The sequence below is a fragment of the Bordetella sputigena genome (assembly GCF_965137885.1).
In the GTDB taxonomy this organism is placed as follows: Bacteria; Pseudomonadota; Gammaproteobacteria; order Burkholderiales; family Burkholderiaceae_B; genus Bordetella_C; species Bordetella_C sputigena.
The window spans coordinates 102,312-153,499 of record NZ_CBCSCA010000005.1 but is presented as its reverse complement, the minus strand read 5'-3'; the positions used below and the strand labels follow the sequence as shown (position 1 = coordinate 153,499).

The window sequence follows — 51,188 nt, the reverse complement described above, 5'->3', positions numbered from 1 at the left end:
CACGTTCACGCANNTNNACCNCTGAACGCCAACGGTACCTATACCTTCAATCCCGGCCACACCTTCGACTACCTGCCCAACGGCCAGTCGACGACCACGTCCATTACCTACACCGTCTCCGACGGCCATGGCAGTTCCAACACCGCGACGCTGGTGGTGACTGTCACGGGCACCAACGACGTGCCGGTCATCACGGTGGGCCAGAATGGTTCGGATCACGGTACGGTGTATGAGGACGGCGCGGCCTTGAACGGCAAGCTGACCATCCAGGATGCGGACACGAACGAGAGCACGTTCCAGCCCAATACCATCCACGACCAGTACGGCACCTTCACCATCGACGCCAACGGCAACTGGACCTACACGCTGGACAACGCCAATGCCGCCGTGCAGGCCCTGTCCGGCAATGACAGCCTGGGTACCCGTACGTTCACCGTCGTGTCGGCCGATGGCACCGCCACGCACGACGTCAAGGTCACGATCGACGGTACCAACGACGCGCCGACGGCCGCCGACAACTCGGCGACCGTGAACCTGGGCGGCAGCCACACGTTCACCACGGGCGAGTTCAACTTCGCCGACTCGCACGGTGAACACGACAGCCTGCAGAACGTCATCATCACGCGCATTCCGGACAGCGGCTCGCTGACCTTCAATGGCCAGCCCGTGACCGCCGGCCAGGTGATCTCCGCGTCCGACATCGCCGCCGGCAAGCTCGTCTACACCCCGGGCGCCGACGGCAAGGACACGTCCTTCGGCTTCAAGGTGCAGGACAACGGCGGTACGGCGCACGGTGGCCAGGACACGTCGACGGAGCACAACTTCGGCCTGGCGACCAACAACCTGATCCAGGGCGACAATCACGGCACCGGCGACAACGACGGCCACGGCGGCACGACGCCGCCGCTGAACGGCGGTTCGGGCAACGACATCATCCTGGGCGATACGGGTGGCACGGTCACCACCACCACGCCGGGCCAGAACTACAACATCGCGCTGATCGTCGACCACTCGGGCAGTATGGACGACAGCATCGGCAACCAGAGCCGCATGGATCTGGTGAAGAGCTCGCTGACGCAGTTCGTCAAGCAGTTGGCCGGCCATGATGGCATCGTCAACATCACGCTGATCGGCTTCGGCAGCAGCGCGGACAAGGCGATCACTGTCCAGAACCTGGATCTGAGCGACGTGGATCAGGCGACGGACACGATCATCAAGGCGATCAACAACCTGAACGCCAGCGGTTCGACCAACTACGAGGACGCCTTCGATTCCGCCGTGAACTGGTTCAACGCCCAGGCCGCCGCGGGCAAGGGTACGGCGAACGGTTACGACAACCTGAGCTTCTTCCTGACCGACGGCGACCCCACGGTGTACAACGGCGGTGGCGGCGGTTCCTCGACCAGCGCGACCACGCTGCAGCATTCGATAGACGCGTTCCAGGCGCTGGCGGCCATGAGCACGGTGCATGGGATCGGTATCGGAAGCGGTGTCAACGAGAACTACCTGAAGTTCTTCGACAACACCGATGGCACGGGCACGGGCCAGGTCGACTTCGGCAATGGCGCGACCAACCTGAGCTCTTCGTGGAGCTGGGATCTGGACAACGATGTCAACTGGACCCGTACGCAGAACGGCGGGGGCAGCCTCACCGAAGGCAGTGGCACCACCATCCAGATCACGGACTCGTACGCGGCCAACGGCACCAATTCCAAGTCGACCGTCTACGCGACCGATACCTACAACAACATTACCGTGGGCAACGGCCATACCGGCCACTTCGAGTTCGACCTGGCGGCCTTGTCGTCGTTCAAGAGCGGCGACTCAGTGACCTGGCACCTGCAGCAGTGGCTCAACAACAACTGGGTCGACGTGCAGACCGGCACCAGCCTGGGCCACATCACGACCAACGACGTGGGTTCGGGCACGTACCGGCTGGCGTTCGAGGTCTACGACGGCACCAACAACAACAGCAGCGCGGGCATCAGCGTGGACAACATCACGCTGGTCGACCACCAGTTCGTCACGGGTCCCACCGGCGAGGTCGACATCGTCCTGCAGCCGAGCGACCTGAGCACGGCGCTGACCGGTGGCGGATCGCACTCCGATCCGCAGGCGGTGGGTGCGGATACGATCAACGGCGGTGATGGCAACGACATCATCTTCGGCGACACGATCAACACCGACGCGCTGAACTCCGCGCAGCATCCGGCCGGCACGCACAACGGGCAGGGCCTGCAAGGGTTGCTGGACTACCTGACCGATACGCTGGGCCATGCCCCGACGTCGAGCGATGTCTACAACTACGTCAGCCAGCACAGCGATACGCTGAACGTGGGCGGCGACACGCGAGGCGGCAACGACACGATCCACGGCGGTGCCGGAAACGACGTCATCTACGGCCAGGGCGGCAACGACACCCTGTACGGCGATGCCGGCAAGGACATCATCGTTGGCGGCGCGGGCAACGACACGCTGTACGGCGGCAACGGGCTGGTCCCGGACAACGAGTCGGATACGTTCAAGTGGTCGCTGCATGACGGCGGCACGACCGCCAATCCGGCTGTCGATACCATCATGGACTTCGACAACCGTGCGGCCTCGGCCGGCGGGGATGTCCTCGACCTGCACGAACTGCTGAACAACCCGGCCGACGGCGACCTGTCCAAGTACCTGCACTTCTCCAAGAGCGGTACGGATACGGTCATCAACGTCAGCACCACGGGCGGTGCCGCGCAGCAGGCCTTCGACCAGAAGATCGTGCTGCATGGCGTGGATCTGACCAACAATGGAGCGTTGCAGAACGACCAGGCCATCATCAATGACCTGATCCAGAAGGGCAAACTGCATGGCCACAGCTAAGCCCTAGGCCGGTCGCCCGGCGCGTCGTCGAACGGCGCCGCGCCGGGTAGGCCTTACAATATGTTTCATGGCTAAATCCCATCCTTCGCGCGCCGTCCTGGCCTTGGTCAGGGCGGCTTTCTTCTGCCTGTTGTTCGGGTGGGGAATCAGCGGCGCGCTGGAGCTGGATACGGCCCGGCTGGAGCAGGTCGCGGCCAGCCGCTATGGCAGCAAGGGCGCGCATGCCGTCGCCGCCTGGCTGCAACTGCTGCAGGCCGATACCGCTTTGCCGGAAGCCGACAAGCTGACCAGTATCAACAATTTCTGGAACCGCAGCCTGCTGCAGGCCGAGGACCAGACGATCTGGCACCAGGCGGATTATTGGGCGACCCCGCTCGAGTCCTTGGGCAAGGGCGCGGGCGACTGCGAAGACTTCGTCATCGGCAAGTACTTTTCCTTGATCAAGCTGGGCGTGCCGACCGGCAAATTGCGCTTCGTGTACGTCCGCGCGCGCATCGGCGGCCCCGAGAGCAGCGAACAGATCGCCCACATGGTGCTGGCCTACTATCCGACGCCCAATTCCGTCCCGCTGGTACTGGACAGCCTGATATCCGATATCCTGCCAGCCAGCCAGCGCCGCGATCTGGTACCCGTATTCAGTTTCAATGCCGACGGCGTTTACGTCGACGGCAAACATGCCGCCCCGGTCGATCGCATCGGCCGCTGGCGGGATCTGCTGCAGCGCATGGCGCGTGAAGGCATCCGGCAATAGGCGTTGAAGGAACCCCATCCATGTCCATACTCCGACAACTACTGCTCAGTATCACCCTGGCCATCGCGATCATCCTGCTCGGCACGCTGGCGCTGAGCGTGAGCGCGGCGCGCGACTACCTGGCCGGGCAACTGCAGGTGCAGAGCAGCGATGCGGCCGTTTCGCTGGCCCTGTCCCTGTCCCAGCCGGCCAACAGTTCACGCGTCACGCAGGAGCTGCTGGTTTCGGCTTTGTACGACGGCGGGCACTTCTCCCTCGTGCGGCTGACCGATCCGCAAGGCCAGGTCATCATCGAGCGCAGCGGCCAGACGCAGAGCAAGGTGCCGAACTGGTTCCAGCGACTGGTGCCGCTGTCCGCCAAATCGGCCACCCACGTGGTCACCGACGGCTGGCGCCAGATCGGCGAAGTGACGCTGACGGCCAATGACGTCTATGCCTGGGAAACGCTGTGGGAAAGCAGCCTGCAGATGATCCTGGTAATCGTCGCGGCGGGGCTGGTATGGGCCTTGTTCGCCTTCGCGCTGGTGCGCTGGATCGAAAAGCGCCTGCTGGCCGAGGTGGGCGAACACATGCTGGCCATGGGACGCGGCCAGTTCGGCGGCCCCTTGACGGCCCGCGTGCCGGAGTTGTCCGGCATCACGCAGGCCCTGAACCAGACGCGCGAACAGCTGCGCGTCACCGCCGAGGAACAGACCGCCCGCATCGAGTCCCTGGAGATCGAGGTCAACCAGGACCCGGTCACCGGCCTGGCGAATCGCAAGTACTTCATCAACGAGTTCCTGCGGGCGCTGGACATGGACGCGGGCAAGCCGAAGGACGGCGAATCGCCGCCGGAAAGCGGCCACGTCCTGGTGTTCCGCCAACGCGATCTGGCGGCCATCAACCGCCATATGCCGCGCGAGTTCGTGGACCAGTGGCTGGCCGGTCTGGGCAGCCGCGTGACCGCCTTGCTGGAGCAATTCCAGTTGAACGGCACCCTGGTTGCGCGCCTGAACGGCTCGGATTTTGCCGTGCTGATGCCCGGCTGCCCGGCGCCGACCGCCATGCTGGTGGCCGAGCGCCTGCGCGCGGAACTGCGCGAAGCGCGCATTCCGGTGGGCGAGGGCGGCCTGTGCCGCTGGGCGCTGGGCATGACGGATTACCAGCGCGGGGCCATGGTGGGCGACCTGTTGGGACGCCTGGACTTCGCGCTGATGCGCGGCGAAAGCGCGGGCGACGATCACGTCCAACTGGCGACCGACGATGCGCAAGCGCTGTCCGCGCATGGCGAATCCGCCTGGCGCCAGGCCATCACCGACGGCATCGAGCGGCAGCGCTTCACGCTGGCGCTGGAACCGCTGCGCGCGCTGGATGGTTCCGTCATCCGCCAGGAATCCACCCTGATGCTGCATAGCCAGGACGCGCCCGAACCTATTCCCGCCAAACTATTCATTCCCGCGGCGACGCGCTTGGACCTGACGGCGGAGTGCGATATCCAGGCCGTGCGCCTGGCCGTGAGCCGGCTGATGATGAACGAGGGCGACGTAACGGTGCGCATCGCCATGCCGTCGCTCTCGCATCCGAACTTCCTGCTGCAAGTGGAACGCATGCTGGCGGAGCGCAAGACCCTGGCGACCCGGCTCTATCTGGAGGTGGACGCGCACGCGGTGGCGGAGCGGCGCGATGCCGTGGCCGAACTGTGCCGCATCGCGCGCGACTGCGGCGCCCACGTGGGCGTGCGGCGCCTGGCGCAGCAGCTCAGCGCGGTCAGCCAGCTGCACAGCCTGTCGCTATCCTATGTGAAGCTGGGCGGCGGCTTCGTCACCGGCATGGCGCGCAGCCTGGGCAGCCAGCAACTGGCCGTGTCGGTGGTGGAGACGGCCCGCTCGCTGGGGATCCAGGTGTATGCAGAAGATGTGCCGGACGAAGCGACCCGCGGCATCCTGGCCAAGCTGGGAGTTTCGGTCATGCGGGGGCCCGGGATAACCGTGGCGGATCCGGGCGCCTGATACCCCGGGCATCCGGCGCGACTATCCCAAGCGGCTTATGGCCAGGCGCGCCGCCGCCGCGATCAGTGCTTCGTCGGCCCGCGCCCGGTTGTCGCCAGCGGTCGTGTAGATCGCCAGAACCATCGGTTGCCGGCCTATCGGCCAGAGCACGCCGATATCGCTGGCGCTGGCGTAATCGCCGGTGCCGGTTCTGTCGGCCACCTTGCAGCCGGCGGGCGCGGCGGCCCGTATGCGCCGGTCGCCGGTCTTGTTGCCCAGCATCCAGTCCGCCAGCCTGGCCCGCGCCGGCGCGGGCAGGGCATCGCCCAGCATCAGGTTGCGCAGCAGCCTTCCCATATCGCTCGGGGTGGACGTATCGCGGGGATCGCCCGGGATGGCGGTGTTCAACGCGGTCTCGAAACGGTCGAGCCGGAAACTGGCGTTGCCGGCGGAATGGGCGAACGCAGTCAGGGCAGGCGGCCCGCCCAGCAGGTGCAGCAATAGATTGGCCGCCGTGTTGTCGCCGTATTGAAGCGTCGCCGCGCACAGGTCGGCGACGCACATACTGCCGCCGGCATGCTGTTGCGTGATGGGGGAATAGGACGCCAGGTCGTGCTTCGTATAGCTGATGCGCCGGTCCAGCAGGCCCGGCTGCCCGGCATCCCGCGCCAGCACCGCCCCGGCCAGCACGGCCTTGAAGGTGCTGCAAAAGGGAAAGCGCTCGTCCGCCCGATATGCGACCTCCTGGCCGCTGCCCGTGTCGATCGCGTAGAGCCCCAGCCGCCGGTCATGGGTGTGTTCCAACGCGGCGAATCCGGCGTCGCGAGTCCCGTCGCCAGGGCGCGATGCGGCGCCGGTCGCGGCCAGCGCCGGCCGCATAAGCAGAAAGGGCGCGGCGGCTGCCCATGCCAGCGCTTGCCGGCGGGTGATCGGGGAGGGGCCTTGTTGCGATTGCGGCTTGCGCGGCATGGAGCGTTTCCTACTCATTGGAAAAATCGGGACGAAGCGTGGCGGCCAATACTATCCCTCCGTATCCGGCCGAGGGCAAACGAGGCAAGCGACACCTGGCCGATTGGAGTGGCGGCGCAGGCGCTCGCCTCCTGGAGGCTCATTGAAGAGCCGTTGAATTGCGATTGCGATGTAATGACGCGATGGCTGGCCGCGATGCTTCGCCGCCCGATAATTCCGGGTACAAGAGATTACGCGGCGCCCCATCCCCGCCAGGAAAAAATAGGCGCCGATGCAGTGCCTTGGAACCAGGAGTATCCGTCATGCCCACATGCCGCATCGGCGAACTGGACTTGCATTATGAAATTCACGGCGCGGGCGATCCCATCGTTCTGATCGCCGGCTATACCTGCGACTCCACATTCTGGGACGCGGTCGTGCCGCCTCTGGCACGCCGGTATCGGCTTATTGCCTTCGACAACCGGGCGGTGGGCCGTACCCGCGATGACGGTCGTCCGTTCACGATCGACACCATGGCGGCGGATGCCGTGGGCCTGATCCGGCACCTGGGCTTGTCGCGGCCCGGGCTGGTAGGGCAGTCCATGGGCGGCGCCATCGTGCAGACCATGCTGGCCTCGCATCCCGAGGCCTGTGGTCCATGTGCCATAGTTGATTCGACCCACGCTTTCAGCAGGACTACGCTGCTGGCCCTGGATACCCTGCTGGCCTTGCGCAAGGCGGGCGCCGATCTGGATTTGCTGGTGGATACGGCCTTGCCATGGTTCGCCGGCAGGGAGTGGATGGACGTGCCGGAAAATGTCGCCGGACTCAAGGCGGCGCTTGCGCGGCATCCCGCGCCGCAATCGTTGGCGGATCAGGAAAGGCAATTGCAAGCTTTGCGCACGTTCCGCGCCGGCATGCATAACAAGCCCTGGCGATATCCCACGCTGATCGTGTCCGCTACAGAGGACGTGATCACCACACCCGCCGAAGGCCAGGCGCTGGCGACGAGCCTGCGGGGCCGCTACGCCGAAGTGCCGGGCGGCCATCAGACGCCCGTCGAGCAGGCCGCCCGGCTGGCGACGCTGCTGGACACTTTCTTCGCCGGCCGCCAGGCAGGTTGAGCCGCCCGAGTGCTGCCTAGGTAAAACCCGCAAGCGCCGCGTTTTCCGTTGACGCCCGGCCGGGGCGGCCTCTACCATGATGTGCATACGTAGTCACATCCACGGTCACATTCACGTCGCGGGGCCAGCTTGGCCGCCGGCAGGGGTAAACGAGCAAATGAGCGTAGTCACGCAACCGGCGCCGGCGCGGCCCGCCGGCATGATCGACGGCGAATGGGAGATCCGCTGCGATATGGCGGCCATCTTCCGGGCCATGAATCGCCTGGGCATGAACGAACAGATCGCCAACCACTGCAGCATGATGCTGCCCGGCAGCGACAATCTGTTCCTGATCAACGCCCGCGGCTATCACTACAGCGAAATCACCGCCAGCAATCTGATCGTCTGTGATCTGGACGGCAAGGTCCTGCGCGGCGACGGCGAGCTGCGCAAGGTGGCCTTTCATATCCACGCCCGCCTGCACCTGAAGCATCCGCAGGCGCGCTGCATCCTGCACGTCCACCCGCAATACCTGACCGCCTTGTCCATGCTGGAAGAGGGCAGGCTGGAGCTCGTGCATCAGAACAGCGCCATGCTGTACGACCGCGTCGCTTATGACGAGATCCACAACGGCGTGGTGCTATGGGACGAAGAGGGCGATCGCATCGCCGACGTACTGGGCGACCGCACCATCCTGATCATGAAGAACCATGGCGTGACGGTGGTCGGTCCGAGCGTGGCCGAGGCCTTCGACGAGCTCTATATCGCCGAACGCACCTGCATGTACCAGATGACCGCCATGAATACCGGCATGAAGCTGAAGAGCATCGGCGACCAGCTGCGGGACCGCTACAACGGTCCGTGGGGCGAACGCTTCGACGCGCGCCTGCACCTGGACGCCTGGCGCCGCATGCTGGACAAGCAGGAACCGGACTACGCGACCTGAGTATGTCGCGGCCGTCGCCGGCATAACGAGCATCAAGATCAGTCAAGGTCAAGGGGAAGTGAACATGAAGCGATTCTTTCCGTCCGCCGGCTTGCTCGCCGCGGCATGCATGGCTGCCTTCACCCTCGCGGCGGCGCCCGCGCAGGCACAGAAGCGCGGCGGCGACGTGGTGGTGGCGCAGCAGGCGCAGCCGCCCAGCCTGGATGCGCAAATCACCTTCGCGCAGGCGGCCCGCAACATCAATCTGCATATCTACGAGGCCCTGTTCGCCCGCAACGACAAGGGCGAGACCATACCCGAGCTGGCGGAAAGCTATACCGTCGCGCCGGACAGCCTGTCGTACGAGATCAAGCTGCGCAAGGGCGTCCTGTTCCACAACATGAAGGAAATGAAGGCGGCCGACGTGAAGGCGTCCCTGGAGCGCTACGCCCGCTATGGCGGCAGCGCCCAGAACATGACGCTGGTCGACCATATCGACGTCGTCGACGACTACACCGTCAAGATCTTCATGAAGAAGCCTTTCCAGGGCTTTATCGAGTTCCTGGGCTCGCCGCGCGCACCCGTGGCCATTTATCCCGCCGAAGAAGCGGCCAAGGGACCGAACCAGATCAACACCATCGGCACCGGTCCGTTCCAGCTGGTCGAGTACAAGCCGGACAGCTACGTCAAGCTCAAGCGCTTCGACGCCTATTCCGCCAATCCGAACTACAAGGGACGTGACGGGCTGGGCGGTCGCAAAACCGCGTATTTCGACACCGTGACGTTCCGCTTCATGCCAGAGGCCGGTGCGCGCGAGTCGGCCCTGCAGACCAATGAAGTGCAGGTGCTGGAAGCGATCTCGCCCACCGCGGCCAAGCGCCTGAAGAACGACAGCAATATCAAGATCTACGAGATGATGCCCTGGGCCTTCCAGACCATCATCCTGAACGCCGGCGCGCCGCCCACCGACAACCTGAAGGTGCGCCAGGCCATCCAGGCCGCGCTGGACGACGAGGAGATCATGGCGATTTCCACCGACGGCCTGTATCGCATGACGCATGGCTGGCAGCATCCCGGCACGCCTTACTATGCCGGCGACGTCGGCAAGAGCCTGTACAACCAGCACAACGTGGAGCTGGCCAAGAAGCTGTTGAAGGAATCGGGATACAAGGGCGAGGAAATCACCTTCATCGCCGACAACGGCTTCAAGAACCACAACGACACGGCGGTGATCGCGACGCAGCAGCTGCAAGCCATCGGCATGAACGTCAAGCTTCGCATCGCCGACTGGCCCACCACGCTCGCGGCGCGCGACAAGCCCACGGGCTGGAACCTGTTCCCCATCATGGTCGGCATCGAGCCGTACGAAGGGCCGAACGGCGTGGCGGTGCTGTTCACGGGCGACCAGAACTGGCAGCATCACAAGGACGCCGGCCTGGAAGCGGCCGTGGCGAAACTGAACAGCGCGCCGGACTTCGCGGACCGCAAGGCCGCCTTCGCAACGATCCAGCAGATCGTCTATGAGCAGGTGTACGCCATCAAGGTCGGCGACATCGGTGTGCTGGAGGCCGCGCGGTCCAACCTGAAGAACTTCGTGCCGCATCGCGTCCCGCGCATGTGGGATGTCTGGTACGAATAAGCGTGGTTGGCAAACGGTCGCGGCGCACCGCCGTGCCGCGGCGCCGCCCGGGGAGTTCGCATGCTGATGTATCTGGTGCGCCGTCTGTTGAGCGCCATTCCGGTTTTGCTGCTGGTGTCGCTGCTGACGCTGAGCCTGATCTGGCTGGTGCCCGGCGACGCCGCCGCCGAGCTGGCCGGACCGGGCGCCAGTGCCCAGGAGCTGGCGCGCCTGCGTACGGAACTGGGCCTGGACCGGCCCGCCTATGTGCAAGCGTGGCGCTGGTACGTCAACGTCCTGCACGGCGACCTGGGCCGATCCCTGCTGCTGAATCGCGGCGTCACCGACGCCATCCTCGAGCGTTTGCCCGTGACGGCGTCCTTGACGCTGCTGGCGTTGCTCATGACCGTCGCGGTCGGCATGAGCGCGGGCGTGCTGGCGGCGGTGCGACGCAATACCTGGGTCGACCAGCTTGCCATGACCTTGTCGATGCTGGGCCTGTCGCTGCCGGACTTCTGGCTGGGACTGGTCGGCATCTATCTGTTTTCAGTGCAGCTGGGCTGGTTTCCGACCGGCGGTTATGTGCCTTTCATGCAAAGTCCGCTGGGCTGGCTGCACAGCCTGTTCCTGCCGGCCGCCGCGCTGGCGGCGACCCAGCTGGGGCTGCTGGCCCGCATGACGCGATCGAGCATGCTGGAGGTGTTGAGCCAGGACTACATCCGCACCGCGCGCGCCAAGGGCGTGCCGCCGCGCACCGTGGTCGGCCGGCATGCGCTGATCAATATCGCGGTGCCGACCTTGACGGTGATCGGTGTGAACGTGGGCATCCTGATAGGCGGGGCGGTGATCGTGGAGTCGGTGTTTTCCATTCCAGGCGTGGGACGGCTGGTGATCGGCGCGATCCAGCGCCGCGATCTGCCGGTGATCCAGGGCGGCTTGCTGATGATCGCCTGTGCGATGGTGATCGTGAATCTCGTCGTCGATCTGCTGTACGCCGTCTTTGACCCGCGGGTGCGCTATGGCCGGTGATCTCGCGGCGGGCCGGACAGCCCAGGGGGCGGAGGCGGCGCCCGGCCGGTGGCGTCGCCTGACGCAATCGCGCATGCTGGCGCGCTTGCGCGGCCACCGCCTGTTCATGACCGGGCTGGTGCTGCTCACCATCATCCTGTTGATGTCGCTGCTGGCCGGCTGGCTCGCGCCGTATTCGCCGGTGGTCAACGATTACCGCTACCGGCTCGGGGCGCCCAACGCCGTCCACTGGATGGGTACGGACAGTTTCGGCCGCGACGTGTTCAGCCGCATGCTGTATGGCAGCCGCGTGTCGCTGCGCATCGGCTTTTTCGTGACGCTTTTCACGGGCCTGGCCGGGACGATCATCGGCCTGTGCGCGGGTTATTTCCGGCGCCTGGAGAACCCCATCATGCGCGTGATGGACGCGCTGATGGCGTTTCCCGGGATACTGCTGGCGATCGCGCTGGCGTCGGTGCTGGGGCCTTCCGAGACGAACGTGGTGATTGCCCTGGTGATCACTTATACGCCGCGCACGGCGCGCATCATGCGAGCCGCGGCCCTGGTGCTGTCGCAGATGGAGTTCGTGCAGGCGGCCAAGGTGGCGGGCGCGGGGCATTTGCGCATCCTGGTCCGCCATATCGCCGCCAACAGCCTGGCGCCGCTGATCGTGCAGATGACTTTCATCTTCGCGATTTCGATACTGGCCGAGGCGGTGCTCAGCTTTATCGGCGTGGGGCCGCCCCCGCCCACGCCCACCTGGGGCAACATCATCGCCGATGGGCGCGACTTCATTCCCGATGCGCCCTGGATCTGCCTGTTTCCGGGGCTCGTATTGGGCATGACGGTGCTGGGGCTGAACCTTATCGGCGACGGCCTGCGCGACGTACTGGATCCGCGGGTCCCGGTCGACGGGCGCTAGCGGCAACTAGAACGACGCCCGCCGCACGAGTTCTCCCTGCAGGACCTGGCGCACCGGCGCCTCCTCCGCGGGGTGATCCAGCAGGTCCAGCGCCGCTTCGATCATGCGGTCCAGCGGGTTGCTGTACGTCGTCAGCATGTATGGCGGCCAGCTGGCATTGGGAATATCGTCGAAGCCGACGATGGCCGGCGCGGCGCGCAGCCCGCCCGGCATTCCGCGATAGCCGTCCAGCATGCCGATGGCGACCATGTCGTCGCCGCAGAACACCGCATCCACGCGCGATCGGCGTTGGCGCAGCAGGCCGGCGGCCTCGTAGCCCCAGGAATGCGAAAACGCGCCCTCCAGTACGACCTCGGGCGCGATTCCATGCTCGCGCAAGGCTTGCAGGAAGGCTTCGCGCCGCACGACGTTGGTGGGCGAATCCGGCAGGCCGCCGATATAGGCGATGCGCCGCTTGCCGGCCGCGATAAAGTCCCGCGCCACCAGGCTGCTGCCATGCACGTTGTCGCAGGAAACGCCGTGGACGGCTTTTTCCTCGACATAGCGGTTGACCATGACGATGGGCGTGCCGCTTTGCCGTACCTGCCGCGCCGCGCGTCCGCCTATGCTGACGTTGGCGATCAGGATGCCCTTCACGCGGTAGCGCAGCGCCAAGGGTAGCTGGCGGTCGATGTCCTGGCCGGGCGGGGAGTTCAGCAGCAGCACTTCCTGTCCGCGCCGCTGGATCGCCAGGGTCATCTTTTCCAGCATCTGCGGCACGAAGGGGTGGGTGATATTGCTGGTGACGACGGCCACGATGTTGGAGCGTCCCTTGACCAGCGAGCGCGCCGCCATGTCCGGCAGATAGCCCAGCTTGCGCGCGGCTTTTTCGATCTGCTGGCGCACATCGGCGGCGACATAGCCGCGGCCGGCGAACACGCGCGAAACCGCGCTTTGCGATACGCCGGCCTCGCGCGCCACATCCTTCTGCGTGTATCCGCTTTTCTGCGCGCGGTGGGCGCGGGACTTTACCGGTGCGGGGCGGGATGGCTGCGTGGACAAGAGGGGCATTCCGGGGATGGCGGGCCGTCGGGCAGTATAGCCAGCTATGTCGCGTGCCGATAGGGCAAGCCGCCGCCTTCGTCCCAATGCGGGTTGCTGGAAATCAGGTCCGTCAGGAAATCGACGAAGGCGCGCACCTTGGGCGATAGATTCTTGCTCGGCAGATAGACCGCCGATACCTGCGGACCAAGCGCGACGTAGTCGGTCAGGATGGGCTTGAGCCTGCCGTCGCTGAGCGCATCGGCGGCGATGAAGTTGCTGATCATGGCCACGCCCAGGCCCGCGGTGGCCGCTTCCAGCAGGGATTCCGCATTATTGATGTTCAGGCGGCCGGATACCGTCTTGCCGAAGGTGCGCCCGTCCTTGACGAACTGCCATTCGCGATAACGGCCGGTGTGCATCAATACATAGGCCAGGCAGTGATGCCGGTCCAGCTCTTCGGGGGTCGTCGGTTCGCCGTGGCGCGCCAGGTATTCCGGCGCGGCGCAGGCGACAAAGCGCAGGTTGCACAAGCGCCGCCCGATCAATCGCGCGTCCGCCAGTTCGCCGATCTGCACGGCCACGTCGATGCCTTCATAGGCCAGGTCCACCATGCGGTCGCTCAGCTCGGCGTCCAGTACCAGATCGGGGAAGCGTTCGATGAAGCCGCTCAAGTGCGGCACGATGACGCGGCGGCCGAAGCCCACCGGCATATGCACGCGCAGGCGTCCGTGCGGCGCGGCGCGCGAACGGTTCAGCGAGTTTTCCGCGTCTTGTACGTCGGCGAGGATCTGCTGGCAGCGCTCGAAAAAGCTGGCGCCGTCGTTCGTCAGGCCCACCGAGCGCGTCGTCCGATGCAGCAGGCGCAGGCCCAGTTCCTGTTCCAGCCGCGTGATGGCTTTGCTCACGGCGGAAGAGGTCAGCCCCAGATGCTTGGCCGCGTCAGTGAAGCTGCGCGTTTCCGCGACCTTGGCGAAGACGCGCAGCGCGTTCAGATTTTCCATGGCCTTCCATGTCCGGCGCCATGGAACCGCGGCGCCGCGCGGATTGATGAATCAATTTCACGAGTGTTTGTAATTCTATCTAATTGATCGGTTGTAAGGTGGAAATTAGACTGCTCTGCATCAAGAGCCACGCAATGAGGCCCGGGCCAGAACCGGCGCCACCCGTTGACGCGTGCCGTATGGAGAGAGACGTCCGATGTCGCAGCAGCACACCGCCAACAACCCGTCCGTGTCCGGCGGCGCCCCCATGGACGCGGCGGAATGTCCGCCGGGCTACGAGGTGTACGCCGTAAAGTACGCAACGCGTCCGGCGCAGCGAAGCGCGAATTTCCTGGGCGGGGATCCGCACGACGCGCCGATGCCGATGGACTACTACGTGTGGGTCATACGCGACGCGCGGCGCGTCGTCCTGGTGGACACCGGCTTCGCGCAGGACATGGCCGACAAGCGGCACCGCACCTTGCTGCGCCATCCCGCCGCCGCGCTGGAGCTGTTGGGCATCAAGGCGGCGGACGTCGGCGACGTCGTCATCACCCATCTGCATAACGATCACGCCGGTACGCTGGGCGACTATCCCAACGCACGATTCCATCTGCAGGATGGCGAGATGGCCTTCGCCACGGGTAGACATATGTGCTGCGGCATGTTGAACCGCGCCTATGAGCCCGAGCATGTCTGCGGAATGGTGCGCCTGGTATTCGGCGACCGCGTGGTCTTCCATGACGGCGACGAAGATATCGCGCCGGGTATCAGCGTGCACCGGATCGGCGGCCACACCGGCGGCCTGCAGGCGGTGCGCGTGCATACGGCGCGCGGCTGGGTCGTGCTGGCTTCGGACGCCAGCCATTACTACGAGCATTTCGAGCAGGATCGCGTTTTTCCGCTGGTGTTCAGCGTGGGCGACGTACTGCAGGGATACCGGCGGCTGAAAGCCCTGGCGGCGTCACCCGTGCACGTGGTGCCCGGGCACGACCCCTTGGTCATGCAGCGCTATCCCAGCGCGGGACCCGGCCTGGATGGCATTGCGGTGCGGCTGGATATGGCGCCCATCCCCTGAAGGCAGCGGCCGGACGCAAGGCGCCGGGGAATGCCGGAATACCGAAGAAGCCGATAAGCTGAAAAAGGAGACACGCCGATGCTGTTGCAACAGCCTGGGCTGATAGGCGGACTGCGCCTGAAGAACCGCGTGGTGATGGCGCCCATGGGCACCAACTACAGCACCACCGATGGTCTTTCCACGGAACGCGACAAGCAGTACTACGAGGAGCGCGCGCGTGGCGGCGTGGGCATGATCATGACCGAAGCCATGGTCGTGACCGAGCAGGCGCGTCCGCACAACAACTCGCTGTGCTGCTATCACGACCGCTTCATCCCCGGCCTGGCCAGCATCGTCGAAGCCATCAAGCGCCACGATTGCGCGGTGTTCGGGCAGTTGAACCATCGCGGCGCGCTGCTGCGGCGCTCGGTGCTGAACATGGAGCCGGTCGGGCCGTCGCCATGGGCCAACCCCAATACGGGCGATACCGTGCGCCCGCTGGCCGTCGCCGAAATCGCCAATATCCAGAAGCTGTTCGTGGCGGCCGCCAGGCGCCTGTGGCTGGCCGGCTATGACGGCGTGGAAATCCACGCGGCCAACGGCTATCTGTTCCAGCAGTTCTTCAGCCCGCGCATCAATCATCGCGACGATGCCTACGGCGGGTCCATCGAAAACCGCATGCGCTTTCTGCTGGAAACGATAGATCGCATGCGCGGCGCGCTGCCGGACCTGCGACTGGTCATCCGCCTGAGCGCCAGCGAATTCGCCGAAGGCGGCTACGGCCAGGACGAGATCATTGCGCTGGCGCGGGCGGTGCAGCATGCCGGCGCCGACGCCATCGACCTGTCCGGCGGCAGCAACGAAAGCCCGCAGTTGTCCAAGTTCTGCATCCAGCCGCCGTCGTTTCCGCGCGGTTGCCTGGCGGATACGGCGCGGCCCATCAAACAGGCCGTGGGTATTCCGGTTTTCGTGGCGGGCCGCATGGTGCAGCCGGAAGACGCGGAACAGGTGCTGGCCAGCGGCGCGGCGGACTTCGTCTCCATCGGTCGCGCGCTGTATGCGGATCCGCATTGGGTGGCGAAGGCCTTCGGCCGGATCGACGCGCCCATACGCGCCTGCATCGCCTGCAATGTTTGCTTCGAGCGCCTGACGCTGGAGAAAGACGTTGCCTGTGTGCAGAACCCGATGATGGGAACGGAGTTCGAACGGTTGGAGTATGCCGAACCGCAGCTGTTCGCGCCGCCGTCCGGACCGCGCGCGCGCGTGCTGGTTCTGGGCGCGGGCGTGGCCGGGATCGAGGCGGCGCGGGTTTTGAAGGGGCGAGGCCACGCCGTCGAAGTCTGGGAAAGCCGCGATCGTCCCGGCGGCCAGATGCCGCTGGCCACTGCGTCGCCGGACAAGCATGAGGTGGAACCGGTCTGGAGCTATCGCTGGCGGATCGTCCAGGACATGGGTGTTCCCGTGCGCCTGGGCGTGACCACTGACGAGCAGGCCATTCTGGACTTTGCGCCCGACTATATCGTCGTGGCCACCGGCTCGCGTCCGGCGGCGCCGCCCATGGACGTCAGTGCGCTGGCGCCGACGGTGCGGGTAAGGCATGCCTGGGATGTGCTGGCGGACCTGCATGCCTTGCCGGCCGGCGGGCGCGTCACCATCGTGGGCGGCGGCATGGTCGGCGCCGAAACCGCCGATGCGCTGCGGGTGCGTGGCGCGCGGGTCACCGTGCTGGAGATCCAGCCGGCCATCGCCAACGGCATGGCGCGCAATAACAAATTCGAATTGGTGGAGCGGCTGGAGGCGGACGGCGTGACGCTGCTGACGCGCTGCCGCGTCCTCGGGGCGCAAGGCGAGTCACTGGAAATCCAGGTGGCCGATGAGACGCCGCGCCGGATTCCGGCCGGCGACATGCTGGTCTTCGCCACCGGGCCGCGCCCCAATCTGGACCTGCTGCCGGCGGTGGAGGCCAGCGGCATTCCTTACGCGCGCGTCGGCGATTGCAATACGCCGGGCGATTTCCTGGCGGCGCTGCGCGATGCCTGGATGGTGGCTTTGAGCGTGGACGAGCGCGTCCATCGGGGACAAGTGCGAGACGACGGACGGCAAGCAGTGCACGCATGACCGTGATCGGCAAAGGAGCTGGAGACATGAAACAGAACAACAAGGGGAAAGCCGTGGCGGCAAGGCTGACGAGTATCGCGATGGCGCTGCCGGCCGCGCTGACGATGATGGTTGCCGCCTTGCTTGCGTCGCCCGCGGCCGCGGCCGGTGATCCGGTCGGCGCGGCGTCCGGCAGTACGGTGGGCAGCACAGCAGGGAATGCCGGCGGAAGCGCGACCGGCAAGGCGGACGCCGCGGCGAATTTTCCGGACCGGCCCGTCAAGCTGATCGTGCCGTTTCCGCCGGGCGGCGGCACCGACATCCTGGCGCGGCCGTTGGCGCAGAAGCTGGGCGAAAAGTGGAAGCAGCCGGTGGTTATCGAAAACCGCGCGGGCGCCGGCGGCAATATCGGCACGGAAGCCGCGGCGCGGGCGCCGGCCGACGGCTACACCATCGTGCTGGGTACGGTGGGCACCCATGCCATCAATCAAAGCCTGTATCGCAATCTGTCCTATGACGCGACGCGTGATTTCACCGCCATCACGATGGTGGCGAACACGCCGAATGTGCTGGTGCTGAATCCCGGCGTGCCCGCGCGCTCGGTCCAGGCGCTGATCGACATGGCCAAGGCCAGGCCGGACACCTTGAACTACGCATCGCCCGGCAACGGTACGCCGCCGCACCTGGCGGCGGAGATCTTCAAGAGCATGGCGGGCGTGGCGATCACGCACGTGCCGTACAAGGGCAGCGCGCCGGCCATGACGGATTTGCTGGGCGGACAGGTGCAGATGATGATCGCCAACGCGCCCGTCGTGCTGCCGTACATCAAGTCGGGCAAGCTGATCGGCCTGGCTTCGACCAGCGCCACGCGGCCCGCCATGCTGCGCGACATTCCCACGTTGTCGGAAAGCGGCTTGAAGGGCTATGAGGCCGACACCTGGTATGGCCTGTTCGCGCCGGCCGGCACGCCGCCCGCCGTCGTCGCCAAGCTGAACGCCGATGTGGTCGCGGCACTGAAATCGCCGGATATCCAGGCCTTCTTCGCCGAGCAGGGCGCGGAGGTGATCGGCGACAGTTCCGCCGACGCGAATGCCAAGGTCCGTTCCGAAGTCGAGAAATGGCGCGGGGTTATCCAGTCCATCGGCCTGAAGATGGACTGAAGGAAGCGCCATGAGCCTGGACACTACTGAAACCTTGGCGCTACAGCTCGGCCGCTTCATCGCGCGTTCGCGGCACGATGGGTTGCCGGCCAATGTAGCGGACGCGGTAAAGCTGCGCATGCTGGACCTGCTGGCCGCGTCCTGCGCCGGCGTGATGGCCGGCAATCATGACGGACCGCTGCGCCTGCTGCCGGAAACCGGCGCTTGCGCCGTCTGGGGTACGCCGCGGCGGCGCTCCCTGCGCGATGCGGTCATCATCAACAGCGCGGTGTCGCATTCCACCTATTTCGAGGATGGTTCGCGCTATACCGGCGGTCATCCTTCGTCCGCGGTGATCCCCGCCGCGCTGACGCTGGCCGCCGCGCGGGCGGCCGGCGGCCGCTTGCTGGTGGCGGCCATCGCCAATGGCTATGAGGTGTTCCTGCGGCTGGGCCGCGCGATCTACCCGGCCACGGTGCGGCGGGGTTTCCAGAGCACGGCCATCCTGGCCGCGCCGGCGACCGCCGCCGCGGTCGCTACTTTGCTGGAATTGTCCGCGGAGCAGGCGGCGCATGCCGTGGCCATCGCCTGCAGCCATGGCGCCGGACTGAAGGCCGCGCTCAAGAGCGCCGACAGCCAGCCGTTGCAAGTCGGTCGCAGCAGTGAAGGCGGCCTGCTGGCGGCCCTGTATGCCGCGCAAGGCGCGACCGGCGCGGCGGATATTTTCGAGAGCGGATTCCTGCCGGCCTTCGGCGGCGTGGCGACGGGCGCCGGGGACGACGCCAGCGTGGCGGCGGCGGCCGGACGAGGATTGGGCGAACGCTGGAGCATCGCCGAAACCTATTTGAAGGCGCACGGCGGCTGCCGCGGCAATCATGCGCCCATCGACGCCGCCGCCGCGGCCATGCGCGGCATCGATCCGGCGCGAGTCGCGCGCATCGACGTCAGCGTCGATACCGTCACGCGGGCGGCCGCGATAGAGCCGCCCGGCGACGCGGAGCAGGCACAGTTTTCCATCGCCTTTTCCATTGCCGCCATGCTGGTCGCGGGCGACGCCACGCCGGGCCGCTACACCGCGGCCATGCTCGCCGACCCGCGCGTGCGCCGCTTGATGGAACGTACGACGGTCAGCGCCGATCCAGCCTTGGATGCCGGCTATCCCGATCGCCGCCCCGCGCTGGTCCGGATCACGCTGGCTGACGGCCGGGAATTGCGGCAGGCCCTGGACCACGCCAAGGGGGAACCGGAAAACCCGATGTCGCGCGACGACATCGCGCGCAAGTTCGAGACGATGGCCGCGCCCGTCTTCGGTGTCGGCACCGCCCGCATCCGCGACGCCGTGCTGGCGATCGACGACGACACGACACCCGCCGCGCTGGCCGCCTTGCTGTCCGTAGAAAACGACTATCAGCCATCTTCCACATGAACGCCGCACAACCATGACCACGACGCATCCCGAAGCACCCGCGAACCTGCCCGACTACGAGGTCTACGCCATCCGGTACGCCACGCGCGATGGCCGCCGCCAGAACCACTTCCTGGGCGGCGATCCCCACGATGCCCCCATGCCCATGGATTATTACGTCTGGCTGGTGCGCGGCGACGGCCGCGAGTTCGTCGTCGATACGGGCTTCGGACCCGAAGTCGCGGCCAAGCGCGGGCGCCAACTGCTGCGTACGCCGGCCGAAGGGCTGGCGATGCTGGGCGTGGAGGCCGCCCAGGTAAGCGAGGTCATCATCACCCACCTGCATTACGACCACGTCGGCACCTTCGACACCTTCGCGTCCGCGCGCTTTCATCTGCAGGATGCCGAGATGGCCTACGCCACCGGCCGCCACATGCGTCACCGCCAGTTCAATCACGGCTACGAAGTCGACGAGGTTACCGGCATGGTGCGCATGGTCTACAAGGATCGCGTCGTATTTCATGCCGGCGATGCCGAACTGGCGCCTGGATTGAGCGTGCACCACATCGGCGGCCACACGCATGGCCTGCAGTGCGTGCGCGTGCATACGCGGCGCGGCTGGGTGGTGCTGGCATCCGACACCAGTCATTTCTACGAGCACTTCGAAAAGCGGCGCGTGTTCACCACCATGTTCCACGTCGGCCAGGCCATCGAGGGCTACGACACGCTGGAGCGCCTGGCCGATACGCGGGCGCACATCGTGCCCGGCCATGATCCTTTGGTGATGCGGCGCTATCCCGCGGTATCTCCCGAGTTGCGCGACATCGCGGTGCGGCTGGACGTCGCGCCGTCCGAATGACGGATGGGTGCAGGCCACGACCCATCCGATAACAGAAAACCACGAGGAGACGACAATGAAACCGATAGGCACCTTGCTGACCGGTGCGCTGACTGGTGCGCTGGCGGCGTGCGCCATGGCGTCCGCCGCCCACGCCGACACGTATCCGTCGCGGCCCATACGCACGCTGGTGGCCTTCCCGGCCGGCGGCAGCGCCGACATCGTGGCGCGCATGGTTACGCAGAAAGTCGGCGAGATGTCCGGCTTCAATTTCGTCGTCGAGAACCGTCCGGGCGCCGGCGGCAACCTGGCCTTCGACGCCACCGCGTCGGCACCGCCGGACGGCTACACGCTGCTGTTCAGCACGCCGGGCATCGCCATCAACCCCAGCCTGTACCGCAAGGTGGAATACAAACTGAGCGATTTCAAGCCGATCGCGCTGGTGGGCGAAGCGCCGCTGGTGCTGATGACCCGGCCCGACCTTCCCATCCATGACATCAAGGACCTGGTCGCGGCGGGCAAGGAAAAGCCCGATGCCGTGCGCTTCGCCAGTTCCGGCAACGGCAGTTCCTCGCATCTGGCCATGGAGGTATTGAAGTCCATGGCGGGGCTGCAATACCTGCACGTACCCTACAAGGGCGGCGGCGCGGCCATGGCCGATATGCTGGGCAAGCGCGTGGATGTGACCATGCTGCCGATATCGGAAAGCATGCCCTATATCCGCGACAACCGCCTGCGCGCGCTGGGGCAGACCGGCGCGAAGCGATCGCCCATCGCGCCCGACATCCCGACTTTCGCGGAAGAAGGCGTCAAGGGTTATTCCGTGACCACCTGGTACATGCTGCTGGGCCCGGCCAGGCTGCCCGACGCCGTCGTCAACACCCTGGCGGAGAAGTTCGACCAGGCCCTGAAGTCCCCCGACCTGCAGCAGAAGCTGCGCAACGCCGGCGTCAGCATCATCAACGAAGGTCCGGTCCAGACCAAGGCCTTCCTGGACCAGCAGGCGGCGAGCTGGGCCAAGGCCATCGCGGCGTCGGGCACGCACATCGATTAACGAGCAGGAGTACGCATCCATGAGCAGTTCCAAACCGCCTTTGCTGGCGCACGCAACCCGCGATCTGGCGGCCTTTGCCGCCGCGATCCGCTACGAGGATCTGCCGGCCGACGTGGTCCAGCGCATCAAGACCAGCGTCCTGGACAGCATCGCCTGCTGCCTCTTCGGCGCCACTTTGCCGTGGACCCGTAAGGTCGCCGACATGGTGAGGGAGGAGGGCGCCGCGCCGGTGGCATCGGTGATGGGCACCGGCCACCGCACGTCGGTGGCCAATGCGGTGCTGGTCAATGCCACCGCCGGACATGCCTTCGAACTGGACGACATCCACAAGGAATCGATCCTGCATCCCGGCTCCATCGCGCTGCCCATCGCCATGGCCTACGCCGAGCGCGACGGCGGCTGGAGCGGCCGCGATGTGATCACCGCGATGGCGACCGGCTACGAGATCGGCATACGTGTGGGCAACGCCGCGACCATGGGGCTGTTCTTTCGCGGCTTCCATCCGCAGGGATCGTCCGGGGTTTTCGTCGGCGCGGCATGCGCGGGCAAGAGCCTGCGGCTGGACGCCGCGCGCATGCAGCACGCGCTGGGCATCGTGGGCTCGCAGGCCGGCGGCCTGATGGCGGCGCAGGAAGGCGCCATGGTCAAGCGCTTCCATGCCGGCCGGGCGGCGCAGAGCGGCGTTTATTCGGCGCAACTGGCCGCGCGCGATTTCACCGGGATCACCGACGTGCTGGAAGCTAGCTACGGCGGCTACCTGGTGGCGTACTCGGATTCCCCCAATGCCGCGCGCCTGACCGATGGGCTGGGCAGCGATTGGGAGACCGCCAAGGTCGGCTACAAGCCGCACGCCAGCGTGACCAGCATTCATTCCGCCCTGGACGGCCTGGCGCAGATCATGCGCGAACACGCACTGGCGCCGGACGATATTGAATCCCTGGACGTGGGCGTCAGCGAAATGACCTTCGTCCATTGCGCCTGGGATTACAAGGCGCAGGGCGTCACGGCGGCACAGATGAACCTGTACTACGGCCTGGCCGTCATCGCGCACGACGGCATGGCCTTCGTCGGCCAGTACCGGCAGGATCGCCTGGCCGATCCGCGCCTGCTGGACTTCATCAAGCGCATCCATGCGCGTTCGGATGAAGAAATCAACGCCATGGGCCCGGCATTCCGCCATGCCGCCACCGTCCGTGTGCGTACGCGCGATGGCCGCACGCTGAGCCAGCGGATCCTGAATCGCCGCGGCAGTCCGGAAAACCCCTTGCGGCCGCAAGACGTCGAATACAAGTTTCGCAATGTCGTCGAGTCCTGCCTGTCGCCGGCGGACGTCGACGCGGTCGTGCGCATGTGCGACACGCTGGACGCCATGGACGACGTGCGTCCCCTGGTCGACATGCTGGCCAAGCCGGGCCGGGCCGGCGCATAACGCTTCCATTTTCATCCAATCATCTTCATCCAGACAGGAACATCATGCCCCAGACGCTTTCCGAACAACTCGCCGATCATTTCACCGCCTCGGTCAAGAAAGAGCTGCCCGAGGCCAACCGCAAGGCGGTCAAGCGGCTGCTGCTGGACTACCTGGGCGTGGCCGTGGCGGGTAGCCAGACCGGCAGCGGCGAAGTCGCCCGCCGTTTCGCGCAATCCAGCGGCGGCCACGAAGAGGCCACGCTGATCGGCGAAGGCACGCGCGTGCCGGCCATGCAGGCGGCCCTGGCCAATGCCATTTCATCGCACAGCGTGGAGCTGGACGACATCGACGTGCTGGCGCTGTTTCACTTCAGCCCGCCGGTGTATTCCGCCGCGTTGGCCACGGCGGAGCGGCAGAAGGCCGACGGCAAGGCGCTCTTGGCGGCCCTGGCGGCCGGCTGCGAGATGATGGAGCGCGTCAGCAAGGCGGCCAACAATTCGCTGCGCAACCGCGGCTATCACACGACGCCGACCTGCGGCATCTTCGGCGCGACGGTGGCGTCGGCCTGCCTGCTGGGATTGTCCGCCGAACAGATGGTCTCGGCCCTGGGCCTGGCCGGCGCGCAGTCCGGCGGCCTGATGGAAATGTATGGCCCGTCGATGCAGAAGCGCTTCAACCCCGGCCCGGCGTCGCGCAGCGGCGTGACTTCCTCGCTGATGGCGCAACTGGGCTTCACCGGCGCGGCGACGATCTTCGAAGGCGAACGCGGCTTCCTGAAGGCCTTCACCGATAGCAGCGATCCGGGTCAATTGGTGAAGGACCTGGATGGTCCCTATCAGTTGGATATCGAATTCAAGCCGTATTCCTGCGCGCGGCCCATCCATAACGCCATCGACTGCGCGCTGGAGATCCGCCGCAAGCATCAGCCCGACCTGCAACGCATCAAGCGTATCCGTATGGCGCGCCATCCGGACTGGGCGTTGTATCACCAGAACGCCCACCCGACGACGTACCACGAGGCGCAGGTCAGCCTGCCGTATTCCGTGGCCGTGGCCCTGACGGACGGCCAGGCGCTATTCCCGCAGTACAACAACGCGCGCCTGAAGGAGCCCATGTTGAAGAAGCTATCGGAGATGGTCGAGATCAGCGTGGACGAAAGCCTGCCGCGCGGCGTGTCCTGCCTGATGACCATGGAAATGGACGACGGCGCGACCTACCGCTCGCAGGTGGATTATCCCAAGGGATCGATCCAGAATCCCATGTCCGACGACGAACTGCGCACCAAGTTCGATAGCCTGGCGACACCGGTGCTGGGCGCCGCGCGCGCGGCGCAGGTGGCCGAGCAGGTGGCGAATATAGAAGCCTGCGCCGACGTGGGCGCATTGATGCGCCTGCTGGCGCCGGCACGCTGAGCGCGGGACGCAGGAACAGAAGAAGAAGCCGCGCGCCGGAGCGGCGTCAGCCCGGGCTGGCGCCGTGCCGCGTCGCGCGGACCAGCCCGCTTGCGTAGCCATCCAAAGGAGACTGACATGCTGCATTCCCTGAAACCCCTGGCCGGCCTGCTGGCCACCGCGGCGCTGGCCCTGGCCGCCGTGCCAGCCCTGGCGCAGGATAATTTCCCGTCGCGGCCCATCCACCTGGTCGTCGGCTTCCCGCCCGGCGGCTCCAACGACATCGTCGCGCGCATCCTGGCGCCCAAGTTCGGCGAGTTCATCGGCGCCAGCGTGGTCGTCGAGAACCGGCCGGGCGCCAATGCCATCATCGGCACCGATTACGTGGCCCGATCGGCGCCGGACGGCTACACCATCACCCTGGGCAGCGCCAGTCCGCTGGCCATCAGTCCGCACACCTATAGCAACATGCCCTTCGATCCGCTGAAGGACCTGGTGGGCATCACCACCGTCGCGCAGACGCCGGAGCTGATCGCCGTGAATCCGAAAGTGCCAGCGAAGACATTGCCCGAGCTGGTCGCGCTGTCCAAGACCCGCGATGTGACGTTCTCCTCGTCGGGCAACGGCGGACTGCCGCATCTGGCCATCGAGCTGCTGAAGATCGCTTCGAAGGGCCGCATCGTGCACGTTCCGTACAAGGGCGCCGGGCCGGCCATTACCGATGCGGTGGGCGGCCACGTCGACGGCATCATCGTCGATCTGCCCGCGCTGTACACCATGGTGAACGAAGGCAAGCTGCGTCCCATCGCCGTAACCAATACGCATCGCGCCGACGTCATGAAGGACGTGCCGACCTCGGCGGAAGGCGGCCTGCCCACCGTACTGGCGTTCAACTGGTTCGCCGTCATGGCGCCGGCCAAGACGCCCAAGCCCGTCGTCGACAAGCTCTACAAGGCGCTGGTGCGGACGGTGCAGTCGCCGGACGTCAAGGCCAGCCTGGCCAAGCTCGGTATCGAGCCCTTTACGCAGCCTTCGCCGGAAGCCTTCGCGACATTCATGCAGACGGAACTGGTGCGTTGGGGCGAAGTGGCGCGCGCATCCGGCGCCAGGGCCGACTGAGCGCGGCGCATTCCGCAGCGGCCGTACAAGGGAGAGAACCGTGGACGATCTTGAATCATGGAAAGCGCTGGCCCGCGAACATCGCGGCATCACCATGGCGCTGGCGGAATTCATCGCCGGCCTGAAACCCGCCGCGATTCCGGCGGCGACCCGCGAGGTGCTCGGCAAGGCCTTGGTGGACGGGCTGGGTTGCGGGCTGTACGGCATGGGCACGCCGTGGGGCCGGATCATGCGCGACTACGCGCTGGATCGCCAGGGCCCGCGCGAGGCCGCCTTGTGGGGCGGGCAGGCGCGCGTCAGCGTGGGCAATAGCGTGCTGGCGGCCGGCACCGCCATCCACAGCTTCGATTTCGACGACCATAGCCGGGCCAAGATCCATCCGGGCGCCGTCGTCCTGCCGGTGGTGCTGGCACTCGGTGAGCGCGAAGGCGTGGACGGCGCGACCTTGATGACGGCCATGGCGGCCGGCTACGAGACCATGAACCGCGTCAGCCAGGCCGCCAATCCCGCTCGTACGCGCATGCGCGGCTGGCACCTGACCGGCACGACCGGCACCTTCGCGGCCGCCGCCGCGGCCAGCGTCATCCTGGGCCTGGACGCGTCGACCACCGCCAGCGCGCTGGGCCTGGCCGGCACGCAATCGGCCGGCCTGTGGGCCTTTACCGCCGACGGCGGCATGAGCAAGCGCATGCACCCGGGACGTTCGGCGGAAGCCGGCGTAACGGCCGCGCTGCTGGCCGCGCGTGGATTCGCCGGTCCGCGCTACATCCTGGAGGCGGAGGATGGCAGCTTCCTGTTCGGCATGTCCGACAGCCCGCGTCCCGGCATGATCACGCAGGACCTGGGCACGACCTGGCACACCGAGGTCACCTGCTTCAAGCCTCATTCCTGCTGTGGCAGCAACCACGCCTGCGTCGACGCGGCATTGGCGCTGATGCGCCGACATCGCATCGACGTGGACGATATCGAACGCATCGTCGCCGGCATTCCGGCGGTGGTCGAGACGCAGACCGGTTTCGAGTATCGCGCCGATTCCGTCCTGAACGCGCAGATGAGCCTGCGCTACAACATCGCCGTGGCGCTGGCTGACGGCCAGGCCTATCTGGAACAGTTCACGCCGGCGCGCATCGTCGAGCCGCGCGTGGTTGCCTTGTCGCGGCGGGTGGACATCGAGATCGATCCGGACATCGATCGGGCCTATCCCGAAATCTATGGCGGACGCGTCACGCTGCATCTGCGCGACGGCCGCAGCCATACCGAACGCGTGGATTACTCGCTGGGCATGCCGGAGAACCCCATGCCGCGCCAGGAGATCGAACGCAAGTACATGTCCCTGGGCGCCGCTTCGGTCGGGGAGGAAGCGGCCGCGCGGATTCTGCGGCTCGCGTATGGCCTGTTCGAAGGCGCGGGTGCGGCCGCGCTGGGCCGGGCCCTGGCCGACGCGGTGGCCAGCGAACAGGAGGCGCCGGCGGCCAGCGCGTCCTAGTCTCGCGCGTCGCGCTTTTTCCCCGGCGCGTCCCGGCCGGCGATCAGCGTGTCGGGAATGCTGCCGCCCATGTAGCCTGTCTTCCGCGGCCTCGGCCTCGCAGCTTGCGGGCGCGGCGGCAAGCACGGACGGGGCCATGTCAGCTGGCGTTTCCCATGGGACAGGCGAGGCAGGATCGGTATCCATGCCGGGCTCGTCCGCGCGGTCCGGCGGCGCTCGGCGCCGGTCGCGTATGGCGGGCGCGATATCCGCGGGATAGGCGTCTGGATGCGTGTCGATCCGCGCGGTGGGATACGTGTCGAGATGCGCGGCGAAGGCCGCGGCGATCGGGCTGTGAATGGGGGTCTTGGATTCGAACGGCCCCGAGGGGACGAAATAAAAGGCTGTGTCGCCGTCAGCCCGGCTTGTGGCCGAGGCCGCGGAGTGGAGGAGTGTCATGTACCCGGTGTGGCCGCGTGCCGGCCGGGTCGGCGGACGTGGCGTTATTGCGATGTGGAGCGCGTGAGTAACGACTTGCTCTCATTTGTCCTGTCCGCCGCGCTCGCGGTGGTCGCCCCAGCCGCCGTCGCTGTCGCCGTGCCGGCCGCGCTCGAAGCGGCAGGTTTTTGGCCGTAACGCTGGCCGGTACGCCCGGCGATGCGCGGCTTCAGCAGCCGCAGGCCGTTGGCCACGACCAGCAGGCTGGTGCCGACGTCGGCGAAGACGGCCATCCATAGCGTCGCCAGCCCCGACAGCGCCAGCACCAGGAACACCGCCTTGATGCCCAGGGCCAGCACGATGTTCTGCACCAGCACGCGGTGCGTCGCTCGCGACAACGCGACGAATTCGGCAATCTTGCGCGGGTCGTCATCCATCAGCGCCACGTCCGCGGTTTCGATGGCCGTACCGGTGCCCGCCGCGCCCATCGCGAAGCCGATATCCGCGCGCGCCAGGGCGGGGGCGTCGTTGATGCCGTCGCCCACCATGCCGACCAGGCCGTCGCGCGTGTGGGCCTCGAGCGCGGCCAGCTTGTCCTGGGGCAGTTGGTCGCCACGCGCATCGCTGATACCGAGCTCACTCGCGATGGCGCCCACCGCGGCCATGTTGTCGCCGCTGAGCATCAGGGTGCGCACACCCAGCGCATGCAGGTTTTCGATGGCCGCGCGGCTTTCGGCCCGCACGGTGTCGGCGACGGCCGCCACCGCGATGGCGCCGTTGTTGTCGCAGAACGCGACGGCGGTCTTGCCCTGGGCCTCCAGGCCCTCCAGCGCCGCCGTCAAGGCCGGCGTGTCCCATCCCTGTTCCCGCATCAACCGGCGATTGCCCAGGTGGTACTGCCTGCCATCGATGCGGCCGCGGATGCCGCGGCCGGGCAGGGCGGTGAAGTCCGCCACTTCGCGCAGCGGGCCGCCGCCATGGCCCAGCGCGATGGCGCGCGAGACGGGATGGTCCGAACGCGCGGCCAGGCTGGCGACCAGGCCCAGGTCCACCCCGTCGCCATCGATGCCGCGCAACTCGGTCAAGGCGGGTTTGCCGTGCGTCAGCGTGCCGGTCTTGTCGAAGGCCACCCAGCGCAGCTTGCGGCCATTTTCCAGATAGACGCCGCCCTTGATCAGGATGCCGCGCCGCGAGGCCGCGGTCAGGCCGCTGACGATGCTGACCGGCGTGGAGATGACCAGCGCGCAGGGGCAGGCGATGATCAGCAGGGCCAGCGCGCGATAGATGGCCTCGGCCCACGGCTGCCCCCACAACAGCGGCGGGACGCAGGCCGCCAGCACGGCGATGACAACGACGGCCGGCGTATAGACGCGCGAGAAGCGGTCGATGAAACGCTGCATGGGCGCGCGCGAAGCCGCCGCCTGCTCGACCGCGTGGATGATGCGCGCCAGCGTGGTGTCCTGCGCCGCGGCGGTCACGCGGTATTCGAAGGAGCCTTCGGCATTGACGGTGGCGGCGTAGACCGGGTCGCCCGTGGTTTTATCGGCCGGCATGCTTTCGCCGGTGATGGCGGATTGGTCGACCGAGGACCGGCCGGCGGTGACCACGCCATCCGCGGCGATGCGTTCGCCCGGACGCACCCGTACGACGTCGCCCGCCGCCAGTTCGGCGGCCGGAACCTCGATCCAGGTCCCATCGGCCTGCCGCCGCGTGGCGTTGGGAGGCGCCAGGTCCAGCAGGCCGCGCACCGCATTGCGCGCGCGATCCAGCGAGCGCGCTTCGATCTGCTCGGCGACATTGAACAGGAACATCACCATGGCGGCTTCGGGCCATTGGCCGATCACCGCCGCGCCTGTGACGGCGATGCTCATCAGCGCATTGATGTTCAGGTTGCCGTTGCGCACCGCAATCCAGCCCTTGCGGTAGGTATTCAGGCCGCAGGCCAGCACGGCGGCGATCGCCAGCGCTGCCGGGACCGCCGCGGGCAGGCCGGCGAAGTGCGCGATCTCGGCCAGCGCCGCCAGAACACCGGCCATCGCCAGCAGCTTCCAGCGCGGTTTGTCGGCGGGGCGCGCGGTCACCGGCGCCTGGCCGGCCAGCACTTCTGGCGTCATGCCCACGGCACGCACGCCGGCCAGTACCTGGTCTTGCGTGCCTTCCGCATGGATGACCGACAGTACGCGGCGCATCAGGTCGAAGCGCATATCGCTTACGCAGGGCAGGCTGCCCAGTCTCTTGCGCAGCAGGGTTTCTTCGGTGGGGCAGTCCATCTGGCCGATGCGCATGCGGGTGAGCGTCATGCCGGCGGGAACGTCCAGCGCCGGCTCGGCGGCGGCCTGCGGCGCCGCGGCGCCATGGCAGCACGCCGCGCCATGGCCGTGCGCATGATCGTGCCCATGCGCATGATCATGTCCATGCGCGTGATCGTGCACGTGTGCATGATCGTGGCTGTGTGCATGACGCGCATGATCGTGCCCGTGCGCATGATCGTGGCCGTGCCCGTGTGCATCGCCGTGCGCATGCATAGGCGCGCGATCTCCGTGACCGTCCGCGTCTTGCCCGCCGCCCGGGTGGCCGTGACCGCCCCCGTGCCCGGCGTCGGCGCCGTGATGATGATCGCTGCAGCAGGCAGCCTCGTGCCGATGCCCGGAGGGCCGGATGGCGATGATTTTCTTGTCCATGGGGCGTATTGCACACCCTGGGGTTACTATAGGGTCAAGCCCACCATCAGGAGCGTCTCCATGAAAATCGGAGAATTAGCCAAAGCCGCCGGCACGACGGTGGAGACCGTCCGGTACTACGAGAAGGAAGGCCTGCTGCCGGCGCCCGACCGCGGCGCCAACAACTACCGCAGCTACGGGCCGGTGCACGCCGAGCGCCTGCGGCTGATCCGCAACTGCCGCGCGCTGGACATGACGCAGGACGAGATCCGCGCCATCCTGACGCTGGCCGACAGCCAGGCGGCCGACTGCGGCCCTATTAACGAGATCTTCGAGGACCACATCCGTCACGTCGATGAACGCATCGCCGAGCTGACGCACCTGAAGGCGCAACTGTCCGCGCTGCGCCAGCGCTGCGTGTCGGCCCGGCCCCATGCGGAGGACTGTGGGATCCTCCACGGCCTGGCGGAAATGCAGGTCGAGGAGCGCCCGGAACGCCATACCCATCTAGGTTGAACCTCTTACCGACACCATGACCTCCACATTGAACTCGGCACCCATACACGCGCTGCATACGCGGCGCTCGATGAAATTCCTGCGCGCGCCCGCCCCGCGGCCGGAAGAACTGGAACAGATGCTGCAAGCGGCCATGTCGGCGCCCGACCACGGCGCCTTGCGGCCATGGCGCTTCAAGATCATCCGCGGCGACGCCATTGGCCGCCTGGCCGACGTGGCCCTGGATGCGGTCAAGCGCAGCGGCGACAAGCGCATGACCCCCGAGAAGGAAAAGTCCGTCCGCGAATGGCTGGCCGGCGTGCCGGTGCTGATCGCGCTGGCGCAGAAGATCAATCACGACAACGCGAAGATCCCCGAGCAGGAGCAGTTGCTGGCCACCGGCGCTTCGGTCATGAACATTCTGAACGCCGCGCATATGCTGGGTTACGGCGCGTTCTGGAGCACCGGCCTGGGCACGTATCTGGAGCCGGTGCAGGAAGCCCTGGGCTTCGATCCGCTGGATTACCGGTTCCTGGGATTCCTGGCGGTCGGCACCCCCGCGTGCGCCGTGCCGCCGGCCCACCGGCCGGATTTCCGCGAGTTCGTGTCGGAGTGGACGGGGCCGGACGCCTAGCCCTTCGCCAGCTCGTCCATGATGGGACACTCGGGCCGATCGTCGCCATGGCAATGGTCGGCCAGATGATGCAGCGTGTCGGCCATCTCCTGCAGCGCCCGGGCCTTGGTCTCCAGTTCCGCGACATGCTGCATGGCAATGCGCTTGACGTCCCCGCTGGCGCGGCTGCGGTCGCGCCACAACGCCAGCAGGTCGCGCATCTGCTCGACGGAAAAGCCCAGATCGCGCGCCCGGCGGATGAAACGCAGCGTATGCACGTCGTTGTGGCTGTAGATGCGATAGCCTGCTTCGGTGCGTTCCGGCAGCCGCGTCAGGCCGATGCTTTCGTAATAGCGGATCATCTTGGCGGTAATGCCGGATGCCGCCGCCGCCTGGCCGATATTCATGATGTGCTCCGTGCCGCCATCGGCGCGCGGAAAGCGCGCAGCCGCAGTGCATTGCCGACGACGAAGAGGCTGGACAGGGCCATGGCCGCGGCCGCGAAAACCGGCGACAGCGAGGGGCCATGCACCAGCGCCAGAACGCCCGCCGCCAGCGGGATCAAGGCCACGTTGTAGATGAAGGCCCAGAACAGATTCTGGCGGATATTGGCCAGCGTCGCGCGGCTGATCGCCATGGCGCGCGGCACCCCGGCCGGATCGCCCGCCATCAGTACCACCGAGGCCGCATCGATGGCCACGTCGGTGCCTGTCCCGATGGCGATGCCCACGTCCGCGGCGGCCAGCGCCGGCGCATCATTGATGCCATCGCCGACGAAGGCCAGCAGCGGACGGTCCGCCGCATCGCTACCCCGCAGCTCGCGGACCGCCTGTACCTTGCCTTCCGGCAACACTTCCGCGCGCACCTCGTCTATCCCCAGGACCCGCGCCACCGCTTGCGCCGTATGGCGGTTGTCGCCGGTGATCATGGCGGTGCGTACGCCCGCCGCGCGCAAGGCCGCGATGGCGGCGGCGGATGTCGGGCGTATGGGATCTTCCACCGCCATGACCGCGGCGGCAATGCCGTCCACCGCCACGTAGATGGCGGTCTTGCCGGCGCGGGCCCAGGCGTCCGCCTGGTCCCGCAGCGCCGCGACGTCCACGCCGTGCTCACCCATCAGCCGTTGCGCACCGGCGAGCAGATGCCGCCCTTGCACTTCGCCGCGCACGCCGGCGCCTGAAATCGCCTGGAAGCCGCTGACGGCCGTCGTCGCCAGGCCGGCGGCGCGGGCCGCCGCCACGATGGCGGAAGCGATCGGATGTTCCGAAGCCGCCTGCACCGAAGCGGTCCACGCCAGGACGTCCTCGCGGCTGAAACCGGCTGCCAGCGCGATATCCGTCATGGCCGGCTTGCCCTGCGTCAGCGTGCCGGTCTTGTCGAAGGCCACGGTTTTGACGTCGCGCAGGCTCTGCAGGGCATCGCCCTGGCGGAACAGCACGCCCATATCCGCCGCACGGCCGGTGCCGACCATGATGGACATGGGCGTGGCCAGCCCCATGGCGCAGGGGCAGGCCACGATCAGCACCGCCACCGCGTGTACCAGCGCCTGCGGCAGGGCGGGCGATGGCGCCCATGCGAGCCAGGCGAAGAAAGTCACGACCGCGATGGCCATGATGGCCGGCACGAAGCGGTAGGTGATACGGTCCACCAGGCTCTGGATCGGCAGCTTCGCGCCCTGGGCGTCCTGCACCATGCGGGCGATGCGCGCCAGCGCCGTGTCGGCGCCGGTGTGCGTGACCTGCACGGTCAATGTCCCTTGTGTATTGAGCGTCCCGCCCGTCACCGTGTCGCCGCTGGTCTTTTCCACCGGTACGGGCTCGCCGGTGATCATGGATTCATCCACGAAGGACGTGCCGTCCCGCACCTTGCCGTCGACCGGGATTTTTTCGCCCGGGCGGATGCGCACCACGTCGCCGGCCTGCACGGCTTCGATCGGTACGTCCACCGTGTCTTCGCCCCGCAGCACGCGGGCATGGCGCGGCTGCAGGGAGGCCAGCCGCGCGATCGCGGCGCCGGTGCGTCCCTTGGCGCGGGCTTCCAGCAGGCGGCCCAGCAGGATCAGGGTAACGATGACGGCGGCCGCCTCGAAATAGACGTGGCGGGCTTCTGCCGGAAGCCAGGCCGGCATGAACGTCGCGACCGTCGAATATAGCCAGGCGCTGCCCGCGCCCACGGCGACCAGGGAGTTCATGTCGGGACCGCCGCGCGCCAGGGCGGCGCCGCCTTTCAAAAAGAAGTCCCTGCCGGGGCCGGCCAGCACCACGGTGGTCAGCGCCCATTGCAACAGCCACAGCCGTTCGGAGCCGACATACATGTCCAGGGCGTGGTGCAGGGCGGGCACCAGGTGGCCGCCCATTTCCAGCAGGAAAACCGGCAGGCTCAACGCCAGGGCGACCGCGAAGCGGCGCGCCAGGCGGCGCGCCTCCTGTTCGCGGGCGGCGGCCTGACGGGTCGTCTCGTCGTCATCCCGCGCGATGGCATGGGCGCCGTAGCCCGCCTTGGCGACGGCGGCCACCAGGGCGTCCGCCGTCGCCGCGCCGGCGTCCTCCCAGGCCACGCGAGCGCGCTCGGTCGCCAGGTTGACGCTGGCGCTGCGCACGCCGGGCACGGCGGCCAAGGCATTTTCCACGCGCTTGACGCAAGAGGCGCAGCTCATGCCCTCTATAGAGAGCTCGATGCCGGTGGCGGATTGCGGGTCGGTCTTCATATTCGCTTCTATTGGTCTGGGGGATGGTTCGCAGTCTGATCCTTCCCATCATGGTAAGGTCAAGCGTCCTCCAGTCAAGTGCTCCAGGCCTGGCATTGACCTTGCCATGATGGGAAGGTGTAGTGTTGCAAACATGGAGCGACACATCCCGTCCGCTCGCCGCTACAAGGAGTCATCATGGTCATGCAATATCAGGTCCCCGACATGTCGTGCCAGCACTGCGTCCAGGCCATTACCCGCGCCGTTACCCAGGCGGTGCCCGGAACGTCCGTACAGGTCGACCTGTCCAACCACCGCGTTACGGTAACGGGAACCGAGGACAAATCCCGCGTCGAAGGCGCCATACGGGAGGCCGGGTATACGGCAGTTCCCGCGTAAACCGCAAAGGGCACGCGGGCAGCAGGCGATTGAGGCAGGCTATCAATAAATAAGAATAATTAAATTTGATCTACCGATAGTTGATATTTATTATTCGTCCATGGCGTTTCGCCTTTGACCCCGAACAGGAGATCTCCCCATGCTGCAAGCCCGCGAAGGACAACGCGTCCCGAACGTGACTTTCCCCGTCCGTGAAAACAACACCTGGAAGCAGGTCACCACGGACGATGTTTTCAAGAACAAGACGGTGGTGGTTTTCTCGCTGCCTGGCGCCTTCACGCCGACCTGCTCTTCCACGCACCTGCCGCGCTACAACGAACTGGCGCCGGCCTTCCGCGCCAACGGCGTGGACAGCATTGTCTGCGTCTCGGTCAACGACACCTTCGTGATGAACGAGTGGGCCAAGGACCAGGAGTCGGCCAACGTCACGCTGCTGCCCGACGGCAACGGCGATTTCACGGAAGGCATGGGCATGCTGGTGGACAAGCGCGATCTGGGCTTCGGCAAGCGCAGCTGGCGCTACTCCATGCTGGTGCGCGACGGCGTGGTCGAAAAGATGTTCATCGAACCGGAAAAAGAGGGCGACCCGTTCGAGGTGTCCGACGCCGACACGATGCTGAACTACATCGCCCCGGCCGCGCGCAAGCCCGACCAGGTGGTGGTGTTCTCCAAGCCGGGCTGCCCCTTCTGCATCGAAGCCAAGGCGCTGCTGGAAAGCAAGGGCTATGACGCGATCGAGATCCCGCTGGAAAACAAGGTACGCGGCCGCGTGATCGGCGCGGTGTCCGGCAAGGCTACCGCGCCCCAAGTGTTCATCAACGGCGCGCTGGTCGGCGGCCTGGAAGAACTGAAGGCGCACTTCGCCTGAGCCGCGCCGGCAGCGCGCGTGCGTGACCTCGCAACCCATATCCGAGCATTCCGAGCACCATAAGGATTACACATGAAGACCTTGCATACCGATGTGGCCGTGATCGGCGCCGGCACAGCCGGGCTGGGCGCCTATCGCGCGGCGGTGGCCGCGGGCAAGCGTGCGCTGATCATCGAAGGCGGACAGTACGGAACGACGTGTGCCCGTGTCGGCTGCATGCCGTCCAAGCTGCTGATCGCGGCCGCCGAGGCGGCGCATGCCGCCGCGCATGGCGCGCCGTTCGGCGTCCATGTCGATGGCAAGGTCCGTGTGGATGGGCGCGAGGTCATGGATCGCGTCAAGCGTGAGCGCGATCGCTTCGTCGGCTTCGTCGTGGAAGGCGTGGAGAACATCCCCGCCCAGGACAAGCTGCGCGGCTATGCGCGTTTCGTCTCGGACACAGTGCTGCGGGTCGACGACCATACGGAAGTCCATGCGCAAAGCGTGGTGATCGCCACCGGTTCCACGCCCGCGGTGCCGCCGCCGTTCCAGGCGCTGGGCGACCGGCTGGTGGTCAACGACGATGTGTTCTATTGGGACGATCTGCCCTCCAGCGTCGCCGTCTTCGGGCCTGGCGTGATCGGCCTGGAGCTGGGCCAGTCGCTGGCGCGCCTGGGGGTGCGGGTAAGGGTATTCGGCGTCAGCGGCAGCCTGGGCGGCATCACCGACCCGGCGGTGCGGCAAAGCGCCAAAAAAGCCTTCCAGGAAGAGTTCTACCTGGACCCGGATGCGCGGGTGCTGGAAACCACGCGCGACGGCGACCGCGTGCGCGTGCGCTATGTGGCGCTGGACAACACTGAGCGGGTCGAACATTTCGATTACGCGCTGGTGGCGACCGGACGGCGTCCGCACCTGGGTGGCCTGGCCCTGCAGAACACCAGCCTGAAGTTGAATCCTTCCGGCGTGCCGGAGTACGACCGCTACACCTTGCAAGCCGGCAATACGCCGATCTTCATCGCGGGTGACGCCAACGGCGATCTGCCGCTGCTGCACGAGGCCGCCGACGAAGGCCGCATCGCCGGCGAAAACGCGGCGCATTTTCCCAACGTCAAGGCTGGCAGCCGCCGCGCGCCCATGGCGGTGGTGTTCTCCGATCCGCAGCTGGCGGTGGTGGGGACGCCCTACAACCGCCTGCCGGAAGGCACGTACGTGACGGGTGAAGTCGACTTCGGCAATCAGGGGCGTTCGCGCGTCATGCTGAAGAACAAGGGCCGCCTGCATGTGTATGCGGACCGCGCCACAGGCCGCTTCCTGGGCGCCGAAATGGCTGGGCCGAGCGTCGAGCATCTGGCGCATCTGCTGGCCTGGTCCTTGCAGCAGGAGATGACCGTGGCCCATATGCTGGAGATGCCTTTCTATCACCCGGTGGTGGAAGAAGGCCTGCGCACGGCCTTGCGCGATGCGGATGCGCAGGTACGCGAGCATGGCATGGCCCTGGCCAACGCGGCGTAAGCATGGCGGACAGTTCCGCGTTAGGCGGGGCCGTCCGCTACGAAGCTGCCTTGCGCCGGACCGCTTGACGCACGGCTGTTGCCGACACGGATACCTCCGACGCGGCGCGAGCTATCGCGCCGCCCGCGCTTCCAGCGCGCCGGACAGGGCGTGCAAAGCCGGCGCCGCGCGCGCGGTCTCTACCGTGCGATTGGGCGCGTCCCGATAGGTCAGCCGCGCATCCGATGAGCCGTCATGGTGGCCTTCCGCGGCCCGCGGCTGCCTGAGCACCGCCAGTACGGACCTGGCTTGCCGCGCCGGCGGATTCAAGCGTTCAAGTGCTTTCGTGCACAGCAGCCGTGCGCTGTCGGCGTTGGACGCATGTTTGTCCAGGCATGCCGCCAGATCTTCCATGGCCGCCGGCAAGCCGGCAGCCCGACGCCGATCGTTGCCCACCGTCTCGATCACCTTGGCGACGGCGCGCGTCGCGTGCCGTATCGCCGGTTCCCGGCCCAGCACCGCCGCCAACGTCCTGAGGTGCTGCAATTGCTCGGCCCTGACCTCGACGGGCCACGGTCCGTCGTGATCCAGTAGCCAGTCATAGCTGTCCACCACATGATTCAGGCTGACGCATTCGGCGGGCGACAGGGTTCGCACGGCCGCTTCCACCATATCCGCGTACCGCGCGGACGACTGCTGCAGACGGGCAATATCCTTGATCGCCGTTTCCAGCAATTTCCATTGCGACGGGGTGAGCGGCCGGGATGACGCCGCCTGCTGCTTGAGCGATACGGCGACCTGCCGGTGCGCCCTGGCAAGCCGCGCGGACTTCGATGCCGAAGCCGGCCACCACGTGCGGCCGGATATCGTGCGCGCGCGGCGCCAGATGCCTTCGGCGATGGTGCCGGGAAGCGGCTTCTGGACCGGCGGCATGTCGCGCAGTGCCTCCGGCGCGCGTGCCGGGACGATCTCGGGCGCCGGACGAATGGCCTGCGCTTCCGTGTCGATACGAGGCGGTGCCGCCTTCTGCAGGATGGCGGCCAATCCGCGCAGCGCGGGCATCAGCCTTAGCGCTTCGTTGCCGGTTTGCGCATGCCCGCGGAATATAAGCCTCATGCCGCGTTCGCATTCCTCCTGGGCGCCGCGGTCCTGGATGTGCGCCAGGGCTGCCCGCAGATCCTGGGGCGGCAAGGCCAGCCGCTGTACGGCAAGTTCGCACAATGTCCGGGCCTCGCCGAGACTGTCCGCGCACTGCATTTCGTACGTGAGCAGATCCAGCGCATCGGCAAGGGTGCGCGGGCCCGCGCCGTCGCGCAGCGCGACGATCACTTCCTCGACGGCCGGGATGAAGTTATTCCGCACCGCGAATTCGCGTGTCACCGCCGCATCGATGGCGTGCAGCCGGCGGGCTTCGGCCTCGTCGATTTTCAGGAAAGCGGGAATCTGCGCCATGCGTTGCAGCGCGAGTAGATCCGCGGTTCGCAGCGCGCGGACGTGGGCTTGCGCGGCCTCGGCATACGCCTGCGAGGCGTCCTGCGCCTCGGCCGTGGACCTGGCCTTGACCTTGAGCGTGCGGGCGATCGCCTTCTGTGCGCGGTCAAGCTGCGTGGGACGCAGCGCGCGCCTTATACGGTCGCCGATGGCCCCGGAGCCGAACCTTCGGTCCTCCGAGGACGCCGGCGACTGATCCCGTGGCGTTGGCTGCGCCGGCGCCGTGGTGGCGCCAGCCGTATAGGGATACGGCATGACGTTGGATTCGTCGCCGCGCAAAATGGCGGCGGCGGCGAACAGGTCCGTGATCAGGCGCCGCTGGTCATACAGCAGCCCATCGCTTATGTAGCCACCCGGCAAGGTTTTCGCCCGGCTGGACTCGAGATATGCATGGATGCCGCGGGTAGGCGTGTCCTGCGCCGCGTCCTTGTCCAGCGGCATGAAGGTGTCCATGAACTGCTGCTGGACGGCCGGCGGCAGTTGCCTGATGAACGACACGTGACGATCCACACTGGACTCGTCAGGTTGGGCGGAGGCCCGGTGCATGGCGTACAGATGCTGGATTGCGCCATGCATGGCGCCGATGTCGTAGCGCTCGCTTGCGGTCAACAGCGCCCCCATCATGCGCCGCGGGTAGGCATCATGGGCGATTTCCGCGACCACGTCGACGATGCGCCGGGCGATCTGGCGCAGGTGCGGCGCCGCCCGCAGCGCGGGGATCGCGTCCAGGGCGGCGTCCAGCTGTTGCCGTGCGGCGTCATCCCCGGAACGCAGCTGTCCCGCACTGCCCAGTGCCGGTAACTGGGCGATCGCGGTGTTGTCCGTATGAAAGGCGATGGCCAGCTGGACGAAGGCCAGGTCGATATCGCTGGGATCGGCGACCTGCGCCAGCCGGGCGGCGGCATCGGCGATCGCCTGGCTCGCTGCCGCGGGCCAATCGTCATCCTTGTCCAGCATGGCGCCGTGCACGGCGCGGCCGAGCTTGTACAGTCCGGAAGCATCCGGGACATCGCCGGTGGCCGCGTCGTCCGGCGCGACTGCGCCGGATCGGACCGTGCCGGAATCTTGCGCATCCGCGCAGTCCCGGATCAATGCATCGACCGCGTGGCGTATGGCGGGCGTGCTGACGCGGAAGCGTGCCGCCGCGGGCAGGCCCAGGGACCCGTCCGTGAAGGCGGCCGTGGCCTCGCTTACTTCGTAGCGCGCCAGCCGATGTTCGGAGACGATCGGTCTGGCGAAATCGTCGGTGATCGTGATCCGCGCTTCGCTTGTCAGCCGGTTGGGCGCGGCGGGGGGCATGCCTGCTTGGCGCAGGTCCTCATGGCTGCCGAAATGAAGGTCGTCGCGGCTGGACGCGGCCGAGCCCAGGCCGCTGCCGGTTTCGCTGCCGTGGTAGCCGCTGGTCGTGGCGCTATAGCCCGAGGCCTGGCTGCCGATGGAGTGGTTGCGCCGGGCGAGATAGGCCACCGGGCTGCCGGCCTCGCTATCCATGGGCGAGGATGGACGCATGAAGGCCGCGACGCCGGCAAGGTTCAAGCCGCGTGGCCGCGCGGGCGCATACCGCAACAGCGCGGCAGCCTTGTTCGGCGGGTCCCGCCGCAACGGCGGCAAGACGATGGATGCCGATGACTTGTATATGGGCGCCTGGCTGCGCGAAGCGCGGATGGGGGCTCCGGCTTCCGCCTTGAAGGCGGCCGGCGCGTCTTCGCCAGCGGGGAGGGCGGCCGGGATCGTGTAGGAGGCCGTGAGGGGAATATTGGAGAGGGTGTTCTCGGGCATCTAATGCTTCCACGGAGTTTGAGGGACGTGCGCATCGCCGGCAGGAAACATGACGCCGCCGTCGCCAACGCGCATGCGTGCGATTCTTCCTCCGTTGATTCCTTTATGCGCCAACAGGAATCGACAGGCGTTTTTGCGCTTGGCGGCGTCCATCGCCGGCATTCGCTTGCGCGCACGCCATCGCGCGTAGCCGTCCGCGTGTGAGTGGAAGGAAATCGGACCGTTCACTGTGAACTCCGCGCGACAACATTCCGACTTACCCGCGCATCGCTGTTGATGCGCGTTCAGGAGCACACACATGTCTGTTGCCGCAATTAATCCCGTCCCCGTCCTTACGCCCGTTGCGAACGTAGCCCCGCCAGCTGCCGTCGCGGGGCAGCGGGGCGCCGCGCAAACGTTCGCCTCATACTCCGCGCATTCAACGGGTCAGGATGGCGCGGCGGTCGAATCGGGCGGACTATCCGCCCCTTTGCAAGCCGACCCTTTGTTGTGGGGAGTGAATGCGCGCGTCCTGGCGCATTTGAAGGACACCATCGAACTGCAGAACAACGTCAAGCTGTTGAAGCGAGCGGATACGGAACTGAACGCGGCCATCGGCCGCGTGCTGAAGGACCGCACCCTGGGCCCGCTATCCGAAGCCGCGGAGCGGGTGGGGGGCCGCCGGGCGACCTTCGACTTCATCGTTGCCGAAGCCAAGAGAACCGGCTTGTTCGACGATCTGAAGAATGCGGGTGTGCAGCGTTTGAAGGATTCGGGCAATTACGAAAGCCTGATCGAGCAGGTGATGGCGCGCGAGGCGCGCGCGGGCCGTCCGCGCGATCGTGCCTGGGCCGAAAGCTGGATCGAGCGCCAGTTCGACCCCACCAGTATTGATGCGACGTTCGAAGCCGGCGAACCCTATATGGATCTTGCGGCTATCTACGAAGGTGCCTGGGCCTACGGCGGGAACAAGGGGTGCGCGGCCGTCTATGGCGACAAGACCAATGTCCACGCGACGGGGCCGTTCAAGGTGAATTTCGTCAAGAGCGAAGACACGAGCGATGACAGGTTTGCGATGTCCTACATCGTCGAGAACCGGCTGACCGGTGAAAAAACCGCGCCGCGTCCCTACGATGAACGCGGCACCATCATCGAAGCAAAGGGGCTGCGTGCGCAGATGTTCGGCGCGCCGGCCGCGGGCGACATATTCACCTTCGACAAGCCGGCCAGATACCACCTGGATTATCCGGATGGCAACAACCCGATCATCAGCAAGGACAACCAGAAGGAGATGTACAAGACCCTGGTCTTCAATCGCCTGTTCGAGCCCATCGTGCGCGGCCCGGATATGGACACGCCGGAGGAAACGGTGGACAACGCCTTTCGCCGGCGATAGCCCGATAGTGAGATAGGCCGATGGGTTGATAGTCCACTGGATTAACACCCCAAAGCAAACACCCCCAAGACGGGCTTGCCTTGGGGGTGTCTGGATCAAAAACTTGTCCGCCGTAAGGCGGACAAGTTTTGTGGCGGCCTTTTAACCAGCCTAGGCGCGGCGGCGCGTGAACATGCCGACCACGAACAGCACGATGATGGCGCCGACGACGGAAGCGATCCATCCGGCCGGTTCGCCCGGCGCATACCAGCCCAGCGTCCGACCCAGGAATCCCGCCACGACGGCGCCCACGATGCCCAGGATGGTGGTCAGGATAAGGCCCATGGATTGGTCGCCTGGCATGAGCGCGCGCGCGATCAGCCCGACGATGAAACCCACGATGATCATGATAATGATGTCCATACGTGCTCCTTCCGTTTCGATACGCGTGTGAGGGGGAAACGCAACAGGGGCATGATAGCGGCGGCCAATGGGGCAGGCCGTCGATGTCATGTAACAACAAATTGCCCTGTTGTTTTAACGCCGCGCGTCGCTGATCAGCTTCCGCAGTGCATCAACGATCTGGTCGCTGGAGCTGCTGTCGGACAGCAGCAGCCGCGCTTCTCCGGCGCCATCGAACACATAAACGCCGCGGCTATGCGTGACGTTATAGCTATTTGGATCGGCGCCAGGCTTGGGCTTATCGATCTGGTATGAGACGCGGTAGCGGCGCGCGACGCTGGCGATCTGTCGTTCCGTACCGGTAAGGCCGATGGCATTGTTGTTGAAGGCGTTCACATAAGCTTGCAATCCGTCCGGGGTATCGCGGTGCGGATCGACGCTGACGAACAGGATGCGCACGGCGTCCGCGTCCTTGCCCAGCCGGTTCATGACATCGGCCAACTGCGCCATGGTGGTGGGGCAGACATCGGGGCAACTGGCATAGCCGAAGAACAGCAGGACGGTCTTGCCCTTGACGTCGTCCTGGCTGACCGTGCGCCCCTGCGCGCCGGACAAGGTGAACTTAAGGTCGGGCAGGTGGCCGTGGATGTCATAGACGGCCGGCTGCCCGGCCGCGTGCGCGGCGCCGGCGATCAGCATCGTGGCGGCAAGCAGCAGCCGGGCGGCGGCCGAGGCCAGCAAGCGTAGTCCGAAGGAGGGCGCCGCACGCGAGCGGCTGCCGCGCCCCACGGCCGGGTCCGGCAAGAAGGTGCCGAACTTCGGCGTGGAATCCGGCAAGCGGGCGCTGATCCTATCGGCCGCGGACATGGGTTTACTCCTGTTGGGCGGTCATGCCGCTATGGCGCAGCAGGGCGTCGATGCGCGGTTCGCGGCCGCGGAAGGCCTTGAACGAGTCGGCGGCCGGCCGGGCGCCGCCCACGGCCAGGACTTCACGCCGGAAACGTTCCCCGGTCGCTGCGTCCAGCGTGCCGTGCGGGCCGCCGCGCGCCGCTTCCTCGAAGGCTTCATAGGCGTCGGCCGACAGCACCTCGGCCCATTTATAGCTGTAGTACCCCGCCCCATAGCCGCCCGCGAACAGATGCGAAAAACTGTGCGGCATCCGGTGCCAGGCCGGTGGCGTCAGCACCGCGACCTCGCTTCGAACCTGGCCCAGCAAGTCCAGCACGGCCTGGATGTTGGCGCCTTCCGGCCGGTCGTGCAGGAGCATGTCGAACAACGCGAACTCGATCTGCCGCACCGTTTGCATGCCGCTCTGGAAATTGCGCGCCGCCAGCAATTTGTCGAACAACGCGCGCGGCAGCGGCTCGCCGCTATCCACATGGGCCGACAGGCGCTGCACCACGGGCCATTCCCAGCAGAAGTTTTCCATGAATTGCGACGGCAGTTCGATGGCATCCCATTCCACCGCGGCGAAGGCGGCCGCGCCGGGTTCGTCCACTTCCGACAGCAGGGCATGCAGCGCGTGCCCGGTTTCGTGGAATAGCGTGATGACGTCGTCGTGCGTCAGCAAGGCCGCCTTGCCGCCATTCGGCCGCGAGAAATTGCAGGTCAGGTAGACCACCGGGGTGTGCAAGGTGCCCGAGGCCAGGCGGCGGCTGCGTTCGCTGTCCACCCAGGCGCCGCCTTGCTTGCCGGCCCGCGCGTACAGATCCAGATAGAGATAGCCGACCAGTTCGCCGTTCGCGCGCTCCACGCGCACGCCGCGGACGTCCGCATGCCATGCCGAAACGGGGAATTCCCGCAGGCGCACCGTGAACAGGGTTTCGATGACTTCGAACAAGCCCGTCAGCACGCGCGGTTCGGTGAAGTATTGCTTGATGTCGTCTTCCGAGTAGGCATAGCGCGATTCGCGCAGGCGCTCGGAAGCGTAGGGTACGTCCCAGGGCTGCAGGTCGTCCATGCCCAGCTCCTGCCGGGCGTATTCGCGCAGCTGGGCCAGGTCGCGTTCGGCATAGGGACGCGCACGGCCGGCCAGGTCGCGCAGGAAGCCGACCACCTGCTCGGCATCGCGCGCCATGCGGGTCTGCAGGCGCAGCTCGGCGAAATTACGGAAGCCCAGCAGGCGTGATTCTTCCGCGCGCAGCGAAAGCAGCTCTTCGATCAGCGGCGAGTTGTCGAACTTGCCGTCGCCGTGTTCCGAGGCCACTGTTCCGTACGCCCGGTACAGCGTTTCGCGTAGCGACCGGTCGCGGGCATATTGCATGACCGGAAGATAGCAGGGCATTTTCAGCGTCAGCTTCCAGCCGGTCTTGCCGTCGGCCTCGGCGGCTTGCCGCGCGGCCTGCTTGACGTCGGCGGGCACGCCATCCAGGCGTGTTTCATCTTCGACCAGCAGCGACCAGGCGTCGATGGCGTCGAGCACGTTTTCGGAGAATTTTTGCGAGGTCTGCGCTTCGCGATCCGAGATTTCGGCATAGCGTTCGCGGTCCGCGCCCTGTAGTTCGACGCCGCTGAGCCGGAAGTCGCGCAAGGCCAGGTCGATGACGCGCTGGCGCACCGGGCTCCAGGATGCGAATCCCGGGGCGGCGCGCAGGCGCTGGTATTGCTTGTACAGGCCTTCGTGCAGGCCGACCCAGGTGGAGAACTCGGTCACTTTCGGCAGCGCGGCGTTATAGGCCTCGCGCAGTTCCGGCGTGTTCACCACCGCGTTCAAATGCCCGGCCACCGACCAGGCGCGCCACAGGCGTTCGGAGGTGGAGTCCAAGGGCTCCAGTATGGCTTCCCAGGTCGCCGGCAGGGCAGGGTCGGCCGCCTGGTCCACCGCCTGCCGCGCGGCGGCCAGCAAGGTGTCCACCGCCGGCACGATATGCTCGGGCTTGACGGCGGCGTAGTCCACCAGGTCTTCAACAGGGGCAAGTAGCGGGTTGGCGCTCATAGACGGCTCGATCCAAGACAACGATGACGCAGTTTAGATGGAGACGAGCCATCGAGGTTGCAAGAGCCGCCCGGCAGGATGTACCCACCCCCGAAGCGCTGCGCGCTTCCCCCTCAAGGGGGCGACGCCCGCGGACCGGCTGAGCCGGATCCGCGGCGTCCCCGATAGGGGAGCACCTTAGCCTAGGCGTTCTGCGGCTTCGACGGTATTGACCAGCAGCATCGCGATGGTCATGGGGCCGACGCCACCCGGGACGGGCGTGATCGCGCCGGCGACCTGGACCGCGCTATCGAACTCCACGTCGCCGCGCAGCTTGCCGTCTTCGCCGCGATTGATGCCGACGTCGATGACCACGGCGCCCGGCTTGATCATGTCGCCCTTGACGATGCCGGCCTTGCCGGTGGCGACCACGAGGATGTCCGCGCGCCGCGTATGCGCGGCCAGGTCGCGCGTCTTGGAATTGCACAGCGTCACGGTGGCGCCGGCGGCCAGCAGCAGCATGGCCATCGGCTTGCCGACGATGTTGCTGGCGCCGACGATGACAGCCTCGGCGCCGCGCAGCGCCACGCCTTCGCTTTCCAGCATTTTCATCACGCCGTAAGGCGTACACGGCCGGAACAGGGGCTGGCCCGTCATCAGCAGGCCCGCGTTGGTGATATGAAAGCCGTCCACGTCCTTCTCGGGCGCGATCGCCTCGATCACCTTGTGCGCGTCCATATGCGGCGGCAGCGGCAGCTGCACCAGGATGCCGTGTATCGTCGGATCCCCGTTCAGCACGGCGATCCGCTGCAGCAGTTCGGCTTCGCTCATGGTGGCGGGATACTGCTCTTTCACCGAATGCAGGCCCGCCTTTTCGCAGGCCAGGACCTTATTGCGCACGTACACCTGCGAAGCCGGGTTTTCGCCGACCAGCACCACGGCCAGGCCCGGCCGCACTCCCTGTTTCGCCAGTTCGGTGACGCGATACGCGACCTCGTCGCGTATGCGCTGGGACAGCGCCGAACCGTCGATAATCCTTGCCGTCATGCGTGCGCCTCGGGTTTGGCCAGGGCCACCTTCATCAGGTCGGCCACGGTGGTGACTTCAAGCTTTTCCATAATGTTGGCGCGATGCGCCTCCACGGTCTTGATGCTGATGCCCAGATCGTCCGCGATCTGCTTGTTCAGACGGCCGGCCACGATGCGTTCCAGCACCTGCTGCTCGCGCGCCGTGAGCCGGGCCAGCATGGCTTCATGGTCGCGCTGCGCCTGGAATTTGGACACGCGCTGCGTGGCCTGTTCCAGCATGCGCGCGACGATCTCGCGCAGATCCGACTCGTTGAAGGGCTTTTCCAGGAAGTCGATCGCGCCTTTCTTCATGGTCGTCACGGCCATCGGCACGTCGCCATGGCCGGTGATGAACACGATGGGCAGCGGCGCCTTGCGGGCGATCAGCTGTTCCTGCAGCTCCAGCCCGCTCATGCCGGGCATGCGGACATCCGCGATCAGCACGCCCACCTGGTTGGGGTCGTAGTCTTCCAGGAAGCTCTCCGCGCTGCTGTAGGAGCGCACGCGATAGCCGTTGGCTTCCAGCAGCCAGCGCAGCGAATCGCGTACCGCTTCGTCGTCGTCGACGATGAATACCGTGCTGGACGGGTTGGGGGTGTTCATGCGTGAAGCTCCTCGGACTGGTCATTCTGCGACTGCGCTTGCGGCGCCGCGCAGGGCAGGGTGAAGCGGAAGATCGTGCCGCCCGCGGGATTGGGATCCGCCCAGAGGCGGCCGTGGTGCGACTCGATAATGGTACGGCAGATATTCAGTCCCATGCCCAGACCCTGGGCCTTGGTGCTGAAAAATGGTTCGAACAGCCTTTCCGGATCGGCCAGTCCGTGGCCGCGGTCCACCACGGCCACTTCGATGTGCTGTTCGTGCAGGATCACGGCGACCTTCAATTCATCGGAATCGCTGTTCTCCATGGCCTCCAGGCCGTTCTTCAGCAGATTCAGCAGCACCTGTTCGATCAGGATGGGATCGGCCAGCACGTCCGGCGCGTTCGACGGCACGAAACGTTCGATGCGGATGCGGCGCTTGCGCGCGTCGATCTCGGCGAAGCCGATGGCATTGTCGACAATGCCGGCGATGGCGACGCGCTGGCGGCGCGGTTCGCTGCGCTTCACGAATTCGCGAATGCGGCTGATGATCTTGCCGGCGCGCTCGGCCTGCGCGGCGGCCTTTTCCAGCGCCGGCAGCAGCATGCGCGGATTGGTGTGGCCCGCCTTGACCAGGGCGACCGCGCCCATGCTGTAGTTGGTGATGGCGGTCAGCGGCTGATTCAGTTCGTGCGCCAGCGACGAAGCCATCTCGCCCATGGTGGTCAGGCGGCTGGTCAGCTGGATCTTTTCCTGCTGGACGCGCGAGGCTTCTTCGTGCTGGCGGCGCTCGGTGATGTCGCGTGCCACCTGCAGGCGCACGCGGCGGCCGTCGGTCCAGGCCAGCATGCGGTGATGCACTTCGAACCAGCGCTGCACCGAGGGCGCGAACACTTCCACCGATTCGTCGGTGAAGCGGCCGCGGCGGCCGGCCAGCAGTTCGTCGTGGCCGCCGGTCTGCGCGCCGAACACGCGGCGGTAGGTGCGGTTGGCGAACAGCAGCTCCAGGCCGTCGTGCGTGTCGGCGGTCACCGAAATCGCATCGTCCAGGCCTTCCAGCACCGTCATGAAGCGTTCGTGCGCGGCGGTCAGCGCCTCGCGGATGCGCTTGGGCTCGGTGATGTCCGTCATCGACGTCATCCAGCCGATCTGGTTGCCGTTGGGATCCAGCAGCGGCGAGACGTACATGCGCGCCGTGAAGCGCGAGCCGTCGCGACGCTGCGCTTCCACTTCCAGGCCGCTGCTGGGCGTCTTGCCGGACAGCAGGATGTCCAGCGTGTGCTGATGCTGGTCGTGACGCCCCGGGACCCAATAGGGGAAGGGCGGGCTGCGGCCGATCAGGTCGGCTTCGTTCCAGCCTATCATCCGGCAGAAGGCCGGGTTGACGTAGGCGATGCGGCCTTCCATGTCGAGCACCCGCATGCCGGTGGACATGGAATTCTCCATCGCGCGGCGAAAACCGGTTTCGGCGATCAGCGCGGCCTCGGCGTGGGAGCGGAAGCGGGTATAGCGCCACAGCATGAGCAGGCTGATGATGATCACGCAGGACAGCGCCAGCACGATCCACAGCAGGCGCTGCTGCCGCATCTCCTGATCTATGGTCACGAACATGACGCTGTCGTCATGGATGCGCTGCAGCCAGAAGAACACGCCCATGACACATATATAGAGTATGAGTACGACGACCGGCGTCAGCCAATAAAGGCCGCGCCGGCGCAATCGGGCATGGTCGTGAAACGGCGTGGGAATATTCGACTTGGGGACGCTGGCCATGGCTGTGTCGCGGGAACTTGAGACATTTTAGTCGCTTGTTTCGCTTGGCGATGTTTTCATATTATGAAATGCCGTACCGCAACATGAAATTTCTCTTGCGTCACGGTAATCTTGTTTCCTAGAATGCGCCGCATAAGTTGCCCTGGCCAAGCGGTCTGGCGCGAAAAACGCGCGGCAGGCCGGTTTTCTGCGGGCGTTTTCAGTGCCCCTCGCGCCGGCACAGGCGCACGGCTACAACCCTCTCTGCTCGGAGACACACGATGTCCTCTAACGCCCTGGCTGGCGCCCAAACGGCTGCCAATGACGAAGACACCCTGGAGACCCAGGAGTGGCTCGAAGCGCTGGCGGCGGTGCTCGACCGCGAAGGCCCGGAACGCGCCCACTATCTGCTGGAACGCCTGATCGATGAGGCTCGTCGTTCCGGTGCGCATATTCCCTATTCGCCCAACACCGCTTATGTGAACACGATTCCGCCCGGCCTGGAGCCGGCGCATCCGGGCAACCTGGAGCTGGAATCGCGCATCCGCGCCTATGTGCGCTGGAACGCCATGGCCATGGTGGTGCGCGCCAACCGCCATTCGCCCCCGGACGGCGGCGACCTGGGCGGCCACATCGCGTCGTTCGCCTCGCTGGCCACCATGATAGGCACCGGCCAGAACCACTTCTGGCACGCGGAAAGCGAAGACCACGGCGGCGACCTGGTGTACTTCCAGGGCCATTCGTCGCCCGGCGTGTACGCGCGCGCCTTCCTGGAAGGCCGGCTGACCGAAGAACAATTGAATCATTTCCGCCAGGAAGTGGACGGCAAGGGCCTGTCCTCGTATCCGCATCCCAAGCTGATGCCGGAGTTCTGGCAGTTCCCGACGGTATCGATGGGCCTGGGCCCCATCACCGCGATCTATCAGGCGCGCTTCCTGAAGTATCTGCACGCGCGCGGCCTGGCCAACACCGCCAACCGCAAGGTGTGGGTATTCTGCGGCGACGGCGAAATGGACGAGCCGGAATCGCTGGGCGCGATCGCCCTGGCGGCTCGCGAAAAGCTGGACAACCTGATCTTCGTCATCAACTGCAACCTGCAGCGCCTGGACGGCCCGGTGCGCGGCAACGGCAAGATCATCCAGGAACTGGAAGGCGACTTCCGCGGCAGCGGCTGGAATGTCATCAAGCTGATCTGGGGCGGCTACTGGGATCCGCTGCTGGCGCATGACAAGGAAGGTATCCTGCGCCGCGTGATGGAAGAGACCGTCGACGGCGAATACCAGGCCTACAAGGCCAACGACGGCAAGTTCGTGCGCGAGAAGTTCTTCGGCAAGCATCCCAAGCTGCTGGAGATGGTCGCCCGCATGAGCGACGAAGACGTGTGGCGCCTGAACCGCGGCGGCCACGATCCGCACAAGGTGTACGCGGCTTTCGAGGCGGCCTCCAGCCACAAGGGCCAGCCCACCGTCATCCTCGCCAAGACCATCAAGGGCTACGGCATGGGCCAGGTCGGCCAGGCCAAGAACCCCACCCACCAGCAGAAAAAGCTGGACGTGGCGGCCGTGCGTGAATTCCGCGACCGCTTCGGCATCCCCATCCCCGACGACAAGCTGGAAGAACTGCCGTTCTTCAAGCCCGCCGAGGATTCGCCGGAAATGAAGTACCTGCACGAACGCCGCAAGGCGCTGGGCGGCTACCTGCCCAAGCGCCGCGTCAAGGCCGACGAGCAGCTCAAGGCGCCCAAGCTGGAAGCCTTCAAGCCGGTACTGGAGCCCACCGCCGAAGGCCGTGAGATCTCCACCACCCAGGCCTTCGTGCGTTCGCTGAACCAGATCCTGCGCGACAAGGAACTGGCGCCGCGCGTCGTGCCCATCCTGGCCGACGAGTCGCGCACCTTCGGCATGGAAGGCCTGTTCCGCCAGATCGGCATTTATGCGCCGGAAGGCCAGAAGTACATCCCGGTCGATAAGGACCAGGTGATGTACTACAAGGAAGCGGCCGACGGCCAGCTGCTGCAGGAAGGCATCAACGAAGCGGGCGCGATGAGCTCCTGGATCGCGGCGGCGACGTCGTACTCCACGAACAACCGCATCATGGTGCCGTTCTACGTGTACTACTCGATGTTCGGTTTCCAGCGCATCGGCGACCTGGCCTGGCTGGCCGGCGACATGCAGGCGCGCGGCTTCCTGATCGGCGGCACCGCGGGCCGCACCACGCTGAACGGCGAAGGCCTGCAGCACGAGGACGGCCACAGCCACCTGATGGCGGCCACCATCCCCAACTGCCTGCCCTACGATCCGACGTACGCGCATGAAGTGGCGGTCATCATCCAGGACGGCCTGCGCCGCATGGTCGAGAACCAGGAAAACGTCTATTACTACCTGACCGTGATGAACGAGAACTACCCGCACCCGGGCTTGAAGCCGGGCGACGAGGAAGGCATCGTGCGCGGCATGTACCAGCTGAAGACGGTGGGCAAGGGCAAGCAACGCGTGCAGCTGATGGGCTCGGGCACCATCCTGCGCGAAGTCGAGGCCGCCGCCGACCTGCTGGACAAGGACTGGGGCGTGGCTTCGGACATCTGGAGCGTGACCAGCTTCACGCTGCTGCGCCGCGAAGGGCAGGACGTCGATCGCCACAACCTGCTGCACCCGGCGGAGAAGAAGCCGCGGGTGGCCTATGTCACCGAGCAGCTGGCGAAGACGGAAGGCCCGATCATCGCGTCGACCGACTACATGAAGCTGTACGCCGACCAGATCCGTCCGTTCATCCCCAAGGGCCGCGAATATCGCGTGCTGGGCACGGATGGTTTCGGCCGTTCCGATTTTCGCTACAAGCTGCGCGAGCATTTCGAGGTCGATCGCCACTTCGTGGCCGTCGCCGCCTTGAAGGCGTTGGCGGACGAAGGCGCCATTCCGGCTTCCAAGGTGGCCGAGGCCATCAAGAAGTACGGCATCAACCCCGAAAAAGCCAACCCGCAATACGCCTGAGGCCCGAACGACATGAGCAATACGGTGGAAATCAAGGTACCTGACATCGGCGATTTCAAGGAAGTCGAAGTCATCGAAGTGCTGGTGGCTCCCGGCGACACGATCAAGGCGGAACAGAGCCTGATCACGGTGGAGTCGGACAAGGC

General features: G+C 66.4%; 38 protein-coding genes and 1 pseudogene. 26 read left to right on the top strand and 13 right to left on the bottom strand.

Translation table 11 applies throughout. The features are described 5' to 3' along the window. Nucleotides 1-21 precede the first annotated feature (21 nt). The 3 genes from ACNA0R_RS11800 to ACNA0R_RS11790 form a co-directional block, all read left to right on the top strand. The coding region (locus ACNA0R_RS11800) for a VCBS domain-containing protein (protein ID WP_415826194.1) at nucleotides 22-2,862 on the top strand (2,841 nt) is incomplete at its 5' end. A gap of 67 nt (nucleotides 2,863-2,929) precedes the next feature. Continuing rightward, nucleotides 2,930-3,613 carry a transglutaminase-like cysteine peptidase gene (locus tag ACNA0R_RS11795; RefSeq protein WP_415826193.1) on the top strand — a complete coding sequence of 228 codons (684 nt, stop codon included), beginning with the start codon at nucleotides 2,930-2,932 and terminating at the stop codon, nucleotides 3,611-3,613. A 20-nt stretch (nucleotides 3,614-3,633) separates the two neighbouring features. Then, nucleotides 3,634-5,601 (top strand): bifunctional diguanylate cyclase/phosphodiesterase, encoded by a 1,968-nt coding sequence (locus ACNA0R_RS11790; RefSeq protein ID WP_415826192.1) that lies wholly within the window; start codon nucleotides 3,634-3,636, stop codon nucleotides 5,599-5,601. 21 nt (nucleotides 5,602-5,622) lie between these two features. Here ACNA0R_RS11790 and bla read toward each other — a convergent pair whose 3' ends face one another. After that, on the bottom strand, nucleotides 5,623-6,459 hold the full coding sequence (gene bla / locus ACNA0R_RS11785) for a class A beta-lactamase (protein WP_415826401.1): 837 nt from the start codon (nucleotides 6,457-6,459) through the stop codon (nucleotides 5,623-5,625). A 392-nt stretch (nucleotides 6,460-6,851) separates the two neighbouring features. Here bla and ACNA0R_RS11780 point away from each other — a divergent pair, with 392 nt between their 5' ends. The 5 genes from ACNA0R_RS11780 (at nucleotide 6,852) to ACNA0R_RS11760 (ending at nucleotide 12,104) form a co-directional block, all read left to right on the top strand. Further along, nucleotides 6,852-7,652, top strand: coding sequence for an alpha/beta fold hydrolase (locus tag ACNA0R_RS11780; RefSeq protein ID WP_415826191.1), 801 nt, complete (start codon nucleotides 6,852-6,854; stop codon nucleotides 7,650-7,652). Between the two features lie 157 nt (nucleotides 7,653-7,809). Further along, complete coding sequence (locus ACNA0R_RS11775; RefSeq protein WP_415826190.1) at nucleotides 7,810-8,577, top strand: class II aldolase/adducin family protein; 768 nt, start codon at nucleotides 7,810-7,812, stop codon at nucleotides 8,575-8,577. A gap of 64 nt (nucleotides 8,578-8,641) precedes the next feature. Next, a complete protein-coding gene (locus tag ACNA0R_RS11770) occupies nucleotides 8,642-10,195 on the top strand; it encodes an ABC transporter substrate-binding protein (RefSeq protein ID WP_415826189.1) in 1,554 nt (517 codons plus the stop codon). A gap of 60 nt (nucleotides 10,196-10,255) precedes the next feature. Next, nucleotides 10,256-11,203 carry an ABC transporter permease gene (locus ACNA0R_RS11765; protein WP_415826188.1) on the top strand — a complete coding sequence of 316 codons (948 nt, stop codon included), beginning with the start codon at nucleotides 10,256-10,258 and terminating at the stop codon, nucleotides 11,201-11,203. A gap of 73 nt (nucleotides 11,204-11,276) precedes the next feature. Further along, nucleotides 11,277-12,104: an ABC transporter permease gene (locus ACNA0R_RS11760; RefSeq protein ID WP_415826187.1), complete on the top strand. Its 828-nt coding sequence runs from the start codon at nucleotides 11,277-11,279 to the stop codon at nucleotides 12,102-12,104. 6 nt (nucleotides 12,105-12,110) lie between these two features. On the opposite strand, the gene ACNA0R_RS11755 is transcribed toward ACNA0R_RS11760, so the two are convergent. Beyond that, nucleotides 12,111-13,145 (bottom strand): LacI family DNA-binding transcriptional regulator, encoded by a 1,035-nt coding sequence (locus tag ACNA0R_RS11755; RefSeq protein ID WP_415826186.1) that lies wholly within the window; start codon nucleotides 13,143-13,145, stop codon nucleotides 12,111-12,113. Nucleotides 13,146-13,189: 44 nt separating this feature from the next. After that, a complete protein-coding gene (locus ACNA0R_RS11750) occupies nucleotides 13,190-14,128 on the bottom strand; it encodes a LysR family transcriptional regulator (protein ID WP_415826185.1) in 939 nt (312 codons plus the stop codon). A gap of 247 nt (nucleotides 14,129-14,375) precedes the next feature. Between ACNA0R_RS11750 and ACNA0R_RS11745 the strand changes: the two genes are divergently transcribed. The 10 genes from ACNA0R_RS11745 to ACNA0R_RS11700 all read left to right on the top strand — a co-directional run bounded on the left by ACNA0R_RS11745 (nucleotide 14,376) and on the right by ACNA0R_RS11700 (nucleotide 27,104). Beyond that, nucleotides 14,376-15,185 (top strand): N-acyl homoserine lactonase family protein, encoded by an 810-nt coding sequence (locus tag ACNA0R_RS11745; RefSeq protein WP_415826400.1) that lies wholly within the window; start codon nucleotides 14,376-14,378, stop codon nucleotides 15,183-15,185. A 78-nt stretch (nucleotides 15,186-15,263) separates the two neighbouring features. Next, entirely contained in the window at nucleotides 15,264-17,282 is a 2,019-nt protein-coding gene (locus ACNA0R_RS11740) for an oxidoreductase (RefSeq protein ID WP_415826184.1), read from the top strand. A 26-nt stretch (nucleotides 17,283-17,308) separates the two neighbouring features. Beyond that, on the top strand, nucleotides 17,309-18,421 hold the full coding sequence (locus ACNA0R_RS11735) for a tripartite tricarboxylate transporter substrate binding protein (protein WP_415826183.1): 1,113 nt from the start codon (nucleotides 17,309-17,311) through the stop codon (nucleotides 18,419-18,421). 10 nt (nucleotides 18,422-18,431) lie between these two features. Then, nucleotides 18,432-19,826 (top strand): MmgE/PrpD family protein, encoded by a 1,395-nt coding sequence (locus tag ACNA0R_RS11730; protein WP_415826182.1) that lies wholly within the window; start codon nucleotides 18,432-18,434, stop codon nucleotides 19,824-19,826. Between the two features lie 13 nt (nucleotides 19,827-19,839). Continuing rightward, complete coding sequence (locus tag ACNA0R_RS11725; protein WP_415826181.1) at nucleotides 19,840-20,664, top strand: N-acyl homoserine lactonase family protein; 825 nt, start codon at nucleotides 19,840-19,842, stop codon at nucleotides 20,662-20,664. A 55-nt stretch (nucleotides 20,665-20,719) separates the two neighbouring features. After that, nucleotides 20,720-21,697, top strand: coding sequence for a Bug family tripartite tricarboxylate transporter substrate binding protein (locus ACNA0R_RS11720; RefSeq protein WP_415826180.1), 978 nt, complete (start codon nucleotides 20,720-20,722; stop codon nucleotides 21,695-21,697). Nucleotides 21,698-21,716: 19 nt separating this feature from the next. Continuing rightward, nucleotides 21,717-23,126: an MmgE/PrpD family protein gene (locus tag ACNA0R_RS11715; RefSeq protein ID WP_415826179.1), complete on the top strand. Its 1,410-nt coding sequence runs from the start codon at nucleotides 21,717-21,719 to the stop codon at nucleotides 23,124-23,126. Between the two features lie 44 nt (nucleotides 23,127-23,170). Then, nucleotides 23,171-24,520, top strand: coding sequence for an MmgE/PrpD family protein (locus ACNA0R_RS11710; protein WP_415826178.1), 1,350 nt, complete (start codon nucleotides 23,171-23,173; stop codon nucleotides 24,518-24,520). Nucleotides 24,521-24,637: 117 nt separating this feature from the next. After that, entirely contained in the window at nucleotides 24,638-25,618 is a 981-nt protein-coding gene (locus ACNA0R_RS11705; RefSeq protein WP_415826177.1) for a Bug family tripartite tricarboxylate transporter substrate binding protein, read from the top strand. 40 nt (nucleotides 25,619-25,658) lie between these two features. Further along, the gene (locus ACNA0R_RS11700) at nucleotides 25,659-27,104 is read left to right on the top strand and encodes an MmgE/PrpD family protein (protein WP_415826176.1); all 1,446 of its coding nucleotides are present in this window, start codon (nucleotides 25,659-25,661) and stop codon (nucleotides 27,102-27,104) included. Between the two features lie 482 nt (nucleotides 27,105-27,586). Here the strand turns inward: ACNA0R_RS11700 and ACNA0R_RS11695 are convergent, their stop codons facing one another. After that, nucleotides 27,587-30,202, bottom strand: coding sequence for a heavy metal translocating P-type ATPase (locus ACNA0R_RS11695; RefSeq protein WP_415826175.1), 2,616 nt, complete (start codon nucleotides 30,200-30,202; stop codon nucleotides 27,587-27,589). 60 nt (nucleotides 30,203-30,262) lie between these two features. On the opposite strand from ACNA0R_RS11695, the gene cadR reads away from it, so the two are divergent. Both cadR and ACNA0R_RS11685 read left to right on the top strand, forming a co-directional pair. Further along, nucleotides 30,263-30,697: a Cd(II)/Pb(II)-responsive transcriptional regulator gene (cadR, locus tag ACNA0R_RS11690; protein ID WP_415826174.1), complete on the top strand. Its 435-nt coding sequence runs from the start codon at nucleotides 30,263-30,265 to the stop codon at nucleotides 30,695-30,697. Between the two features lie 16 nt (nucleotides 30,698-30,713). Beyond that, complete coding sequence (locus ACNA0R_RS11685) at nucleotides 30,714-31,310, top strand: nitroreductase family protein (RefSeq protein ID WP_415826173.1); 597 nt, start codon at nucleotides 30,714-30,716, stop codon at nucleotides 31,308-31,310. Here ACNA0R_RS11685 and cueR read toward each other — a convergent pair. Then, the gene (cueR, locus tag ACNA0R_RS11680) at nucleotides 31,307-31,696 is read right to left on the bottom strand and encodes a Cu(I)-responsive transcriptional regulator (protein WP_415826172.1); all 390 of its coding nucleotides are present in this window, start codon (nucleotides 31,694-31,696) and stop codon (nucleotides 31,307-31,309) included. The genes ACNA0R_RS11685 and cueR overlap by 4 nt on opposite strands. Further along, nucleotides 31,693-33,996 (bottom strand): heavy metal translocating P-type ATPase, encoded by a 2,304-nt coding sequence (locus ACNA0R_RS11675; RefSeq protein ID WP_415826171.1) that lies wholly within the window; start codon nucleotides 33,994-33,996, stop codon nucleotides 31,693-31,695. The genes cueR and ACNA0R_RS11675 overlap by 4 nt, the downstream gene beginning before the upstream one ends. A gap of 177 nt (nucleotides 33,997-34,173) precedes the next feature. On the opposite strand from ACNA0R_RS11675, the gene ACNA0R_RS11670 reads away from it, so the two are divergent. From ACNA0R_RS11670 to ACNA0R_RS11660, 3 genes are all read left to right on the top strand, one after another. Then, on the top strand, nucleotides 34,174-34,374 hold the full coding sequence (locus tag ACNA0R_RS11670) for a heavy-metal-associated domain-containing protein (RefSeq protein ID WP_415826170.1): 201 nt from the start codon (nucleotides 34,174-34,176) through the stop codon (nucleotides 34,372-34,374). A gap of 139 nt (nucleotides 34,375-34,513) precedes the next feature. Further along, nucleotides 34,514-35,242, top strand: coding sequence for a glutathione peroxidase (locus ACNA0R_RS11665; RefSeq protein WP_415826169.1), 729 nt, complete (start codon nucleotides 34,514-34,516; stop codon nucleotides 35,240-35,242). A 72-nt stretch (nucleotides 35,243-35,314) separates the two neighbouring features. Then, entirely contained in the window at nucleotides 35,315-36,733 is a 1,419-nt protein-coding gene (locus ACNA0R_RS11660) for a dihydrolipoyl dehydrogenase (RefSeq protein WP_415826168.1), read from the top strand. Between the two features lie 111 nt (nucleotides 36,734-36,844). On the opposite strand, the gene ACNA0R_RS11655 is transcribed toward ACNA0R_RS11660, so the two are convergent. After that, nucleotides 36,845-39,982, bottom strand: coding sequence for a hypothetical protein (locus ACNA0R_RS11655; RefSeq protein WP_415826167.1), 3,138 nt, complete (start codon nucleotides 39,980-39,982; stop codon nucleotides 36,845-36,847). A 496-nt stretch (nucleotides 39,983-40,478) separates the two neighbouring features. Between ACNA0R_RS11655 and ACNA0R_RS11650 the strand changes: the two genes are divergently transcribed. Beyond that, entirely contained in the window at nucleotides 40,479-41,357 is an 879-nt protein-coding gene (locus ACNA0R_RS11650) for a hypothetical protein (protein ID WP_415826166.1), read from the top strand. A 150-nt stretch (nucleotides 41,358-41,507) separates the two neighbouring features. Here ACNA0R_RS11650 and ACNA0R_RS11645 read toward each other — a convergent pair whose 3' ends face one another. The 6 genes from ACNA0R_RS11645 to ACNA0R_RS11620 all read right to left on the bottom strand — a co-directional run bounded on the left by ACNA0R_RS11645 (nucleotide 41,508) and on the right by ACNA0R_RS11620 (nucleotide 48,073). Continuing rightward, complete coding sequence (locus tag ACNA0R_RS11645) at nucleotides 41,508-41,759, bottom strand: GlsB/YeaQ/YmgE family stress response membrane protein (RefSeq protein ID WP_415826165.1); 252 nt, start codon at nucleotides 41,757-41,759, stop codon at nucleotides 41,508-41,510. Nucleotides 41,760-41,873: 114 nt separating this feature from the next. Beyond that, nucleotides 41,874-42,437: an SCO family protein gene (locus tag ACNA0R_RS11640; protein ID WP_415826399.1), complete on the bottom strand. Its 564-nt coding sequence runs from the start codon at nucleotides 42,435-42,437 to the stop codon at nucleotides 41,874-41,876. 172 nt (nucleotides 42,438-42,609) lie between these two features. Next, nucleotides 42,610-44,673 carry a M3 family metallopeptidase gene (locus ACNA0R_RS11635; protein WP_415826164.1) on the bottom strand — a complete coding sequence of 688 codons (2,064 nt, stop codon included), beginning with the start codon at nucleotides 44,671-44,673 and terminating at the stop codon, nucleotides 42,610-42,612. Between the two features lie 177 nt (nucleotides 44,674-44,850). Further along, nucleotides 44,851-45,699 (bottom strand): bifunctional methylenetetrahydrofolate dehydrogenase/methenyltetrahydrofolate cyclohydrolase FolD, encoded by an 849-nt coding sequence (gene folD, locus ACNA0R_RS11630; protein WP_415826163.1) that lies wholly within the window; start codon nucleotides 45,697-45,699, stop codon nucleotides 44,851-44,853. After that, complete coding sequence (locus ACNA0R_RS11625) at nucleotides 45,696-46,322, bottom strand: response regulator transcription factor (RefSeq protein WP_415826162.1); 627 nt, start codon at nucleotides 46,320-46,322, stop codon at nucleotides 45,696-45,698. Before ACNA0R_RS11625 ends, folD begins: the two co-directional genes overlap by 4 nt. Next, nucleotides 46,319-48,073: a PAS domain-containing sensor histidine kinase gene (locus tag ACNA0R_RS11620; RefSeq protein WP_415826161.1), complete on the bottom strand. Its 1,755-nt coding sequence runs from the start codon at nucleotides 48,071-48,073 to the stop codon at nucleotides 46,319-46,321. Before ACNA0R_RS11620 ends, ACNA0R_RS11625 begins: the two co-directional genes overlap by 4 nt. A 260-nt stretch (nucleotides 48,074-48,333) precedes the next feature. Here ACNA0R_RS11620 and aceE point away from each other — a divergent pair, with 260 nt between their 5' ends. Together aceE and ACNA0R_RS11610 are read left to right on the top strand one after the other, a co-directional pair. Further along, the gene (gene aceE / locus ACNA0R_RS11615; protein ID WP_415826160.1) at nucleotides 48,334-51,042 is read left to right on the top strand and encodes a pyruvate dehydrogenase (acetyl-transferring), homodimeric type; all 2,709 of its coding nucleotides are present in this window, start codon (nucleotides 48,334-48,336) and stop codon (nucleotides 51,040-51,042) included. 12 nt (nucleotides 51,043-51,054) lie between these two features. Next, nucleotides 51,055-51,188: pseudogene (locus ACNA0R_RS11610) on the top strand (biotin/lipoyl-containing protein); the annotation flags it as partial.

Excerpts from the sequence above, each read along its gene's own strand:
- ACNA0R_RS11775 (WP_415826190.1), top strand. The coding sequence starts at position 7,810 with ATGAGCGTAGTCACGCAACCGGCGCCGGCGCGGCCCGCCGGCATGATC.
- ACNA0R_RS11635 (WP_415826164.1), bottom strand. The coding sequence starts at position 44,673 with ATGAGCGCCAACCCGCTACTTGCCCCTGTTGAAGACCTGGTGGACTAC.
- ACNA0R_RS11710 (WP_415826178.1), top strand. The coding sequence starts at position 23,171 with ATGCCCCAGACGCTTTCCGAACAACTCGCCGATCATTTCACCGCCTCG.
- ACNA0R_RS11740 (WP_415826184.1), top strand. The coding sequence starts at position 15,264 with ATGCTGTTGCAACAGCCTGGGCTGATAGGCGGACTGCGCCTGAAGAAC.
- ACNA0R_RS11780 (WP_415826191.1), top strand. The coding sequence starts at position 6,852 with ATGCCCACATGCCGCATCGGCGAACTGGACTTGCATTATGAAATTCAC.
- folD (WP_415826163.1), bottom strand. The coding sequence starts at position 45,699 with ATGACGGCAAGGATTATCGACGGTTCGGCGCTGTCCCAGCGCATACGC.
- ACNA0R_RS11795 (WP_415826193.1), top strand. The coding sequence starts at position 2,930 with ATGGCTAAATCCCATCCTTCGCGCGCCGTCCTGGCCTTGGTCAGGGCG.
- bla (WP_415826401.1), bottom strand. The coding sequence starts at position 6,459 with ATGCGGCCGGCGCTGGCCGCGACCGGCGCCGCATCGCGCCCTGGCGAC.
- ACNA0R_RS11660 (WP_415826168.1), top strand. The coding sequence starts at position 35,315 with ATGAAGACCTTGCATACCGATGTGGCCGTGATCGGCGCCGGCACAGCC.
- ACNA0R_RS11770 (WP_415826189.1), top strand. The coding sequence starts at position 8,642 with ATGAAGCGATTCTTTCCGTCCGCCGGCTTGCTCGCCGCGGCATGCATG.
- ACNA0R_RS11695 (WP_415826175.1), bottom strand. The coding sequence starts at position 30,202 with ATGGACAAGAAAATCATCGCCATCCGGCCCTCCGGGCATCGGCACGAG.
- ACNA0R_RS11705 (WP_415826177.1), top strand. The coding sequence starts at position 24,638 with ATGCTGCATTCCCTGAAACCCCTGGCCGGCCTGCTGGCCACCGCGGCG.
- ACNA0R_RS11685 (WP_415826173.1), top strand. The coding sequence starts at position 30,714 with ATGACCTCCACATTGAACTCGGCACCCATACACGCGCTGCATACGCGG.
- ACNA0R_RS11760 (WP_415826187.1), top strand. The coding sequence starts at position 11,277 with ATGCTGGCGCGCTTGCGCGGCCACCGCCTGTTCATGACCGGGCTGGTG.
- ACNA0R_RS11735 (WP_415826183.1), top strand. The coding sequence starts at position 17,309 with ATGAAACAGAACAACAAGGGGAAAGCCGTGGCGGCAAGGCTGACGAGT.
- ACNA0R_RS11620 (WP_415826161.1), bottom strand. The coding sequence starts at position 48,073 with ATGGCCAGCGTCCCCAAGTCGAATATTCCCACGCCGTTTCACGACCAT.
- ACNA0R_RS11675 (WP_415826171.1), bottom strand. The coding sequence starts at position 33,996 with ATGAAGACCGACCCGCAATCCGCCACCGGCATCGAGCTCTCTATAGAG.
- ACNA0R_RS11665 (WP_415826169.1), top strand. The coding sequence starts at position 34,514 with ATGCTGCAAGCCCGCGAAGGACAACGCGTCCCGAACGTGACTTTCCCC.
- ACNA0R_RS11715 (WP_415826179.1), top strand. The coding sequence starts at position 21,717 with ATGAGCAGTTCCAAACCGCCTTTGCTGGCGCACGCAACCCGCGATCTG.
- ACNA0R_RS11645 (WP_415826165.1), bottom strand. The coding sequence starts at position 41,759 with ATGGACATCATTATCATGATCATCGTGGGTTTCATCGTCGGGCTGATC.
- ACNA0R_RS11765 (WP_415826188.1), top strand. The coding sequence starts at position 10,256 with ATGCTGATGTATCTGGTGCGCCGTCTGTTGAGCGCCATTCCGGTTTTG.
- cueR (WP_415826172.1), bottom strand. The coding sequence starts at position 31,696 with ATGAATATCGGCCAGGCGGCGGCGGCATCCGGCATTACCGCCAAGATG.
- cadR (WP_415826174.1), top strand. The coding sequence starts at position 30,263 with ATGAAAATCGGAGAATTAGCCAAAGCCGCCGGCACGACGGTGGAGACC.
- ACNA0R_RS11790 (WP_415826192.1), top strand. The coding sequence starts at position 3,634 with ATGTCCATACTCCGACAACTACTGCTCAGTATCACCCTGGCCATCGCG.
- ACNA0R_RS11745 (WP_415826400.1), top strand. The coding sequence starts at position 14,376 with ATGGACGCGGCGGAATGTCCGCCGGGCTACGAGGTGTACGCCGTAAAG.
- ACNA0R_RS11730 (WP_415826182.1), top strand. The coding sequence starts at position 18,432 with ATGAGCCTGGACACTACTGAAACCTTGGCGCTACAGCTCGGCCGCTTC.
- ACNA0R_RS11750 (WP_415826185.1), bottom strand. The coding sequence starts at position 14,128 with ATGGAAAATCTGAACGCGCTGCGCGTCTTCGCCAAGGTCGCGGAAACG.
- aceE (WP_415826160.1), top strand. The coding sequence starts at position 48,334 with ATGTCCTCTAACGCCCTGGCTGGCGCCCAAACGGCTGCCAATGACGAA.
- ACNA0R_RS11720 (WP_415826180.1), top strand. The coding sequence starts at position 20,720 with ATGAAACCGATAGGCACCTTGCTGACCGGTGCGCTGACTGGTGCGCTG.
- ACNA0R_RS11670 (WP_415826170.1), top strand. The coding sequence starts at position 34,174 with ATGGTCATGCAATATCAGGTCCCCGACATGTCGTGCCAGCACTGCGTC.
- ACNA0R_RS11625 (WP_415826162.1), bottom strand. The coding sequence starts at position 46,322 with ATGAACACCCCCAACCCGTCCAGCACGGTATTCATCGTCGACGACGAC.
- ACNA0R_RS11640 (WP_415826399.1), bottom strand. The coding sequence starts at position 42,437 with ATGCTGATCGCCGGCGCCGCGCACGCGGCCGGGCAGCCGGCCGTCTAT.
- ACNA0R_RS11725 (WP_415826181.1), top strand. The coding sequence starts at position 19,840 with ATGACCACGACGCATCCCGAAGCACCCGCGAACCTGCCCGACTACGAG.
- ACNA0R_RS11655 (WP_415826167.1), bottom strand. The coding sequence starts at position 39,982 with ATGCCCGAGAACACCCTCTCCAATATTCCCCTCACGGCCTCCTACACG.